This is a genomic window from bacterium (genome assembly GCA_012517375.1).
Classification (GTDB): Bacteria; Hydrothermota; Tepidihabitantia; order B3-TA06; family B3-TA06; genus JAAYVC01.
In genome coordinates, this window is record JAAYVC010000097.1 from 1 (window position 1) to 56,519 (window position 56,519).

Below are 56,519 nucleotides of genomic sequence, written 5' to 3' on the forward strand. Positions count from 1 at the left end.
AAAACTTAACGAGGGAGGGTCCCCAAAATAATGCGTTGAGCATTATTTTGGGGTGGTCTTGACCATGTTTTGACCAGCTTTTGACCACGATTTGTCCCATTTTTGACCATAAAACCTGAACGCGATTCTTGAAACAGGACTCTATTCGGGCGCCCCGCAAAAATCGAAAAGCGATTTTTACGGAGTATTTTTTATAGTCCCGACCTTCTTTAAGTAGTTGGTAAAAATAACGTTATCGAGGGTGCCCGTGTCGTAGATATTCCGAGCGGATTTCAGCATCTCGTAGCCGTCGCCGCCCGCGGCAAGGAAGCTGTTGGTTGCGATACGGTAAGTCTTTATTGGGTCGAGTGTTACGCCGTTGACCTTGACGTCCGCGGCCTTGCCGTCCTTGGGTGTGTAGGTGATTCCTGCCAGATGCAGGCTGCCGCCTGCGTTAGGCCCAATCGTAACATTATTATCAAGAACAACTTGCAGTTCTGAACCGGTAAGCTCCATCGTAACTATTGTGTTCTGGAACGGAATAGCTGCAAGCACATCCTTCATGGATACGTCGCCTGGAAGAATATCCGCCCGAACTCCGCCCTGGTTAGTAAAGGCTACATCGGAGTTTGTTTCATTGCGCATGAGCTCGGCAAGAAGGTCCCCAAACGAACGAACGTCAGAGCTGTCGATTCCTATGCCACGCACTAATGCAACTTCTGTTGAACCGATTCTGCCACCTATCTTTCTCTCGAGTTCGGCAGAGGCCGCCGCAATCTCTGCAGTCATTTTGGGGTCTGAAGGTGTTGAATCGGAGACCTCCAGCAGATCGCCTGAGTAGCCGACAACCTTGCCTTTCTTGACGTCGAAATCTAACTTACCTAAAATAATCCCCTTAGCGCCGATCTGCACGATTAAGGCATTGCCTATTTTTGTAGGTTCCTCGAGAATGGCGTGCGTGTGCCCGCCGACTATCACGTCAACGCGAGGCTCGGTGAGGGCAAGCGCTGAATCCGCCTCCCAGCCCCGGTGCGAGACGGCGATGATAAGGTCTTTATCTCCATATTTTAGAGAATCGAGGAGGAAGGCGAGTACCGAGTCGGCTGGGAGAAAGGAAAGTCCGCGCACGTTATCCGGGTTTGTGGAGACGCCCGCGTACTCGGTGGTCATACCGACGATTAAAACGCGCTGGCGGCCAACCTTTTTTTCGACAAATGCCTGGTACGGTCTCTTACCCGACGCATCAACGATATTTGCAGAAAGCATCGGGAACTTTGCAACCGCCATTGCGGAGTCGAGATTGCCTGTGCCGAAGTCAAACTCGTGATTGCCGAGACACATAGCCGTAAGCCCCATCTCGTTGAAAAGCTCCGTATCAAGCCTGCCGCCCGAGATGTTGGAGAGGGGGGTCCCCTGCGTGGCGTCGCCCGCATGAAGGAAGTAAAGGGTTGAACCGGACTCCTCGGCCGATTTACGAAGCGAGTCGACGAGGTATGCGATTCTAGCTAATCCTCCATAAGTTTCGCCTGAGCGCACCTTGATCGGCTCTATCTGACCGTGTGTGTCGTTGAGGTGGATTATAGTAAACTTCTCGTTCGCAAGCGCAAGCACCGGTAAAAGCGCGAGAGCCGCGAGCGCTCTAACAAATCTTGATTTTGACATGATTCCTCCTTTAGGCTTTTTGGAATTTTACGCAGGATTGGGAATGAGGCAAGCCTGGTTAGCTTGGAAGAATTTAAATAGTTTAAATGATACCTTTAATAAGTATTCCGTTCTATCTGCTTCTTCCATTGTTCTTCGACCCATATCTGCCAGCCCATACGTGTTATCTCTGCAAAGTTCTCAAGCGTTTTGAATTTCTGTACACCAGGGTTGTCTGCAAGCAACTTACAGGGAAAGGCAGGACATTCCGAGCAGTGTAAAAGCCCTTTGGAATGACAGCAGGAGCGAATCTTGCATCGGTCGGTCAGTCCGCCCTCCTGCTGACAGCCCGAACATATCGATGTCGTCGATAATTGCTTCATTGATTTGGCGATTATCTCCCCCTCCTCGCCGAAAAGCCTGGGGAAGTTAGAATACTCCTTCATCATCCTGCGCATGCGGGCTCCTGTCAAGCGTATGCAACCGGTAAACCAGTCGCATGTATGACAGTAAGAACCGCAGCATGAAAGGTAAATCTCTTTTTCTTTGTCGTAATTCACTGCAATCCTCCTCCTTGTTATGTCAGAATACACCATAGGATTCAGTTGTCAAGGCTTGCACATACTCAAAAAGGGCTTAGCAAGCTTCAATGCAATCGTTGAGATTAGGAAAAATCGATTCACCATTAAGGCAGATGCTTAACAGGTTCCCATAAGGTTTGCTGAAGTGAACCTTATGGGCTGAGTTTCACTCCCAGTTCCCGAAGGCTGTAATTGGAACCCCTGTTTTCTTTTCTGCGTTAAAGGCGAAATCATCGAGCTCGTGAAACGGAACAACCTCTACGGCGTTTTCAGGGATAGAGCGCTTGATTGAGTATATCTCTACGGATTTGGGCTTGATATCGGCAACCGCCTGCGTCCACATTGTCACGTCGCCGTCGTTCATGTTTCCGCGCAATCCTCCGACGAAGACCGATTGCAGGTTGACCCGTGGTCCTATCTTGCGGAGCTGCTCGAAGATATCTTCGTAAACGATATCAAGGGAAGGTCTGTTTATACGATGGAAGGTTGAGGGTTTCCCGGCATCGAACTTGAAAATGGGAAGGTCAAAGACGCTAACCGCTTCAAAAACATCCTCTCGTACAAGGCCCGAGCCGTTCGAAAGCAGGGCAAAGGTCTTTCCGGGATATGCAGAACGCAGAAAAGAATTTAGCTTGCTAGCAAGTTCAGCGAAATCCGGCCTCAGTGTAGGTTCGCCGTTTCCTGAAAGAACTACGGTGTCGAATTCGACACCGAACTCCATCCTTTCTTTCAAACCGCCGATTATCTTTTCAATTGAAGGCAGATCTTTTAAAAAAGGAGATATGTCGGCCGCAATCTTGTCGGATTCTCCGAATCTGCAGTACAGGCAGTTGAAAGAGCAGAGCTTGTAATTACCGGGCAGGGGGTTTATCCATAAAGTTTCACCCAGCTGAGGACTCGGTTCAGGCCCGTACAAACACCCTCTTACCCAGGGTGTATTCTCCATGGTTGCTCCTCCGTTTGGTCAATAGTAATCAAACTTCAATTCTTGTCAAGATTTGTTACAATGAATAGTTACCGCCGATAGTATATTTTATTCCATTGGAGACGTCGATTGAAGTTTTTTTGAGGTTCTCGCAAGTCTGCTAGCAATTCATTGCCTCAGTCGTGATTCCTGGAACCCGTGGAGGAGTGAATAATCACACATCCCTCGACGACAGCGTCCTAGTGTGCAGAACGCGCCCAATCGATCTCGAGGTGGTAATTCTTACCCCTACCTCGACGGGAGGAGGAGGGTGGCGAGTGGGTCAGACCTTTACGAGCTTTTCTTCCATATTGCGCACCCTGGCCGAGCTTTTGCGGTACTCTATCTCGTGGCCTTCGTTCTCGAGCTTCTCCGCCTGCGCCTGGATGCCGCCGGGGTATTTTCAATCCTCCTTTTCCCTAAAGGGAAAAGATCGGAGAATTTCCGACTATTTGTATTAAAGCGGACGCCTTAGATTATGGTTGAGGGGTCCCCGGTCGAACGCGTAGTGTTCGAGTGGGGTAAAAGAACGCGCCCTGTCCTCTTCCGCCGCCTTCGCGACTATGTTGAGGAAGATGCCCGTCGTTATGGGACAGGCGGAGTCGGTGCCGAAGTCCTGACAGAGCTTCTGCATTATCTGGGAGACGGTGGCAAGCTTACCCTTGGGGATTTTTCTTACGATATCCTCGATTATCCGGGGCGTGGCGATGATCATCTTGCCCGGCTTGAACGGCGGTTTGACGTCCGCCGGAACGTCCACGACTTTCGGCTCGGCGGGCTTTTCGACCTTGTCCCGCCAAGGGGTCAGGGATTTGGGTTTTGGTGACATACGCACTCCTTTGCTAATTATTCCATACCTTTAGTGGAATTAGCTTATCCATTCCACATACACTTCCCCAATCCACTTCTCGTCCACTTTACTGAACTTGATCCCGAATCCCCCCCGCTGAGGTATGTCTTATCGAAATTCTCACTTTTTATCCAGTAGTCCCCTATGTCGATGAGGACCACGGTATCCTGAAAAACCGGAAGAGAAAGGAAAACAGCCATGAAGTCGCCTTCCTTGTCCGCTTTTTTCTGAAGCTCATCTCTGGTGTAAAGAAGAATTTTTTTGTCCCCGACTTCCTTAGGAATAAGGAGCGGGTCAATCTCGTCTGCGGTCAGGATTATGTTTATGGTATCACTAAGCATGTTGAAGTCCGGGATATGCCCTTCGCTCAAACCCATTTCAAGTGTACGTTTGATAATATCCTTTTCATCCTGCCTGGTCAGATTGGGTACATCGGAAGCACAGGTTGTAATAAAGAATAAACCTAGAAATGACAAGAGCGCTCTTTTCATAACTTGACCTCCATTCTTATAGATTGTATGTTAATGCAAACTGGGGGGTTGTCAATCGAGATGTTCGCAATCTCGAATCAGAATGCCTGGAATTCCATGCGGCTGGAACGTCACCAGCGCCATGTCTGCGACTAGTTTTCCCTGGTAGGGATCAATGACGCCACCCACTCGCGCTTCGCCCAGAGCGCGCATCCGCCCGAGGTTTCCTTGAGTTCATTGTGATTGGCGCGGATCTTTGCCAGGAACTCGGACTTGAGGGCTTCCCTGAGGGGGATGTTCGCGAGGGAGGTGTCGGAGTAGGGTGCGAACGGGCAAGGCTCGAGCTTCCCCTCCGCGCTTACGTGCACGAACCCTCGTCCCGAGGAGAGACACCCGCCGAACTGTTCCTCGTCGCCGGGAAAGCAGATGAAGAGTCCGGGAAGGGCAGAGCGAAGGCTGTCGAGGTAGGTGAGCAGAAGAGAACGCTGATCCTGTGTGAGTATCCAGTCTTCGGTTCCAGCCTTGACCGGCACGTACTCGACGAAGAAGAAAAGCTTTGAGCCGCGCGAGATAAGGGAAGAGATGAAATGGCGGTCGGTGACTATCGGCAGGTTGAATCTGGTTACGGTGAATGAGATACCCGTGAATATATCCTTTGCATTGATGCGCTCGATGAGATCCTCGACGTACTCGAATATACCCTGGCCCCGGCGTTCGTCTGTCGCCTCCTCGTGTCCCTCCAAGCTTATGACGGGGATAACATTTCGAAGGGTGCGGATTCGCTCAAGCATCTGGTCGTCGAGGAGGAGGCCGTTCGTGAATACGGGGAATATGACCTGGGGATGGTCGCGTGCGATGTCGAGGATATCCGGGCGAAGGAGCGGCTCGCCGCCGGCAAGCATAACGATGGAGACGCCCAGCTCGGCCGCCTCGTGCACGATGCGGCGGAGAAGTTCATTGCTCATTTCGGCCTCGACAGATTTGCGAAGAGCCCTCGCGTAGCAGCCGGCGCAGTTCAGGTTGCACTGGTTGGTAACGGAGATTATCATGAGAGGGGGCACGTGGATATCCTGCTCGGCCATAGCCTCGCGGGTCTTGACCGCCTTTCGCTGGTTGTTGAGCGTACGCCAGAAGAAGAGCGTCTTTCCCGGATCGCGGAGATTGATCTTCAGGGCGTCCTTGAAGAGCGCCTTTATCTGCGAGTCGAATAGAGCGGCGTAAGATTCCTGCATGCTACTTTGGATACGTCTCTGGAAGAACCTTTGCAATCATGAAATTCGTGAACGCCTCCGGCTCCTCGAAGCAGGGCGAGTGTGCGGAGCGCTCGAACCAGACGTATTCCTTTTGCGGCGCCTCGAGCTTCTCGAAATAAGGGTAAGAGACGGAACCGGGAGTGTTGTAGTCGTGGCGTCCCACGCAGAAGTAGACGGGAACTTTGACGCTCGTGATCTCGGAATCGAGTTTTACCTCGAGGAGTTCCTGCCACATGTTCTTCATCGAAAAGACGCTTCCCCTGAGGTAGTTTAAGGATTCGCCGAAGGTGTACTCCTTGGTTGTAAGGAGAACCTTGACGATCATGGAATAATCGGTTTTTCCGAACCACCAGGCTCCGTACTTCGTTAACCACTTGCGCTCTGTCTGGATTCCCTTGAATGCGGGCTTGCCGTTTACGATATCGGTCTTGTATATTCCTGCTTCCGGCGGGCCGACGGATTCGAGTTCCTTCACAGCTTTCTTGTCCCCCCTGCGAATCGCCTCGTCATGACAGAATCTCCAGGATGCATGTTCGTTCGAGTCGCCCCGGACGAACTGGCCTATACCGACGTAGGCATAATAATCCTCAGGATAGCGCGAGATTGCATACATGCCGAGAACGGATCCCCATGAGTGACCAAGGAGGTATATCTTCTCCCGGCCGAACCTTTCCTTGAGGAGCGAGGTGAGTTCGCGGCAATCGGAGATGAACTGCTCGATGTTCATGCTCTCTTTCGGGATTTTGGATGAGTAGGATTTGCCCGCGCCGCGCTGATCCCACATTATTACCACGAAGTGTTTTTCGAGCGCAGGATTGAAGCGTGTTATCAAAGGCATCTCGGCAGAACCCGGCCCGCCGTGAAGGAATAGGAGAAGAGGTTTTGTGATATCCTCTCCCCGGATGAGTATCCACTGGTCCACCCCGCCGAGTCTTACTCTATCCAGAGATGTTATACTTCTTTCAAGAAGCTCGCCTCCCGGACCCTTTATTGCAGGCGTATACGCGCAAGAAACCGCGAAGATTAATGCGAATCCTGCAAGTGCGACTTTAATAAGGTTCAATCCTTCTCCTTTCGCATAATCCGGCTAATTCACCTCGACCAACTGAGGTCGATAATGCTATATGAAATGCAGATGGTGTCAACGAAGCCATTCAGTAAATCTCGAATGCACCATTAGTGATATCGATATGCACTCGCTTTCCCTTGAACGCATCCGCGCCCAGGACGCCGTCCAGCTTGATGAAACCGGCGTCATGGTGGGGATAGGATGTAACGTTCTTTAGCGCGACATTTCTGCCGTTGACGGAAATATCCAACGCGGGCACTTTTACCGCTTCAAACCGCTCCATTCCTCCTGCACCGCCGACTATTTGCGCGGTCTTGCGAGCATTCTCAAAGGAGATTTTCGTAAATAGATTGTCATATACGCCTGTTCTTGATGCACCAGTATCAAGAAAGAAATAGAGGGTCTCTCCTGACATAGCAGCGGTAACGATTGGATAGTCAAGCCAGAACAGGGATGGAGAAGCGTTAGGGACAATCACGGGTTTCTTTATTGTTATATGTTTTCTCAGGTAATCTATCTTGATATCCAGATTCTGGATTGCATTCCAGCCAATAATTCCGTCAATTTTAATAAAGGTCAATCCGAGCATCCTGAACTCAAGATTTTTAGAATCTATGATCATTGCCGGATGGTTCTCTATCTCGAGCTCGCCGATTTTGAGTTTTCTTATGGAAACAGGCTGAATGCCGACCTTCTTTGAGGTAGATGTAAGAGCCTGCGCTTCTGCGGACGATAGGGCAACCACGCCGCAATCCATTGCCGCATCAGAGGATAGTACGCTGAGACCTGCTCCTGTATCGAGCCAGAATCTGCGTTTGTTACCGTTTATTTCGACCTCTATTATCGGGGCGCCGGAAATGCTAAGCCTCATCGGGATTATTATCGAGTCCTTGGGAAAGATGTAGCGTTCGGGAGGCAACAGTCTGAACGAATTGATTAGGGAAATCGCGTTCTCATCGTCATCGGGAATTCCCAATATGGAAAGCGAATCCCACTCGGAGTAAAACAGATATAGACTGCCGAGGATTTTTTGCGAGTTTTCTTTCATTGTAGAATCGTTTGCAGCATGATAAAGCTCTCTGAAGACAGACACCGCTGATGAAAGCTGCCCCATCGACACAAGTCGGAGTCCGCTTATAAATTCAGTCTCCTCAGGGTTGGAACGCAACGAGTCAAGGGCAAGAAAATCCAATTCCTTAGCGGCTTCAAAAAAAATACTATCCCCGGTCCCTCCGAAAGCTGCCGATAAGAGAAGCATAAAAGCGAGCAAAAACTTTTTTATCAAGACTGACTTTCCTTTTCTATGGTTTTACACAGTCTGCAAAGACGTGCCATAATTCAAAAAGTTGCATGACTAAGCCCGTAAAACCAATCGTCACTTTGACAGGGCTTCTTTTGCATCAGCTGTAATCTGTTCCGAAGAGATACGCTTGAGATTGGAAATCCGGGTCGAGAACAGGCCTGCGGCAAGCACGGCAAGACATCCTCCTATCAAAAGCGTGTATGGAGCGCCTATCGCGTCTACAACCTTTCCCATGATAAGATTTCCGAAAGGCAAGGTGCCCATCATTGCTGCAGAGTAGAAGGCCATAACTCTGCCCCGCTTATCGTCGTGAACGATGTTCTGGATAAGCGTGTTGGATGATGCAAGAGTGACCATCATTCCGAAACCGGTTATAGAGGCAAGGGCCATCGTCAGCCAGAATGTTCTCGAGAAAGATACCAGAATGAGTCCTGCGCCGAAAAGAGTTCCGGCAATCGGTATGAATCTCCAAAGAACCGTGAAAGACTTTCGTGAACCGAGAAACATTGCACCGCACAGAGCGCCTACTCCAACAGCGCCCATAAGGAAACCGTAAGTGCTCGAGTCTCCGAATAGCACGACCTTTGCGACAACCGGCATCACAGTAATATACGGCATGGCTATTAGGCTCAGAAAGGAAACAAGAATTAAGAGCGAGCGTATTGGGGCAGACTTTACGGTGTATCGTGTTCCTTCAAGAAGATCTTTGAAGACGCTTTTTTCCCTGCGCTCTGGCCGCTCATAAGAAATCTTCATCGCAAAAAGAGAAGCGATAACGGCAAGGTAAGAAACCGCGTTAACGACAAAACACGCCCGCTCGCCTGCCGCCGCTATGATTATACCCGCTATTGTAGGTCCGATAAGGCGAGCGCCGTTGAACATGGCTGAGTTAAGGGCTATGGCCGAGCCAAGGTCTTCCTTCTTTGAGACCATCTTCACGATGAACGCCTGCCTTGCCGGCATGTCTACAGCGTTTACGAGCCCTAAGAAGAGACCGAGGCCGAATATATGCCATATCTGGATGGTGTTGGTAAAGACGAGAACCGAAAGCAGCGCGGCCTGAAGCATCGAAAGCGTCTGCGTCGCGAGAATGATTCTTCGGCGGTCGAATCTATCAACAAGGACGCCTGCAAAAGGCATTATCAAAAGATTGGGTATCTGGCTCACAAAGCCGACCAGGCCCAAAAGGGTCGCCGAACCCGTAAGCTTGTATACAAGCCATGCCATCGCCACCTGCTGCATCCAGGTTCCGATTAAGGAGACGCCCTGACCTAAAAAAAACAGTCTGTAATTGTAATGTTTGAGAGCCCTCAACGTATGAGCGAGATTCCGCCTTCGGTTGTTGATGAATCTGGATATATCAAGCAATTCCGGAAACTCCCTTTGTCGACTGGAATTCTTCGAGATGCGTATAAATAATGATTACCGGCACCCCGGATAATGATGTCATTTGAGATGCAATTATAATCTCCAGTCGAACGGTGTCAACTCAATCGTGCTGCAAGATACTAAGCCGCGGTATTTGCAGGAACACGAATTATCATCATCTAACCGTTCAAAAGTCCCATAACAACAACGTCATGGTAGCCGCCTGAATCGTGGTGGGCTTCTCTTTTTACACCTTCTCTCTTGAACCCGAGTCTTTCCAAGAGCGCCAGGCTCCTCGCATTGAAATCGTAAACCTCGGCCTCTATCCTGTGGCAGCTGCGGGAAAAAAGTTTGCTAACAAGAAGAGAGAGCGCCTCATAGGCGTAACCCCTGCCGCGCTCCTCGCCAAGCCCGAACCGTAGCCATGCAAATCGCTTGCTGGAGTCCATCCAGTTTATCCTAATGTATCCTATCGGTCTTTCTGAATTATTAAGCGCTATCATGAAATACAACTCCGATTGCGACTCTATCGACTTTCTTATGCTTTCCTTTTCATCTTCGAGGGTGATATTGCTATCTTCATCCAGCGCCATGCTTTTGAAATAAGGCTCCGATTTCCATCGGAATACATCCGAGGTGTCATCTAAAGTAACCCCTCTCAGGGATATCCGTTCTGCCTTGAGTATTGATTCTTTCATGGTTAATTCTAAACGTCGAGCGGAAGAAATCAAGAACATGGAGCCAAATGTTTTTTATAAGATCGCGCTTCCGGGTGTTGACAACCCTAGTATGCTGGCTAAACTCCCTAACGATGAACCCGGCTGAAAGGATAAAGTTGCTGAACGATTATATTGCTCTTCATCCGTCATCAAAAGCGTTTGCACGCCTTGCAGAAGCATATGCGGAAGCGGGACAGGTAGACTACGCTCTGGGTCTCATTGAAAAGGGGCTCAAGGAGCACCCCCATTATCTGCCTGCGCTGGTTCTGCGCGCGCAGTATCTTTTGAGACAGAATCAGCCTTTCAAAGCGGAGGAATCCCTGAGGGGAGCCTTATCGGTCGATCCTGCAAACATTGACGCGCTGAGGATGCTTCTTGAGCTTGAGATGAAACGCGAGGCTGCAGGGCGCGGGATGACGGCAAAAAAATTGGCCGCCCTCGATCCGGGCGACCCTCTTGCACAAAAGGCGCTTTCAGAAGAGACAAAACAAATATCCCCCTTTACAACGCGCAGCGTAGCAGAGCTTTACGAAAGCCAGGGATACTTGTCGGAAGCGCTCCGAATCTATAGGGAAATATTGCGGCTGAATACTGAGGATAAGGAAATCGGCGCAAAAATAAATGAGCTGGAGGCTCGAATCAATGGAACAAAGACTTCGTAAGCTTAAGCTTAAAATGAAGAAGGAAGGCCTTGACTCTCTTCTCGTGACGAATTTGACCAATGTCAGATATCTTACAGGTTATTCCGGCTCTAATGGATACGTTTTCATCGCAGAAAACGTTCATTTTTTTACCGATTTCAGATACCAGGAACAAGTAAAGCGTGAGGTTACTAAAAGAGCCCGCATCCACATCATCACAAAGGGTTTTTTTGATGCATTAGGCTCGGTACCCGGACTAGGAAAGCTAAGGATGATTGGATTTGAAGCCGATAAGGTAACCGTTTCTTTTCTTGAGGAGCTTAAAAAGAGCCTGAAGAAGCAGGGAAACTTCAAATGGGTCCCTACGAAGAATCTAGTCGAGGATATGCGCAAGGTCAAAGACCAGGAGGAGGTCGAGCACATTGCAAAAGCCGCTGCAATAACGGATAAAACCCTCAAGGAGGTATTCCGGCTCGTGAAGCCTGGCGTCACTGAACAGGATCTTTCCGCAGAGATAGCTTTCAGATTCATGCGGTATACAGCCTCTCCTCCGGCATTCGACTCGATAGTTGCATCAGGGCCCAACAGCGCCATGCCTCATGCGCATCCAACAAACCGCAGGCTCCGCAAGGGAGATTTTCTGACATTCGATATAGGCGCGCGCTGGAATGGATATTCCGCGGATCTTACGAGAACGGTGGTCATAGGAAGGGCGGGTGAAAAGCACAAGGAGATTTACAAAATCGTTCTCGACGCTCAAAGAAAGGCTCTTGAAGGCATCCATGCGGGAATCGAGGCAAGAAAGGCGGACGCCCTCGCAAGAGACGTTATTAAGGCTGCAGGCTACGGCGAGTATTTCGGGCACAGCCTTGGGCATGGAGTAGGGCTTCAGACCCATGACGGCATAGCTCTTTCCTCGCTCGCGAAAGACAAGGTTCCGGAAGGCGCGGTTGTTACCGTGGAACCGGGCATATACATCCCCGACTGGGGCGGCGTAAGGATTGAGGATCTTGTACTTGTTTTGAGAAACGGCGTTAAGCTTCTCTCGCATTCCCCTCGCGGGAAGCTGCTGGAGCTATAGGAGGCATAATTGAAGCTTTCGGATATAGAGAGATTGATGAAACTGCTTGGCGAGTCGGATCTCGCCGAGGTTGAGATTCAATACGGCTGGCGGAAAAAAATTCGCCTGAGCAAATTCGCTGGCCAGGTAAGAGTTGAGCAAATACCAGTTTCGCCCGCTTTAACTTCTCGCGAGACACAAACGACGCATCCGGTTGATACAAAGATGACAGAAAAGCAAGAGTCTGTTGAGGCGCCGAAAAGAGCGGCCAATCTGATTGCCATAACCTCGCCGATGGTCGGCACATTCTACCGCGCGCCAGCTCCTGACGCTCCTCCCTATACCGAGGTCGGAGAAATGGTCAAGCCCGGAACCGTTGTCTGCATAGTGGAAGCCATGAAGCTCATGAACGAGATACAGTCGGATGTATCGGGCAAGGTTGTCGAGATACTTGTGGCGAACGAAACGCCAGTAGAGTACGGTCAGGAACTCTTCCTTATAGAACCGATGTAATATGTTTACAAAGGTTCTTATCGCAAACCGCGGAGAAATAGCCGTCCGAATCATACGCGCGTGCAAGGAGCTCGGCATTGGAACGGTTGCCGTCTACTCCCAGGCCGATTCTGAAGCCCTGCATGCCCGTCTTGCCGACGAAGCCGTATGCATAGGACCACCTCTTGCGTCCGAAAGCTACCTTAAAGTCACCAATCTCATAAGCGCTGCTGAAGTTTCCGGCTGCGAGGCGGTTCATCCAGGATACGGTTTTCTTGCAGAAAATGCGCGCTTTGCCCAGGCTGTTTCGGAGTCAGGGCTTACATTCATAGGACCGACTCCCGACAATATTACAAAGATGGGCGATAAAAGTCTTGCCAAGCAGACGATGCGCGCCGCAAGAATTCCGGTCATACCGGGTTCGGAAAAGGACGTAAAATCCGTCGCTGAGGCTAAGAAACTTGCGTCGGAGTATGGATATCCGGTGCTCTTAAAGGCCGCCGCAGGAGGAGGGGGAAAGGGTATGAGACTCGCGAGGGACGAGAAGGAGCTTGAAGCCGGCTACAAGATGGCAAAAGCCGAAGCCAAAGCCGCCTTCGGGGACGACAGGCTCTATCTTGAAAAATATATCGAGAAGCCTCGGCACGTTGAGATTCAGATTATTGCGGATTCTTTTGCTAACATCGTTCATCTGGCCGAGCGCGAATGCTCCATCCAGCGCCGCCACCAGAAGCTTATTGAGGAGTCGCCATCGCCTGCCGTAAACGAGGCGCTCCGAAAAAGGATGGGCGAATCGGCTGTTGCGGCTGCAAAGACCATAGGGTATCAGAGCGCAGGGACAATAGAGTTCCTTCTGGATGCGTCAGGAAACTTCTACTTCATGGAGATGAATACGAGGATTCAGGTCGAGCATCCGGTTACCGAGATGATCTCTGGATACGACCTCCTAAAGGAACAGATACGGGTTGCTGCAGGAGAAAAGCTTTCCGTAACGAAGGATGTCTTAAAACCTTACGGTCACGCAATCGAGTGCCGCATAAACGCGGAGGATCCTGACCGGGACTTCATGCCCACTCCGGGCAAGATAACGTTCCTGCACCTTCCTGGCGGTCCTGGCGTCAGGGTTGACACCCACATCTTTGCCGACTACAAGATTCCGCCTAACTACGATTCTCTCATCGCCAAGGTGATAGCATGGGGAGAAACGAGGGCCGAGGCAATCGTACGCATGCGCCGGGCGCTCGAGGAGTTCTACATCGAAGGCGTCAAGACGACCATCCCCTTCCACCTGAAGGTTCTGGACGATACGGAGTTCCAGAAGGGCAACTTGCATACGAGCTTCATCCCCGAGATGGCGGAACGGCTGAAGGTTTCCGAAGATAAGTAATACGTCATACCATATCAGGATATCCTGTTCTTCAACATCTGGAGAATAAAGGGCAAGCCCCTTGACAACCCTTTTTTTCAGCCTAAATTTATAGTATAAGCCATCCGAGGAGGTGGTTTTATGAAAAACATACGTCGTCTTACAGGTGTTTTTGTTGTCACAGGAGTGGCGTTATCGATAACTGCTGCGTTTGCAACTGGTACGGTGTCTTCACAGGTAATCGATGGTGTCGCTTACGTTTATCATACGGACGCCAACTGGAACTGCTGTCCGGATACGGTCATGGAGATAGTGCCGAATTCGGACTCGGCGGACATAATAGACATCTTTGAACACGACCTGGGCACTCACCCATGCAAATGCATGTGCTACTTCGACTTCACCCATAAGCTCGAGGGGCTTGCTCCCGGATACTACACGGCAAGGGTCTGGGAGGTCTTCCGGGATAACGAACCTGAACCGGCTGGAACTACAACTTTCACGATACCTTTCCAGACAGGCAGCCTGTCCTTTTCTTCGGACATGAGCAGCTGCCACGATGAACCGGGAATAGAAGAAGGTATCCACCTTCAGACCAAGGCATCCATCGAGTCTGCATCCCCCTTTGCTGCTCAATCAGTAGAAATATGTTTTACTATAGAAGCCGAGAGTCAAATTATACTTGCGATTTACAACTCCGCCGGCATAAAGGTTCGCGATCTTTATGGCGGCGTTCAAGACGCAGGAATGCACTTTGCCGGATGGGATGCTTGTGACAATCACGGAAACAAGGTTCCCAGAGGAACATACTTTGTGATTCTTGGGATTGGGAATAATATACACACACTACCTCTAATCGTTTTAAGGTAGTTTAAAAAAGGAGAGTACTATGAGGTCTTTTAAGGTCTTAGCGCTCTGTTTATTTGCGGGAATCCCGGTTTCTTCTCTGTTTGCGTCTGGAACCGTATGGTCAGAGGTCGTCAATAATGTCGCCTATATTCATCACGATAAGGCGGAGTTCAACTGCTGTCCGGATATGGTATTCGAGATGGAAAAGAATGGCAACTTCATTGACATCTATGAAAAGGATAAGTGCACAAATCCCTGTCTCTGCGATTGCGAGTTCGACTTCACCCACAAGCTCGAAGGTCTCGAGCCCGGCACTTACACCGCAAAGGTGTGGGAGTCTTCGCAGTGCGACGATAAGTACAGCCTTTCTGGCTCGACCGTTTTCAAGATAGAAGCCAAAACCGATCTTCCTAGCAATCAGAGTCTGATGAGCGAATGCGGCGGATGGACCGGCACGGGCGAGCATCCGTTTCCGGAGATGCCGTGGCTTTCCTCTGAAAGGATTGTTATAAACGATGTAAAGATAGAATACATGCTTCCCGAGAACGCGTCTCCGGAGATTACAATCTATAACATTCTTGGTGTAAAGATAAGGTTTTTTTCGCCCGGGCCGCAGTCTCAGGGAATCCATTCTTTTAACTGGGATACACGCGACGATAAAGGAATTGCGATGCCGAAAGGAGTGTACTTCGTTAGGCTCGAGGTTTTGGGCTTTGCAAGAAGCCTGCCCCTTGTTGTCTTACGGTAGGAGGATTGAAACATATCCTGGATTAAAGGAGGAAGAATGAAGCTTAAGGTATTACTGGCATGTACGATAGCGCTGACAGGCGCTGCATCGGCCGCTTACGGGTCGGGCACAGTATGGTCAGACGTCAAGGATAATGTTGCATACGTGCATCACGACAAAGCGGAGTTTAACTGCTGCCCGGACATGTTTTACGATATCGAAATCGCAGGGAAGATTGTAAACATATATGAAAAAGACCTCTGCACTCACCCCTGTGATTGCAACTGCGAATTCGATTTCGTGCACAAGCTCGAAGGCCTTGAAGCGGGCGCATACACCGCAAAGGTCTGGGAAGCAAGCTGCGACAACAACTACAGTCTTGCAGGAACCACCATCTTTAACATCCCGGAAGAGATTCCGCAGGCGAACAACACAAGCATAATGAGCGAATGCGGAGGCTGGACGGGCGCCTGGGATGATCTTTTCCCGGATGACATAAAGCTTTCGGCAAACACGCCTGTTCTTAATGATGTGACAATCAGCTACATCCTTTCTGATGTTTCGCAGGTTTCGCTGATAATATACGACGCGGCGGGCAGAGAGGTAAGGAAGCTTGACGCAGGGACACAAACGGCAGGCAAGCATGAGCAAGTATGGGATACGCGAGACAACACAGGAGCAAGGGTGCAAAGAGGCGTTTATTTTATAATGCTATATGCAGGAGGAAGCATTAGAACCCTTCCATTGCTTGTGTTGAAGTAACGGCTCGACGAGTAAAGGAGGGGTAAGACGAGAAAAAATATGCACTATCCCTGATTTTATTGTTTGCGGTTTCTGGTTTAATGCATTTACAGGCATCAGGAACTGTGTGGTCAGAGGTCATGGATAATGGTGCATACGTGCATCACGACGACTCCGAGTTCAACTGCTGCAATGATTTCTTAATCTGGTCAGAGCATGATTCCAGCGATTATAAACATCTACGAACTTGACTCCTTACACGGCTGCAGCTGCACATGTTTTTACGATTTCACTCACGAATTTACCGGTCTAAAACCGGGTTCGTACACGGCAAAGGTCTGGGAAGTTCCTTACGAGACTTATAAACTTGCAGGTACAACCGAATTCGTGATCCCCGTTCAGAGGGGCTCGCCATCCACAACCAGTTCAAAAGGACCCTGTCACTGGTTTCCGGGAGTTGCGGAACAAGAAGCATCTTATGGCATCGAGTTTAAGAATTTATCCTTCTCGCCGGTGGAGATTTCTTTCACCATGCCGGAGCCAACAAGCGTCACCGTCTCCATCTTTGATGTTGCAGGCAGGACGGTACGCACTCTTACGGAAGGCTACAAGGGAAGCGGAGAGCATGCACTGACATGGAATTCTCAAGATGAGACAGGAAAGTTCGTACCTAAAGGAGTATACCACGTGCGATTGACTATACCCAAATTCTCGAAAAACCCTCTCTTTGGTAATTCTGCGCTAGCTGAGTATCGGTTTTGTGGATAAGGTGAGGAAAATGTGTGGATAAATCGGAAATTACTCCTTGCAAGTAGACCATTTGCAGCCCCTTGACAAGCGCCTTATTTTTGTTTACAATATATGGTAAACATAAGGAGTAGCATGTGAGATTACCTAACCCGAAGATGAAGATTTTCGAGTTCATACAGGAGTTTGCGGCCGACAGAGGCTATCCGCCGTCAATCCGCGATATAGCAAAAGGTCTCGGCTACCAGAGTACGAAAGCCATTAAGATTCATCTCGACGATCTTGCCCGTGACGGCGTAATCAAGCGTCAGCCGGGAAGAGCGCGCGCTATACAGGTCGAACCATGGGGCATACCGATTCTAGGACGTGTTCCGGCAGGTACGCCTAATCTTGCGGTACAGGATGTTGAAGAGATATTCTCCGCCACCCGCTGGAGACGCTCTTTCATGCTTCGGGTCAAGGGCGATTCGATGATTAACGCCGGGATTATGGAAGGCGATCTTGTTGTTGTGGACCCTCGCCAGCAAGCGAAACCCGGCGATATAATCGTTGCAAGACTTTACGACGAAGCAACCGTTAAAAGACTGATTATGCACGAAGACGCCTACGCTTTGAAACCCGAGAATCCTGCATATGAGCTCATCAAGGATCATTTCGACGTCGTCGGCAAGGTTGTAGGCGTCATCAGGGAATACGTTTAGAAAATTACTCATAGGTCTCTGAGTAGAAGGCCCCCTCCGGGGGCGAGGGAGGGATAAGGGGGAGGGAACCTTGATGATTGACAAGCCTCTTATTTAAAAATAGTACGGCCTTAGGAGGACCCAAAGGTGAAGGCCGCCTTGACGGCCTTTTTCATCAATTTCCTATTGGGATGGTGGTATTTAGTCCAGTTTTCCGACAACCTTCTCGACCGCTTCGAGTATCTCGCCCGAGCGGACAGCCTCGGCCATCGCGTTGTTGTCGTCGAACAACGGCCTGTCTTCATCGAGATGAGCAACGTGCTTGCGGATCGCATTGTACGCGGCTTTGGATGCGGGTCCGGGCTCGGCGTCGCGGAAGTCGAACGCCTGCGCGGCCGCGATGAGCTCGATGCCCAGAACGCCGTAAGCGTTGTCTAGTATCTGACGGGTCTTTAAGGCTGTTGTCATTCCCATCGAGACAAAGTCCTCCTGGTCGGCGGCTGAGGGGATTGAGCCGTTTGCCGCCGGATGCGAGAGAACCCGCTGCTCGTTGACGAGCTGGCAGGCCGTGTACTGCGAAAGCATGAGGCCTGAGAACATGCCGCCGCCGCGCGTGAGAAAGCCGGGAAGGCCAGCAGACAGCGCCGGATTCATGAGCCGGTTAAGCCGGCGCTCCGATAGAACGCAGACCGTCGAGACGGCGAGACCCAAAGCCTCCAGCGCGAAAGCCAATGGCGTGCCCTGGAAGTTGGCGCCCGTGATAACCTCTTTATCGTCCGGGAAGAAAAGGGGATTGTCGCCGACGCCGTTCAGCTCGATTTCGTACATCTCGCGAGCGAAGCGCCACGAATCCCTTGCCGCGCCCGCAACCTGGGGCGTCGAGCGAAGACTGTATGCGTCTTGAACGCGCTTGCCCTTGCGTTCGAGGAGTTTTGAGCCCTGCATAAGCTTGCGCAGATTGGCCGCTACCGTCACTGCGCCGGGGTATCCGCGCGCCTTGTGAAGACGCTCGTCAAGGCACTTGGTGTTGATGTTGAGGGCCTCCATGGTCATGGCGGATGCGATGTCGTGCATCTTGAGCCAGCGCATGGTCTCGGGGAGCATTATGCAGCCCCAGCCGTTGATGACGTTGGAGCCGTTGATGGTCGCCAGGCCGTCGCGCGCCTCATACTTGATGGTTGGAACCTTTGCACGCTTCATAGCCTCCGCGCCCGGGAGCCGCTCGCCCTTGTAGAACGCCTCGCCCTCGCCCATGAGAACGAGAGCCATCTGGCCCATCGGCGAGAGGTCCCCGCACGCGCCCACTGAGCCGCGCTTGCACATCACGGGATGCACGCCTGCATTGAGCATTGCCGCAAGCGTCTCTACGATAACGGGGCGGCAGCCCGAAAGCCCGTTGCACAGGACATTTATTCGCGTCGCTATTGCCGCACGTACAACCTCCTCAGGCATCGGCTCGCCTATGCCTGCCGCATGCGAATAGATTAAATAGCGCTGGTAAGCCTGGGTCTGTTCTGGCGTCAGAACGACCTCCGAAAACTCGCCAATTCCCGTTGTAACCCCGTACATAATCTCCCTTTTCTCAATCTTCTCCTCGCACATGGCCCGGCAGCGCTTGATTCGCTCCCACGCCTCGGAAGCGATCTCGACTTTCTCGAAACCCCTTGCAACGCGTTCTATATCTTCAATCTTCAAGTTCTTGCCTGAGAAAACAACAGCCATAATTCTCCTTTCATTAGAGGGATAATGTGAATTTTCCATGAGCATACCTTAAAGGCGCAAAAAGTCAAGCAGGCGGCGCCACTCAGAGGAACGCAGGATATCTCTTCGTGTTGCCCCTGCTCGCTTCACACTCTTTTTGCGTAAAAAAACAGTTATTTAAGGTATAGTATTGACAAATTAAAGAAGTCGAGTATTATGCGTCTTAGCGAAAAAGATTTAAAAAAAATTGTTTTTTTGTGATCTTGAATATTCGCACAGGAGTCCAAAGGAGGAAAACAATAAAACGGCTTTGCTAAAGCCAAGGAGGAGTAATGCGAAAATCATTCGCATCACTTTTCGCCGTTCTAGCCCTTGCAGGCTCGGCTTACGGTGTGCTCGTGAACGAGACCATAATCATACACCAGGACAAATTCGAAAAAGGCGCGACTGACCTTCACTTCATCGCCTACCAGTCCGAACCCGGCATATACATCAAGGATTGGAAGGTCACCACGAATCCGCCGTTCCCCTCCATCGCCGGCTGGCTTGACGACTACCCCATTGGCGACGGCGACCCTCACTGCGTGCACGTTGACTGCTGGGGAACCGTTATCCCTTACTGCACAATGGTGACCATTGACGTCAAACTCGAACTCACCGACTACAACAAGATTATCATTGACAGCATCCTGTGGACGTACGATGAAAAACCCGAAGACCCGGATAACCCGGTTGACACCGTTGACTCCGAGGTGCCTGGCCAGGGTTTTGAGGTCGACTATATCGACGAAGCGGGCAATTCCACCTACATATTCCGCAACACGAGCGAGGAGCCCGTAATAGTCAGGGACTTTCGCTACGCCCGCAACCAGAAGGAACCCATCCCCGGTCCGAAGCTATTTGAATGGCAGGGCTGGACGGATAAGGAACCCGATTTCGTGGTAGAACCCGGTGGAAAATACATCATTCCATTGAAGGACATGAAACCCGGTCTCTACTTCTTTGCGCGCTACGATCTCTATAAGCCGGGCAACACGAAAAACGGAGACGTGCTTGTAGCCAAGGGTACGCAGGTACACGAGGACCAGACAAAGCCCGGCAAGGTTATGGGCATAAAGGAATCCGGCCTCCTGCCCGATGTCAAGTTTATCGACGTCAACTCCTATCCTGAGTATTCGGAGATTCGCTACCAGCTGCCCAAGTCCACCATCGCGAACGTTACTTTATATTCGGTGACCGGAGAGAAGGTGGTTACCCTCGTAAACGAACGCAAGTCTGCAGGCGCCTACACCATCCACTGGGACGGAACCGATGCGAACGGCAGGCGCGTTTCAGCTGGCCTTTACATCTGCAAGCTTTCAGCGGATGGAATCGAAGCATCCGAAAAGATGGTTCGCGTAAAATAAAGTCTACACCATAGCCTGGTTCCTTATACATGAAGGCCCTCTCTGTTCCAAGCAGGGAGGGCGCCTCTATTGGGAAAGCTCCAAACCCGTATCTTATGAGAACAACTATTGACTATTCTCAACTTTGAAGTAGACTTTTTATCAAAACCAGGGAGTCAGTATGACAAGATTCTTACCGCTGCTGCTTTTGGCGGCATTCTCATTACAGGCTGAGGAGCTAGTGAAAGTTACACGGGATCCAAGACCGAATCCCGATTACGTTTCTTACGCTGAATGGCGCGCTGAGAATCCCCTCATGGGCGCTCTTAAGACCGGTCCGGTAATAGTCCGCAAGGCGGCATCCGCAAGAACTGAGGCCCTAGCCGACAAAGGTCTCGTTGCCCTTGTAGTCGCTGAATATCTTAAATTGCCGCTCAAGGACGACATCGATCAATGGATATACGACGCTGAAGCCCGCGGTTTTATCATCGAAATGAGCAACTACTCGAATGAAGGAACTGTTGAAGACCTTAAGAAATATCTCAAGACTTTGCGTACAGAGGGGCTAGTGGGCGCCGTGCTCGTGGGCAATCTGCCTGCTGCATGGTTCCAGGTCTGCGACGACTGGGGCGCTGACGGCGGATTCAACCCGCCGGACGACTGGTACGAGGAGTTTCCTACCGATCTTTTTCTTGCCGATCTTGACGGAAAATGGGAGGACGATTCCTTGCACGTTGGAGACGCATCCAATCCGATGACGGAGGGAACAGACGGCATATACGACTCTCATTCGGGCAACAAAGGCGCGGATATATGGGTCTCGCGCATAGACGCTTCCCACATCAAGCTCGAGGAGGAGATTGCACTATATCATGAATACTTCTCGCGTGTCCACAAGTACAGGCAAGCGGAGCTCACCTACCCATCGAAAGGGTATTTCTATATCGACAACGACTGGCGGGACGGCTTTTACGACAACAAGATGACCCTTGTCTGCGACGTTGTAGACGAAATACGCGACACCAATCTTACCTGCGCGACCGACTACAAGAACCGGCTCGCCGAAGACGGTCTTTTCATGGCGGTATGCGTGCATTCATCTCCCGATGCCCACTATTTTGTGGCGCCCAACAACCCGGATTACGATATGCTTCAAAGCTGGCTTCTTCCGTCTCTCGCGCCTAAATACGGATTCTATAATCTTTTTGCCTGCTCCAACTGCCGGTGGGTTGAAAAGAACTGCATGGGAAGCATGTATCATTTCTTCGGCTCAGGGTTAGCCTCAATCGGCTCGACCAAGACAGGCTCCATGCTCAACTTTGACGTGTTCAACTCCGTTCTCGGTTCGGGCGCAACCTGGGGCGACGCCTGGCGCGAACTAACGAATTTCTGGATCTCGGATAACGACTATTATCCGAAAGTGCAGTGGGCGCGCTCCTGGTTTATGGGACTCTGCATACTCGGCGACGGCACCCTTGATATGAAGGAACAAAAACCCGTTGCGATTGCCGAGGCTCCACTGAATCAACCCATTTCGCTTGAAGTAACGCCCTTTGCACGAGAAGCCGTTGAGCTGCGCTTCAGTTTGTCGAATGAATCCCTTGTAAGAATAGATATATACGACGCTTCAGGACGGTTGGTTGCGGGTCTCTCGAACGGAATCATGGGTTCGGGAACGCACATGTTTGCATGGAGACCAGACAATGCGTCTCAGGGTGTTTACTTTGCAAGATTGGATGCTAACGGACAGTCAGCCGTTCGCAAAATTACTATAATAAGATAGCTAAAAGCGTTATCGGATATCTGAAAGACTGAGTCTTCGACTCAAGCACTCAGTCAACCTTGACGATTTTTACGACCGTGCGTTCTTCGTCCTTGGCAAAGTAGGTGCCTGCCGGGAGGTTGGAGATGCTCACCCTGCCTTCGCTTAAGACATTCTCCATCACCCTGCCCGATGCGTCAACCACCGCGCTTGCGCCCGGCGCAGAGACGTAAGGTCCTCTGGAGATAACGGCGGACGGCAGAAAGGGCGGCAGAACCGGAGGCAGCTCGAGAACGCCGGAAGCGCTGTCCGGCAGGAAGATGAGGGCTTGAAGACGACCGTATTGGCATTGCCCTAACTCATTCAACGTTCTAAATTTCAATAAGATTGTATGTTCACCTTCATTCGTCAAGTGTATAAAAACCTGATCCAAAGGCATCATATTAGCATCTACGTTATAACGTATTGAATTTCTTACTGTGTCTCCGTCAAGTAAAAGATACCCAATTCCTCTTTTTTGAGCACCCCCTGATGCAACCAGAATCTGACAAGTTGTATCAAGGGAAAACTCCAGCTTTAAGATAGTTGTATCTATATTCTCTGCACCGGGTGCAATCACAGCATCTTGGTAAGCTTCAAGTAAAATTGATTGTCCTCCAAAGAGCAAGCCTCCAAACACTAATAACAAAAGCGCAACCTTCCGCATAGGGTTCTCCTTTTTTAAGGTTAACGTTCTATTTTAAGTTACTTGGAAGGTTTGTCAAGACCAAATTACCTACCATCCAACAGTTCCTAATGAACCTTTGGATTTTCCTGAAACACGACCCTGTTTGATAAAAGAAGCATACTCAATTATCTCTGAATTGTAAAGTTCTCTGCTCAAATGTCTTAACTCATCCAAGCCATCGCCCTCATTCCCACCTATAGACACAATGGGTATTTCACTAGTTACTTCTGGTGCTACGCTACCTTCAATAGTTAGCTCTAGGTCACCACCCAAGTATACACTCATCGATAAGTTGTAGTAGGCACTAGATGAAAATGGTATTCTACCCATCTGGCATGTAATCTGGATAAGATACCAGACTCCCGTTTCTAACTCTGTGTTACCTGCAATAGCTGTTGTCTGTGGTACTTTTCCTTCAAGTCTATCATTCTTAATAGAAACACTAAAAACATTACTTGAGTAGTTCAAAAGTTCATGGTCCGTTGACGGGTTACTACAATACCAAAGGAACTGGAATGAATTCCGACCTAGAGGCCAGTTGGCGTAAAAATTAATAGGCTGCCCTGCTGAAACCTTTTTCAGCGCGGGTCTGTTAAAGAAGCCTGTATCGTACCACCCCCAGCCTGTAGGCAAAGTTACCTGCTGACCTGAAACCCCGGGGAAGCTTTTTATTATCGAGTCCTTGCCTTCGTTGCATGGGAAGTAGAAGAAAAGTCCGGGCGTGCCTGCGGCTTGTTCGCCTGAAAAGTGGTCCGAATAGCCTCCGCCCGCAATCCGCCACTGTATTGCCTCAACGAAAGGCTTTGACGTCGGCAGGACAAGCGTGCCGTGCTCGTCGGTCGTAGTTGCGCCAAGGTAGGCGCCCGAAATCTGGTCCCACATCTCCACATTGATTGCCGCAAGCCGCTTCCCGCGCACCATATCTGAAAGCTCCTCGATGTTTTTTGGAGGGTTCGCATCGTAAAAGGCGCTCATGTCGCGCAGACGAACCACTTGCTTTGAAGGGTATTCGTTCTTGAAGCTTACGGTCCCGACACGAACCACCTCAACGGTGCGCGTTGTCGAGCCGAGTATGTCCTTGAGCGACTCCGATTCCGGCGGAAGCGACTTGTATGTGCGCACCTTTTCGTTCTGGAGAGCGCCAGAATCCGTATCTCCAGTGATGAGTATCGGATGTACGACCTCATCAGCGGTACCCGTATCAGATAATACGCACCCAACGCCAACAATTCCGACTTCCTCTTCCGAGGTCCCGGAGTCGCCAATACCGTATATGTTATTGACGTTTACATCGTCGGCGCCGCTTCCAGAATCGGAAAGGTTGAGAACGTAATCGACTTCAATCCAGAACTCCGTCACGCGGATTTCCGTGCTTGCGCCGACGCCTACGGACCTCGCTCCCGCTTCAAGATCATCAACATCGCTCCATGTCCAATCCATACCGGTTTCAGGATTGGTTGTAAGCTCGTCTGAATAGTTGCTTAGAGTGGTCGTCAGTGTCCAGGACGTTGCCCCGTCTCGATCACGACCTCCAATTACCCAAAGGTTGACCACCACCGCAGTTCCTGCGCCGACCTTTGCGGCGGTCATGCAGGCTTTAACCGATTTTATGGCGCCCATTTCGGATGTTACTGATGGATCAGCTAGATTCTCGCTCTCCTTTACGTTGGAAGCGGATGTAGAGACGCCGGTTAAAGGGTTCAGGTCGGAGGTGCTCCCGTAATGGGTAACGCCTCCGTAAACCGACCAGTTCTGGAAAGTGCCCGCAGAGTTGGGCCGAAGCGTCAGTACAGGCATAAGCGCCTCAGGAAAGCGTGATGGTCAGTTCAAGTTCCCATATCTGGCCCGATGGTTTGGCGCCCTGCGATGATACCTTGCGGTTTAGGTTTTTGCCGGCGTCCGATGATGCGTTAACGACCGTGAACTCTTTCCAGTCGTAGTTGGCGTCCGATGTCCCGAATGTCGAGCGGAAAACAACCTTCTGATCGGCGCCATAGACGGGATAGCCGGAGTTCATCGCCTTGTATGTCTTATTCGTTGATGCCTGGAGTCCGGTCTGAGTTGCCGTCGCCGCGGTGTCCGAATCGCCCACCCCAAGGTAGGCGTTTGAGTTATCGTATTTTGTTCCGCCGGTGCCTGCCGCAAGCTTCCAGAGCTCGTCTATGCCTTCGTTAAGGAGCAGGTTTCCGGAAAAGATATCGACTTCATAGGCTTCGATTTGTTTGAAGGCGGCTTCGTCCCTGTATTTCAGAATCCGCCAGGTGCAGTTTTCCTGGATATTTTCATGCATTGAACTCATTATCTCTCCTTTTTTTAATTGATTATTCGCTGTCCTCATGATACTCAACTGTATATCTGAGGTTGAAGTCCTGTTCGCCGGATGTGCTTATTATCGAAATCGCCATCGCCGAGTCGGTTATACGGAAATCGGCAATCGGCTTGCTGACCCAGCCGCGTGCACCGACAGTGGTTTCGTCTCCGGAGCCGCCTATCTGAATCTTGCGTCCGGACGTGTAATCCTGGCTTGCGCCGTGAACGTAAACCTCGAAGTTAGTCTGCGGAGCATTCGTCGGATTAAAGAGCGCAATGGAGTCCACCCATATGGGATTCGGCAGCTTCTGGACGTCCGCTGTCTCTTCCTCAGTGGTACCGACGTCTGACTCGATTATTGGGTTCGTAAAAGCCTTTCGGTTGCGAAGACGCGAAACGCCTCCTGCGAATATCTGACCGTGAGCCGTGTAGTCGGGTTTAATGACCCTGTCGACACCCGCACAGCGCATTACTATGCGGTGCCTCAGCGCCCTTGCCGCAACCTTTACGACGTTCCCCGGCGGTATATCGAGCTTTGCCACCTGTTCAGCCGTGCGGAACGTTGCGTGAGTGGGATCGTCAAAGCTCGGTTCGGGCACCGTTGCGGCTTCCTTTCCGTAGGTGTAGCATATCTCGTAAGCCTCAGGCGCTTTCGCCCCCGTGGGCTGAGGTATGGCGACCTCAACTCCTCCGTCGACAGGAGTCGCCGCTAGATAACTCGTCTCAGTCTGCCAGCAGAAGATAAGGTCCTGACCAACAATGAAGTCGTGTTCCGCCCACTTCGTGAAGTTCTCGCCCGAGATCATGGAGGCGACCTTGAGCCTGTACTTGCCGCCGACGTTGAGGCCCTTGGCCGTTACAACCGGACTCGTTGGCGAATGCCTGATCCCGTAATCAACGTAATTCATCCCGTAAGCGGCATGAATTATCTCGTCGGTCTCGAATGGCGAAGCCTCAAGACGGTATTTTTCGGCGTAAGGGCACACGAAATACTCAGCCGTTGAGGCGTCCGGAAGATTATCCTCACAAACTACGTAGTTTGAGCCTGAATCGGTAATTTTGGAGAACCAGCTTTCGTCGGATTTAACCAGATAGTAATAACCAGGAGGAGACTGAATCCAGAGGTCATCGACCCATGCCGTGCAGCCTGATTGCGTAGGCATGGTAAAGCTGCATTTTTTGAGATTCGTCGTATCGCGCTGTCCCTGCCCCCAGTCGCCTATCCAGACTTTGACGTCAGCCAATGGCGTACCTGATTTCAGGTTGACTCGTTCGAGCGTTAATGCGTTCACAGCGGCGGTCGTGCGTCCAAAACCCTCAAGAAGAACAGTCTCTACACCCTCCCATGAAGAGCCTGCGCGAGTTCCGTGAAGGATGATAGGCATTGGGATATTTCTGCCCTTGGGCAAATCAGGCAGCTCGGGCGTCGAACCCGGCGGCTGAGGCGCACCCGGCGTCTCAGAGATTCCCGGCACCATTGACTGCGCGACGAGCTTGCAAGTGATGTTGAGTCTCTGAGCAATATCAACCGTTATGGCTCCGGCGCCCGTCTGCCTGCAGTTAGCGAGCGCTACCTTATTGGAAGGCAGACTCGATACCACGGAGAGACTAAAAGAATCCGACTTCCTTGTATTATATGATGTCCCGGTCCTGTGCGCGGGTCTTGGAGTTGTTGTGGCGTATGAATGGTCAAGGATTATATAGTTGCCGCCTCCGGAAGTATCGGTAAGTGTTACGATTTGCGCCTCCCCTACCGTAATTCGCTTACCTTCGGAGTCGTAAGCCCATCCCGGTGCAATCTGCACTTTGTGTTCAGTTTGATTATAGGCTGTAACATCTAAGCCTTCACCGATGCAGGGGAGGCATCCAAAGTCCTTCGCTATCTGCAAAAGATCCTCATCTTGACCGTTCTGATCCGCTATGAAATCATCCGGAAAAAGCCGGTCATCCGGTACATTTGAGTCATTTCTGTTGAATCTTGCGCTCATTAACGCCTCCTTAAAAAACAAGCATGGAGGGATTGACAGATGTGCAATAGTCTTTGCGGTATGGAATCATTTTAAACCCCCTTTTTAATTATATTTGTTTTACAATTCTCTGCATTTTATTTTGTCAGCTTGTTAAGCTGGACCTGATGGATATTGTTTTTATTTGCACATATTGAAGAAAGTTAACAAAATTGTCCTTATTTCTGCTCCATACGTAATCATAATCTTCCATATTACAGAACAAACAAAAATCGCTTGACATGTGTAGGTTTTGAACTAAAATTTTCTTATGGTTTGTGTTAGGATGTGAATTAGTGCATCCAGAAAGGAGAGCTACAATGGCTAGACCGCGATCTGGCGAACCCCGTAACAAGCTTCTTGCGATACGCGTGACTGATGAGTTATGGGAAACCCTCGACAGAACCTGGCATTCGATATGTGCCAACGGAGAAAGAATAACAAAGGAAGAATTCCTCTCCCGGCTGCTCAAGGTCGGTCTTGAGGGCCACAAGTCCTCTGGGGCGTAACACAGAGTTTTTTTTAGATACGGGAGAGTTTCTGAGGTAGCAAGGCTAACCATATCGCTCACCCTACCTCTTTAATCAAAGTGTAGACGCCCGACACCGGGCCGGTTACGATAAGTGACCGGCTCGGGCCGAACTTGATATTGCTGACCGCTTGGGCAACGGAGTTGATTTGCGATTCATTGAGTCCTGCTGGAACGACAAGAAGAAAGTCTGCGAGATTATTCCAGGCTACCCATGTTGACCATGGAGAGGATTCCTCGTCCCATCCAAGCGGCCAATCAGGGGAAAGAGCCCAGAGAGGGATTATGGATGGATGCTGGCTGATGATTTCGAAGACCCTATCCATGAACGCCTTTACGGTCAGGGATGCTGTAAAGTCCCGGAGTTCTGCAAGGAGTCTTGATCTGTAGCTTGCATCGACCTCGCCCGGACTTCGGGGAAGTTCAAGAGTTTCACCCCAGGAGTCTAGGTCTTCACCGGATGCGTAAGGGATGAAACAAGCATCGTATACCGGATTGAGACCGTCGGATACGAACTCCTTGGTTGAATAGTACCCCGTGTAATCCGCGAAAACGCCTTCACCTTCTTTGGGCGCAGAATGGAAAGTAATTGCATAGATACCGCGAACGTAGTCGATGGTGCCGGAACCGCCCTCCGGTGAAGTTAAGGTGCCGTCAGAGTTGTCTGAGAGCGTTTCCGTTGTATCGCCAATTACAACAGCGTGGATTATAAGAGATCCCGGCTTAACACCTTGATGCGTCAATGTCCCTGAGAATGTCTTTTTCTCAGAGGACGCGCCTTGACCAATCTCTTCATCTTCGATTTCCTCCTCGAGCCTCTCACCGAGTTCGCTCCTTATCGTTGAAAGAAGCTTCCGCAGAGGCGATTCCTCTTCAAGGTCCCTGAAGGTTTTACGGTTGAGGAGTACGTTGAAAGCGTATTTAAATCTGCCCATGACTCTGCTTTCCTTTAGCGGTTACGCTTGAGTAGGTGAGACGCTTGTTATCTTTACCTCTGCGCCCACGACGTTGTTTTCGTCCTGATCGAAGAAGTCCTGAATCTCAGCGACCATATCCTCGTAAACGGCGCCGCCGTTGTAGGAAACCAACACATCCACAGTGTTGGGCCCGCGCTCGCGCATCGAAACCGAAGCGTCCGTTACAAAATCCTTGAAGTTAGAGAGTATGACCGACCGGTACCAGGTTTTAGTTCCCTTTCCTTTCTGGCGGTACATGGCAAGAACGTTCTGACGGGCAACCTCGGTATCAAGAGAATCTGTCCATTCAAGACCCCAAAGCTCGTAATAGCGGCGAAGTGTTGTGCGATCCGAATACTGCGCCCAGAGATCAAGGTACATCATCTTGAGCCTGTCCCAGAGCATCGATATCGCTGCAGCAACGACTGTAAGGATGGAGCGCACCACGCCGCGAGTGCGCCAGTTTGTTATCTGGGGAGCTTCATTCTGAAGCTGCGTCTTCATGTCGTTGTAGCATTCATTCGCGGTTTTAAAGTGCATGCTCATTAAAACCTCCCTGAAGTTTTTTTAAGGTTTCTGACCGACTTAATGAACAATCGAACATAATTTACTTCTTGATGGTAAGAGATATCTCTTTTGGTCTGAGGCGCGATTTGGGCAAGACCTTGCACGTAAAACCTGCCCCGGTCAGAGTTATGTTATACCGACCCTCGACAAGTCTGTCCTCACGCTCAAGAGGTTCTCTTATAGCATTATAAAGATCGGCGACAACGATACCGGACATGGGCATATTGACGAACTCAGGCAGCCTTGAACCTACAGTGAACTCGAGCGCCCAGTCGTAGTACTGCGTCCAGAGCTCGCTTAGGAGATCCTGTTTCAGGCATTCCTCGCCTTCAAGAAGCGCTATATCCCCTTCCTCCACGATTACGCCGAGTATTCGGCCGTCATCTTTATCAACGACCAGTTTGATGTCTCGACCCAGATCAATCATCTAAACCCCCTGCAACGATTCGGGATTGCTCTATTGAAAGATGGAATCATCGCGGCCTCCTTTTTTAATCCGTAAAAACGACCTTTGAAAGCAGGCCAGGAAGCGCAGGAGCCTGAAGGGGTGGCAGACTACCGCCGTGGGTGTGCGTGGAAAGCCAGGAAACGAGAGAGTCGCCCCAGATTACCGGATGCGGAGCCGTCTTCCCGAGCTTGATTAGAGGGGACTTTATCTGCTTGGAGATGTCTGCCTCCTCAACAGAAGTCTTCTTAACCTTGATGTCGATTGCGCCCGCTGTTTGAATAAGAATATTGTCTTTGTTGTCAATCTCTATCCACAGATTCTCGCCTTTCTTGAGAATCATTCTTTCCCAGCGCTGGCATGCAGCTATTGTCGGTCTTCCATCCACCCATTCGACAATGACCTCCGTATCCTTTTCGGGAACGATTATGACTCCAAGGTCTTTATGGTCTTCTCCGTTCATCACCCTTAAGGGCATAGGTACGTGCTGAAGCAAAGCTTCGGACTCCTTCTCAGGCGCTACGTCGCACCAGAAGCCCTTGAGTCTCTCAGGCATTGCCCATCCCGCAGGTGTTGTCTGTTGGCAAGCTACCACGGTGCCAATTATGGCGTCGTCAAGCCCTTTATCTGAAAGCTCCTGAATTATTTTTTTTAGTTCACTCATTTTTTTCTCACAGTTAAGTTTTATCCGGCGGTTTGCGAACGTCTACGGTCATCCTGAAGCCTCCTGCAGGGGAGTAGTTAAAAGTCACGGCTTTTGCCTCATAGAACGAGTTTATCTCAGGCCTTTCTGCCGATTCAAGCCTGAAGAGATACGAATGCTTCAGTTTCGGATTCCCGAATGTCGTAAAGCTTCCCGTGTACTGGGCGGAATTCAACTGATTGAGCCTTTCCTGCGCCCTTCTCAGCGCCTCTTCCTCATTAAGAGCCTTGCTCGACTGGAATTCGTAGTGCGCGGTAAAACTCATATCCTGCTCTCCGCACTCTTCGCCGACTAAAACCGCTTCCTTTTCCACGGATTTAGAAGTGAATCTTCTGTCTATCAGGCTGCAAACGACTCTTCTGTAGGGTTTCTCGTTCTGATAGTCGAGATTGGATGCCGAGATGATGTTCCCCCATGGAAAAAAAGGCGTCAGCGAATCGTCTTTGCGATTTTCTTCTACTCTCCCTGCGCCGATTCGATATAAAAATACCGGCGGTTTTGCTTCATCCTCAGGCAGGTATCCTCTTTGAAATGGAAACTGCGGTCCGAAATACACTTTTTTGCCTCCGGGGATAAAAAAATGAACCCATTCCGTATCCTGCGAAAGCCTCTCCATCGCCTGGGCTACCGTCTGTTTCCTGAGATCAAGACCTGTTGTTTGCCAGTCGCCTTCCTTTTTGGGAGCAGGTATGTACGGTTCAAGTCCCGCTTTTCTTAGAATAGCATCTGCAATCTCGCTGTACCACATTGGCGCCGAGTCCGTGCCGTACTTATCGAGAACGTAATTGTGCTTCGCTTTCCTGAAGTTATCTTCGGCTTTGACGACAAGCGGAAGGTCGGGCGATACCCATGAGATCAGACCAGTAAAAACGGGCTCAAGTTCTACCCTTTCGCCGATATATCCGAATGATATCTCTATCTCGTCGTTCGGAGCAATCTTAACGTCTAAATTATTCCCGTTTTCGTCCTTAGTCATTGGCTTCGTGATAGTTGGAATACTTACTTCCGCCGTATCGCATGGCTTCTCGGATGACTGGTTTACAGTTATTTGAGAAACGGCTTTGACGTAGTATGATGCTCCGCGATTGCCCTTTTTGTCGATATTGGTTATCTTTACTTGAAAGGCTGGCAAAAGCACCGGCATGTTTAACCCCTATAGAAGATTGAACGCCAACGCTCCGCGCGTCTCATGGCAGGCTTTGATGCGCGCGAAAAGTACCTGATGGGTTCATTTGAGACGACTACCCGGTCTGGTTCCCAGCGGTTATGCTCGTAAAGATCGAACACAAGGAATTGGTCGGAATAGTATTCCTTTGCCAGAAGAAGCATGGGGTCGTATGAGGGTTCCGCCGCCACAAGGGCTAGAAAGTCCGGCACAATATCCTTGCCTTCGTTAACCTCGAGATACGGTATAAATACTTCAAGACCAGGCTGACTGAATTCAGGATCGTCGCCAAAAATCTGGATGTTGATGTGATAGATTATCCACCAAAGCGAAGCATCTCCGTAATAGAGCTCGGCAAGAAGCCATATATCTTCGTCCTGATTGAGGAGATGATAGAAACCTTTATCTGTTTCACGGCTGATCATTGCAACACCTATGCCGGTTGGAAAAGCTTGTCCTCGTCCGTGTCAAGCTCGGCGACCGCGGTCAAACTGACCTGATAGCGAAGATTCTTGACAGGATTCACCGATATCGTCTGGATTACGATTTTTGTTATCCCGAGGACCGAAAGGAGAGGAAGCTGAGGGCTAAAAGCCGGTTCCTGGCCGCTCAAATCCTGGCTCGCTGAAATTAAGTTCGCTAGATTATTGCCTGTTTCCTGGTAGTTCAATTTGGCGCCCTCAACAATACTTATTGCTCCCTTGTGATTGCGCACTAAGTCGCTTACTTCTTTGATGACATCGTTCGCCTTGACCGCTCCGCCGCCGCAGGTAAGAGGTTTCCTGAAGTCGCCTGCTTCGAACTGTATGTTCAAATCGTATCCGGAAAACCCCATATCCTCCTTTACCGTATCGAGAAGTCCGTCGACCTCGGTAACAACCACTCTTCGGCGTCCGCTGATCGATATCTGGCACGGATAAGGAATTCTGACCTCGTTGTTCAATACGAGGTAGTCAGTGCAGGTATAGAAAGTACCCGAGCGATTGCTTGTAAATACTGCATCGGTCAAACCAGATAAGAAGTTGTCACTTAAGCTCACCAAAACCTCCTTTGCTTAAAACTTTTGAAAACGCAACAATGACATCACTTCCCCTTTCTTGAATGCGAATTGAAGTGATCTTCTACGATCTTTATGATTTGAAGCTTCGCCTTTTCAAGACTTAAATCAACGCCTTTTATCTCAATGTGTATTGCGCCTGGGAGCAAATTGTACTGTATCTTTTCAGCCTCTTCCTTATCCTTTGACCGAACCTTGTCCGCCCCTCGTACCGATGTCTCCTGTCCCAGTTCAACCTTGAAATACTCCTCGGCTAGGGAAAGAACGTTTGTGAATTGTTCGCTTGAAAAGACATCTGCACCCAAATCTTGAGTAGCTAAAGCGGGAGAGTAGACTTGAGGACCCACAGGGTATGCGCCTGCTGAAGGAAGAAAGGCTCCTGCGGCAGTTTGCCCTCCTTGAGGCTTAATGTAAGTGTCATAACCAGAAACGCGCCCTAAAGCTCTTTCGTACATTGCTGAAGGCAATGAGGAGCCCGTCGCTAGATTTAATGCCTGTTGAGACACTCCCGGCAAAGGCTTTGGCGAGATGCGAACTGCCTTATCTATCTCCTGGAAAGGGGCTTCCAGAATTTGCATTGCTTCCTTGGTCGGCACGTAATTTTTGTCGGCTTGATGACGCAACACTTCGTCACCTAGGAGTTCTAAAGACTGATCTATCGATTTTATATCGCCTGTTTTCTTGATCCTTTCCAGCCACATATCCTTTAAGTCAGCCTGCGTTATTGGGATGCTGGATTTATTGTCGGCTGAAGTTTTATAGAGCTGATAATTGAGTTGTTCAAGCAGGTATTGCGCCTCTGCGGCTTTATTTTCAATCTCCTGTCCGTATGTCTGCTCTATAGCTTGCTCCGGTGTAAGTCCTTCATAGCCTAAGGGATTACCAAAAAAAGTGTTGAGAGTCTTAAAAAATTGAGGCGTTTTTTGCCATTCAATTTTCTCCTTCGTTATAGCTTCCTCATACGTCAAGTTTTCCTTCTCCATTAGCCGCTTCCGCCTTGCTTCGATGCTTAAATTCCGTACAGCCCCTTGTAACTTGAAGATGGAGAACGGGTTGATTATGTCGCCAAGACCGAATTCTACACTCTCAAAACCGGCAGCTTTAACCGGCACGGTTCCCAAAGCGGCGTTTATCTTTTCTCCGGCAACCGCCAACTTGAAGGGCAGCGATAGAAGGCTTCCCAGAATCCCTCCGCCGGCTCCTCCAGCGATTGCCCCGCCTGCCCCGCCTGCCGCGGCTCCGGCGGCGGCAGATATGCCTGCATCAAGAATGCCTCCCACCGTTCCTGCAACGTCGCCCAAACTGGAGTAGATCTCGGCAACGCTTCCCTTGCCTGATTCTCCTCCCAATCCCTGTACAGCAATCTTCCCCGAGGATAAAAGCTGCAACATCTCGCTTCCCAGCAGCATAGTACCTGCCGAGTATCCCGCTATCTCGTCAAGCCTCTGCAGCATAAGTGAATATTGGTTCGGCAGCTCGGCGTAGGCTTCGACAGAAGGCTGATACACAGGAGGAGCGGCTTCTGCCGGCGTTGCATTGATTAATGTATTACCATTCAACGGCGTTCTGACAGCGGTAGCATCTCTCACTAATTCAGTCGAAGGAAGATTCCAGTAGTAACTGAAGACATCTTTAGGCTCAATTGGAGATTTCAAAGCGGAAAACAACTCCTGTCTTTTCTTTATATCTGAAAGCTCGGCATTATATCTCTCTGGGGAATTCTCAACTATTTTGGATGGGTCTATCAGAATTTCGTCTAGTTTGTTTTTTTGAATTTCTTCTCCATATAGCATCTTCAACCTCCAAAGAGTTTAGCGAGAGCGTATGCGAGACGCTTTGCCTCGCGCTCTTCGAGCCAGAGCGCCTCGCCGTAAGCCAACCAGAACTTCCGCTCATCCTCTGGGACCGAACCGAAGTAGTGTTTAATCATTGTTTCCGCCTGCAGAACCACATTGCGGTCTAGCTGTCTGCGGCGGGCCTGGGAAAATTTTCAAGCTTAACTTCAAGCCCCGTGCCTGCTACGCGCATCAAATTTACCGCAATCTGCGGAACCAGCGCCGGCTTCGAATCCACAAGTTTCTGCAGCGCCATTCTGTCTTCAGCGCACATCAATATGAGGTTGCGCGAAGCATCGTATAAGGACTCGGAGCCTGTGTCGTAGTAGAATTTTATCTCCGCGTGTCCGGGCACCTTGAAGCCGTAAATCTCTTGGCCGATTCTTATGGCGATTGGCGATTGTGTTTCTTTTGCGGCCATTCTTTCCTCCTTGTGTTTTCTGGAGGCGGCATTTATGCCGCCTCCAGATTTTTATTTTTCTAGACAATCTTACCGGCTACCGCCGTGTATTTGCGAACTATCTTCTTTGTTCCATCATCGAGCGATTCGCTTACGTCAGTGACGTCAACGTCCATTATGTTCACCACGCTCCAGTTGAACTCCGGCTTGATTAAACCGCTTGAGTCTACCTTCTTGTCGGCATAGGCGACGGTGATGAGGAAAGGAGCATAATCCAGCGCATCTTTTCCAGCTGCGCGGGCTATAGCCTCGAAATTAACGGCATTTTCAAGCGTCATCGAGAAATCGCAAGTGTAAGAGCGGTGTCCATATCCTATGCCGTGAGGTGCAGAGCCTCTTGCGTACTGCAGCTCCTTTTCCTTCTTTGCAGACCAGTTAATTGAGGTTATACCTGTGAAATCTAAGCCGCCTATTTTTATTGTAACGTCGGTCCAGTCATGGACCTTGCCGTTGATAAGTATGCTATCAGCCATCTTTCACCTCCTCTTATTTCTCGATTCCGGTTTTTAGCTGGAAGGTTGCTTCAAGCTTCTTCTTTGTCGGAGTGGGAACTATCTCGACCTTGCAGTGAACGATGCCGTTTGACCAGATGTTTTCGTCCGGCGTCAGCGTAAGCTTGTAATCCATGACGGGCTTATCAGTATCTTCTTCGGTGATTTTCATGGCTTCAAGAGGTCTTGAAAGATCCGCCTTGTATGCAGCCATATCCTTTTCGCTTATTCCGGGTGAGTTAGTGTACGGAACATTAGCTATTCCAACCATGCGAACGGACTCGTCCATGATGCGGCGGTTGCGGATGCAGTAGAAATCGGATGTGGCTGGCGCGAAAGTCCAGTCGTCAGTCGCGATTGTTCCATAGCCTATCCAGTTTCTCAGGGTTATGTAACGGGCGTCATTGAGCTGCGCCAGCTTGCCTTTATCCATTTCCTGTTTTGAAGAATAGAGATAGTAAGCTTCGTTAGTTGCTGGAGTCACGCCTGTAATGGTAAACTTCCCATTTTCGTAATTGATGGTGCCTCTTTGCTCTCCTGTACTCTGATCGTATAGCTTTCCGTCTCCGCCGTCTATTAAATCTACTTGTGTAGTCGTTTTGTTGATAATCATGTGCACAGACCAGGATACAACAGGGAAATAATCAAGCGTTCCTTCAACAGAGGTTCCGCATTCCTTGTATCCTTCTTTGTTTGGGTGATAGGGCTCGATGCGAACCGAGTTGACTATCTTCATGTAGCGCACCCAGCCCACCGAGTGGTGAAGCTTTGCGTTGGAAACGAGCCCTGCGATGCAGCCTCCGACTGGTCTTATCTGCATCTCGCCCTGCTGCGTCAAAAGGGCATATCCTGCGTTAACAGCAATCCTAACGTCGCGAGCGTTGGAGGCCGATATATCGGCAAGCAAAGCGATCCATTCATCAGCGTTCCAGGTGCGCGGATTTGTTGACGTTGCGATATTGGGTCTGGTCTCCTCTATGGAAGGCATATCGACCATGACCCAGATGGGCCTGGAATCCTGAGTCCAAAGACTTTGGGCCTTGCTTGCAAGGTCGGATAGAAAAGCTACTATCGCGTTCTTGACTGTATCCCTAGAGGTTGTATCGATGCTGGGGAAGGTCGATACGTAGAGGTACTCAAATCCCTGTCCGCCGTTCGGGTCGGTCCATTCAACGAGATCCTGCACGGCATTGAGTATCTCGTTCGACGTGGCCCTGGCTGCGGTTGTTGACCAGCGGTATTGGTCACCCGTAACAAAGCTACCGGATTCGTCTGGCGATGCGGCCTCGGTGAACTGAATATAAGTGCCGTTGCCCATATCTATCTTTGAGACCGGCTTCCCTGAATCTTCGCCCGTCTTTACGAATTTAAGCTCAGGACCCCATGACACGCCATTGTTTACTGAAAGCCGATATCGAGCTTCGGAAAGCTTGCCGCCCGCAGTAATACGGATAATGTACTTGCGGCTGTTGTAAGGATTGCTGACACCCGCATCTTTCGCAGCGGTAACCGCAGCCTTGCCGCCCGCTTTCGAGGCTCCCGCAGGAATCCCTATGGCTTTTTGAACAACCGAAGATACAACTCCATCGATGCTGGGCGTGCAACGTCTAATGCCTATCTGAACCGCCCTGTTCGTAAAAGCATCGTACACTTTTTCATTGAGCAAACCTAGTCCGTATTCATCGGCAACGTCGTCAGGGTCAACGGCGAACTTAATAAGCGTTGTTCCTTTTTGGCTTTCGCCGACAACACCGAAAAGACCTGCAGTGGAAGGCGGAAGCACTCCCAAACCGCCGTCGAGGATGGAAGGATAATAACCTGGTAAGTCCTTCAATGGCATCTTTACTCCTTGTTGAACAGGTATTTATCCACCGCCGAATCGAACTCCTTTTCGGTCAAGAGAGAGCTCTCGCTGAAGCCGGCGATGATTCTAAGGTATACCGGATGATTTATCTTTTTGTCTTTGACCCAGCGTTCAAAGGTTCTTTTTTCTTCCTTCACTCTTTCCTCCTTCTTTCCCTCAGGGTCTTTTCTCCAACCCTCGGGGGGGTTGTTTGATTGAGACAGTTGTGTTCCATCTCGCGGAGATTCCTGTATTTTGTTTTTCTTTGAGTTCTCTATCATTGCATCTTATCCTTTCCTTCTGAAAAGAATGTGAGAACTGATCATTGAAGGGGATATGGTTCGCCTGAACCTTTTTTTGTTTGCTATCTTGCCCATTCCGGCAACGCTCCACTCTTTTCTACAATCATTTCTTCACTTCTTTTCATATTGTGTCCTGTCAAGGCATTTCAGGCTCATCGAGTACGAAGCGCGTCAAAAGCGGCGAAACATCGGCGATGAAAACCTTCCCGGTATATTTTATGACAATAGGAATCATGTACGTGACCGTTTCTCCTTCAACTTCCGTCGTAACGCTCATCGATGTCATTTCCTCTGTAACGGTTTCGTAACGATCGCTATAGAGTTCTGCCGCTATCTCTTTCCTGTGGAACATGAGCATCAATTGATCAAGATAGCCGCCTTCACCCGCCGCTTCCTCCTCTGTCTGAGCGTTGATTGTGGCCTTTATAGTAACCGCGGCGTCTCTTACGGTTCTGTTGGTTACCCTGTAAGCCTCGGTTTCCCACGAGTAGCTATCGCCTTCCACGACATCGGAACCTTGCGTAAGGAATTCGAACATGGAGCCGTTTCCGATTTCAATCATGCCGCTTAAGGGAATGTTTCCTGAAGAAACCGTGGTTTGAACGCCCCATTCCGAGCCTGTCCAGGGCGTTTTCTTGAGTGTGTAGGCTCCGGGCGTAGTTTCATTTCCTATGATGCCTGTTTGAGTTATTTCGAGCGCGTATTTGTTGTTGCCGGAATGCCGGGGCGAGCTTTCTATGCGCACGTCTTCCGTTCCGCCTGGAGGAACGGGATGAACTATAGTTATATTCTCATCTCCGCTTTTGTAGATAACCTCAGGTGCGCCGCAGGTGAGAGCGTTAGATAGAGCTACGCCCGTAACATGGAGAACAGCGGTCGGGCTCTGACTCAAGGTTACCGAACGCTTGTCAAGTTTTTCGCGTCCCACTACTCTGGCTCCAGGAGCAAACACGAGCGCCTGAAATGGATTCTGCAGAGACGATAACCCCTCTTGTACCCTGTCGTAGCACCATGATACCGAAAGACCGCGCATTATCGGACCGTAAGGCAGGGGCATTATTGCTCCTCGTCGGTATTGGATGAAAATATAGGCTTTGCGGCCCGATAACGGATACGAGCGCGTGCACGTTCCTCAGCTCCGGGAAGCTCTATCTTTCCTGATGCGAGGTCGGCAAGCGTGCGGTCTGCAAGCTCGCGTTTGTCCTTCGCCACGGCTTCCTGCTCCACTCTTGCATATAGACGGTAAATAGTCATCTGGATTGTGGCTTCTTTTATTAAATCCCGCGCTCCATCCGAGCCTATTGCGGCAAGATCGAGAGGCGCAACGTAACGTTTTGCCAGCTGTGAATCGGCATAGGCCTCGGCCCAGAGTATGGCGGATTCAATCTTTGAATCATCTGTAATTTTCTGCGTTATCGAATGAGCAGGATCATCGTCGGTTAGTCTTGCAAGAACGTCCTCAGGGATAGCCGATTTTACCTCATCAACCGTCAGATACCGCATCATTACCTCTCTTTTTGCACTTCAAATCATCAAGCTTCTCAGCCAGACCTTTCTTCAGGAATTCGCGAATCAACTCAGCATGAAACAAGGCTTCTTCGCCGGCTTCATACCATCGACCGTCTGATTTAACCGGTCTTGTGAAGCGAATTTTAATCTTTTCGCGCGGTTTTGACTTTCGAGAAGCCCTTTTCGACATTCTGTTCTCCGGATTTATGCAACTACAGTGCCGAATACGATGCATTCTGGCCAGTGCGGCACCGGCAAAGGACGCGATTCGGCAAGCACCCATAGCATCGAAGGGTCTTTTTCGGTCCAGGCCTTTGCAAAAAATGGTTGAGCTGCAGCTGCTTCCGAATCCAGATCATAAATCAGCGCATAATGCATCCGAAACGGACCTTCTGAAGCCACAAGTATAAAAGCCTCTTCGGGAATGAAGTTATGACTGCTTCCTGAGGAGTCGATATAGGTTGCGTCATACTCAAAGATGTCTACCCCGACCAGGCGACCGATGTAATTCGAACGGCCTACAGATATTTCTCCAACATTGAAGTTGCGGTAATTAAGAAGCTCCCTGACCTTTGTATGGCCAAGAAGTGCGTCCACGACTTTCTTGCCTGCAATGGCGATATCTGCCTGGTAGCCAGTATCGGTTGATATGTGACGCTTCCATGTCAGAATGTCCCCTATTGGATCTGAATTCGCAGTGTCTGTCCATAAATCGTTGCCCGTCAGGACAGGTTTATGAGCCGCAGGCAGAAGATAGTCTATTGAAAACTCTACATTCTCCTGAGTTACAGATAGGGAACCTTGCAGGGACTGAGCGGCCATCCATTCGGTAGTCCTTGCAATCATGTTCTTGAGATCGGACAGCTCAACGGCTATGCGCTGGTTGCGGTACTGTTCAACGCCGCCGTCGCCAAGATAAAGATGCGAACCAGGCGAGCGGATAGAAAGAAGATCGTTAGCCTGAAGGACCTTCTTCGGCCTTATTCTGGGAGCCTTGACGGACTGCATCTTGCGCGCAAGCTCGGCTACCACTATCCCGCCCTCCACAGGGGACACAAAGGGAGCCAGACGCTTGCCGCCGACTACAACATCAACGTCAATCTCCTCGGAAAGCGTCTGAACCCTTGTCTTGAAAACCCTATCGAGAAGGAACGAGGGCGCTGCTGGGATTTCGTTGATTGCGGCGGTTAGGGAACGCCAGTGAAAAAGATCTGTCATGTTCGCCTCCTAGCCGATCTTCTTTACGTATATGCCGAATTCGGCAAGTTTGCGCTTAGCCTCATCAATCTGCCCGCTGGTCGCCGAATTCCAGTCAAGTTTATCCTGATTGAACTCGCCGTGCACATAAGCGGTTGTTGATGCGTCAGCCGATGAGGCGTTTGTATCTCGGGCCAGTACCGCCCTAGGGGTCTCAGTGCCGTCCGATGCAGCGGCTGAGAACTTATAATATTTGAAATCCGATGTCTTGCGGCCAAGAACTTGTCCTGAAACAAGCTCGCCTGCGCCGGAGCCTAGAACAATAGGGTAGAGCACGACCGGATGCCCGCCGGACAGAAGATTTTTTATTGTAAGGTTTTCTTCGGTTATCCCGTAGCTTTCAGCCATTTATTGCCTCCTTTATCCCGAATTTTACTCCGGGATATTTTTGACTATAGCTTTTTGGTTTCTTTAAGAGCGTTCGCTATTTTTCTGCCAAGATTTTCAAATGAGTTCTCGCTCCTTGCGGCAGGAACGGCTATCTCCTCAAGGCTGACGAACGAAGGTATAGCACCGAGAAGCTTGAGGAAGAATTCGTATTGAGAGATTTTATCATAGTCATCAGCCGCTAGCAGAGGCTCTTTGGAAAGACCGGAGATGAACTGTAAAAGCGTCTCGTTGTCCCATGCCTTAAGCAGTTTTCCCTCTCCGAGAAATTTGTCAATTAGCGCCCTGCTCTCGTTCGCTCTTTCTTCATTAAGCCCTTTAGTATCCTTCTCGTTTTCCGCCTTGCCTTGATCTTCGTTGTCGTTCATGTGCGATTCATCCTCCCCCTCTTCTGGTTGATGCGTTGCTGAATTGAGTCTCAAAGATAGTTCATCCAATCTTTTCAGAACGAACTTCCGCTCATCATCGCTAAGATTGGAAACGTCTCCCTTCACTGTTTCCAGAGCTGCCGGAACAATCAAGGGCAATCCATCGATGATATCGACCACTAGAGCCGGATACGCTTCTGGAGTTTCAGCATCCTTTTCTGGATTCATGATGAGGGAGTAAGAAGCCAACCCCTTGTAGCCGAACTCCTTTCTTACCCGTTCAAGAGCGCTATTGGGATTCCAGGGATATTCGCTAGGTGCAAAGCCGAGTTCCTCAAGCGGAACGAGCCAGAACTTTTCATCAATGGCCATGTCTTGACCTCCTTCCTTTTCTTCGCCATGCCCGTATTATCTACGGATTCCTGACGAGAGCCATAGAATTCTGACCTCGTTCAGCCGATTCGCGGACGCCTCAAGTCGGTTCTCTTATACAGACTCCATTCCTTCCACAATGATCCCATTATGCTCGTGATTCTGGGAAGCCATTGAAACCTGACTTCTCTTGATGCGTTAAGTCGTGCATTCTTTATCCAAATGATGCGTTGAATCGGGGCCCATCCTTGACTCAAGCGCCGCTTGACGCCGCGGCGCACAAGAGTATCCTTAGGGTTATGAGTGCTAGATGTCTAAGATTCTCATTGCTTATGCTGTTGGTGCTATGCCTGTGGACAGGATGCGCCACAAAGGATTCGGACGGCGCGAAAAAGTTCGTTAACGACTACTGGACTCGCGTCTTTAAGGGTGACGCGCGGAAAGCGTACGGAATGCTAACGGGCAGGAGCAAGAGAAGACTTAAGTATAAGGAATATGCGGAAAACATCGCCTTCGGAACGAAACGCACGGCCGTTAAGGACAGCTTTTTTGAGGCGTACGCGCCCGCATGCAGCGTCGGCATTGGACCTGCAATGATATCGGGCGATACGGCTGTTGTTGAAGTTCTGCTGACCATACCCGACCTTCCGAACCTGAACAGAACAACGCTTCTGCCGAAGGCGGATTCGTTATTCGGACAGAAGGATTCGCTTGCCCGCAACGAGTGGCTTTTGAGAGAGCGTACAAAGGCGATAAGAAACAAACATTACAGACCGCTTATCATGCATCTTACGCTAAGGCTTGCGTGGGAATGGTTTAACTGGCACCTTATATACGAATGAGAGGAAAAGAATGACAAGGAAAGCATTTTTAGTTTCGATTGCCTGCGGGGCTGCATTTCTCTGGGTGGCGTGCCCTGCAAAGGATGAATCGACTGCGGTCCGCAGCGCGGTGGTTCAATACTGGGGTTATATCTACCAGGGTGCGACTCGCTCAGCATACGACATGCTTGATAGCGAAAGCCGAAACAGAATAACTTACCGCAAATATGCCGAGAAAGTCGGATTCGGTACAAGCAACATACCCGAAATCAAGGAATACTGGAAGGCTTATCAAACCATGACAAATATCGAAATAAAGAACGTAGCCGTTCAAGGAGGCAGGGCTAATGCAGATCTCGTACTTACGATACCTGACCCGAAGTGGTTTCCCGACGAAGCTTATGCTGAATCACAGCGGCTTGGCCTCAAGGATCAGGAGTACGCCTTGTTCATGATAAAAGCCCAGACGCAAGCCCTGAAGGAAGGCAGGATTCCTCTGGTAAGATTAATGGAAACGACCAATCTCGTCAAAGAGGGAGAAGCATGGAAGATTGTTTTTGTAGACGAAGGATAGTAATGAAGGCTGGCAAAGCCGCCGGAATAATTGGTATAGCAATGCTTATTGCAGGTTGCGCAAAGGCGGACTCCGTGGCTGACTATGAGGCTCCGGATACTTCAAAGCTCGTCGATTTCTCAGATTGGGGAACGAGCGGAAAACTGCAGTTCCGGATTGTCAAGGTAGAAGAGCTGAAATCCCTTGCTGTTGTAAACGGCGAGGAGAAGGCCCCTCGAGCGATGAGATTTTTTGTAGTCACGCTTGATGTGATGTCCTACGACCTGGGCAAGGGAGTAATCGACTTTCCTGCAAGGGTAAGTCTTGTGGATGAAACGGGTCTTGCATACAAACCCAACTCCGAAAGATTCACCCGCCTTAACGCCTCTCCGCCACAGGTCAATATCGATGCGGGACAGTTTATTGAACGCAAGATCGCTTTTCTTGTACCCAAGGAGTATGAGCCTGCCGCACTTAGATGTATGGGAGCGGAGGATGCAAAACCATCTTTGTTCGCATTAAGCAGAAGTCTTTAACAGCCGATTGAAGAAAATTGCGAGGGCAGTTTTCTTTATCCTAAGACCGGCGCCAGAAAACAAAAGGACCTATTTCGACCTTGTCTCTTAACCTTGGCAACCACGGCAGCACCGCGAGAAACTTCGGTTGTTCTTCAGTCATTCGTCTCCTCCGACTAGGGTCCCCAAAGAATCCACATGGTGGATTCTTTGGGTGAATCATTCAAGCATCTTCTGAACTGCTACAATACGTCCAATGATTCTATCGTGCAGTCCAAGAACGTAAGGCGAATAATCGGTATTTGCAGGAACGAGCATGTAGATTTCCCTGTTGCCTTGTTTTGTTATCTTGAGTTCCTTAATGGTAGTCTCTCCCTCGACAAGCGCCACGACTATTGCCCGATTCGGAGGTGTAATATCCGGACAGACAATAACCCTGTCGCCCTGAGAAAGCCTTGGCTCCATTGAATCCCCTTGAATAATCAAAGCGAAGGCTTGAGGATGCCTTGCAGTGGTCGACGGCACGGGCAAGTATTCAAGTACAACCTCGGGCGTATAGCGCGGGAATCCTGCAGGCACATGCCCGAGTACGGGGATAAATCTTACGGGCAGCTTTTCCGATTCGGGTACATCCGGTGCGGTCTGCATCTCTCCCTCGCCTGTCAGAAGCCACTGCAGGGATATGCCGAGTTCCTTGGCGATACGTACGAGAAGCTCCACATCAACGCTTCGCTCGCCGCGTTCGTAGCGTACCAGGGAATTCCTATGTATCTTCAGCTTATCGCTCAGCTCCTGCTGATTAAGCGACCTCGCCTTGCGCCCCTCGCGTATTCGCTGCCCAACAATCTTATCGGAGTTCTGATCAGTGAACATAATCGCTCTCCTTTAGGGCATATAAAAAGCTAAGTCTTAACATTTTTGTCCCCATACGGATGTGGAAAACTTCCTAAATAACCCAAAAAGTTGCAACTTAAAAATATAACTCTTGACAATTCACCCTTTTGGGTTATAATCCCAACAATGATTGAATCCATTCAGGTGATTATACCCATGGAAACGAAAGTTGTCAAGGGGTGAAGCATGAGAACAAAAAAGGATAACCTCACTATCCGCGAGGATGCCGAAAGGATGCTCAAGCGAATTGCCTTCATCGAAGATCGTCTTGAACGAATCAGGAAAAAGTTTGAGGACAGGATAAGAAAATATGAAGAGAGGATGGGGGAAGAAAGCGCCGGGCTCCTGGCGGAGGCAGAGCTCCTCCGTCAGGAGCTTGAGCGGCTCTTGAGACGCTCAGCCGGGCCCGGGCGCTCACTGATACTGTCCTCCGGCAGAATAGGTCTGCGTACAGTATGGAGTCTGGATATACCTCATCCTCAAAGAACAATCAGAAAGCTTGTCGAACACGGTCTTGGCGACTGCCTTAGATTGAAGCAGGAACTCGATCGCCAGGCACTGGCAAGACTCGATGAGAACTCCTTGAGGAAGATCGGCATCCGAAGGGAGCGGAGAGAGAGCTTCTATGCCGTCACGAAAAAGGAGGCACCTTGAACGGACGAAAGATTGAGGAAGTGAAGGCTGAGATAGCATTGAAAAGAAGAGAGCTCGACAAGGCTATCGCGAAACAGAGTTTTTACTGCCTCAAGAACAAGCGGGTAGTATCGCCTGCAGAGTGTCACGACTGCTTTAATGACATACCGTATATAGAAAAACTCTCTAAGTGGAAAGAAGACAGGCAGCTTTGCATTAAAGAGCACTCTCGAAGCAGGAACCAGAAACATGCAAGGGGTTTTAAGCGAAAGAATTCGGATGAGGGTTCCTACGATGGAAAATTCGTCCAAGACGATTATTCAACACTCGCTGACTTCGCAACGGACACCGCTTTCTCCGTGGAAGAATATCTTAGCCGAGGTCTTTTGAATTTCTTTCTCGAGCTTGATTCACTTGCCGAACGCTTCGAAGCATGGTGGGCCTCGATAACGCCCGATGTCCGTTCAAGAATTCATATGAGCGCTGAATTTCAGGAGGCGATTCTATGGTTTGCGGAAAGGCTCAGGGAGTTCCAGGCATCGCTTTTAGGAATAGCAAAAACAACCGGTGAATAAAAACAAGAAATAAAGGAGGAATAATGTGGGGTGAAGAACTGACCCTCAATCTCTTCGGAACGACAATCCTTGGCTCCGTTATCGTGGCCGCGATTGTAGAAAAACTTAAAACGTGGCTCAAGACCGAAGGATGGCTCAACACGGCATTCGCTTTAGCGGTGGGAGCGGCCCTTGGCGGTCTTATGTACCTTGTTGAGCTGCTCTTTTCCAGGATTGGAATGTCGACGCAAGTCACTCCGGCAGCAATACTGCTTCTTGAAGGCGTCTTCTCTGGAGGAGTTGCAGCAGGTCTATGGAAGGCATTGAAAACAATAGGGCGCAAGCCGTGACAGCCGGAAAGAAAAAGGGCCGCGGCGTCTTGCTGCGTTTCTCCGCGGTAGCGTCCGCGGCCCTTTTTGCCTTGGCCCTTGGACTCGCATCCTTTACCTTTGGCTACACCCTTGCCCTGTCTAAAATTTCGGGAATCTGGTCTGAGACAAGCGTGCTTAAAGCAAAGTCCGCTGAGCTTGAGAATGAACTCCTGCACTTGAAGAATTATGCGGTTCTGATAGACGCCATCGCTTCTCAGGGCGGCGCCGCAGAAAAACTGAATTCTTCATCCAGAACGGAACAAGGTTCGGTAAAAACGGAGACATCGGATTGAGCTTGGGAGACTGAGATGAATCTTTTGAAAGTCAAAGAAGCTGCAGGAATTCTCCACTGCCATCCCTTTTCTTTATATGCCGCCATTTATGAAGGCAGGATAAAAGCGGTAAAGTTCCGTGGCGGAGTTCGAATCCAATCGGATGAGGTTGAACGTCTTGCATTCAGAAAAGAACGTTTCCGGAGCACGCTAAACGTCAGGGAAACGTCAAGAATACTGTCATGCTCGTACTCAACCGTTCTCAGACTCATACGCTCACAAAGAATCAAAGCTTCGATTTTAGGGAACAGTTACCGCATCGAACCGGATGAGCTCGAGAATTATGTACGGTCTCTTCCATGCCTGTAGGATTCAGGTTTAACTTGATACGCGCAAAGGGAATATCTCGTAAGCTATAAGGGAAACAGCAAGGTGAAGGAAAACAAGTTGCGTTTTCTCCCGGTAGAGGCGCACTGATTTTGGAGGTTGAGATATGAGAATTTTAAAACCTAATGAAAAGGAGTTCAGCAATCCTTACGTGCCGTCGGCGTGGATGAGCGGAATCCTCGCTAATATGCCGGTATCGACGCAGTCTTTTGTTGAACGTCATGAGGGAAGAGGCCTTTGGGACGTCTTCGAGGAGATGATGCAGGATCCGCACATACAGAGCGTGTTTCGTTCCAGACGGGCAGGGGTTGCAGGAAGACGCTGGGAACTTGCGCCATCGGACGACTCCGCAAAGGCGAAAAAAATGACGGAGTTCGTCAGGAGGGCGCTTTCCGCAATCCCCAACTTCGAGTACGGACTGGCGCACCTGTTGAAGGCGATACCTTACGGACATTCGGTTCTCGAGGTTATGTGGAGAATTGACTCAGACGGCGTAAGGATTGACTCGCTGAGATCAAGAAGACCGGAGCGCTTCATAGTAGAGCCGGGCTCCGCGCTCAAGCTACTTGACGCTGAAACCGGCACGGCAAAGCCTCTTCCCGACCGGAAGTTCGTTCTGCACAGGCACGAGCCGCAGGACGACATCCCATGTTCAGTTCCCCTTCTCTTATCTATTTACTGGCCATGGTTCTTCAAGAAACACGCCCAGGCTTTCTGGATGGTGCTTGCGGAAAAGTTCGGTATTCCGTCGGTTATAGGCCGCTATCCGGCGCATTTTACCGACGCAGACGTATCCAATCTTCTGAAGGCGCTTACCAATCTTCAGCAGGACTCGGTGGCAGCGGTTCCGCAGGATACCCAGGTCGAGGTTGAATCGATAGAGGTCGGAGAGAAGGGCGCTTTCTTCAGGGAGCTTCTTGGTTTCATGAACTCGGAGGTGTCGAAAACCGTTCTGGGCGGAACCCTTACCCAGGAAGTGGGCGACGTAGGCTCCTATGCCGCTGCAAAAACCCACAGCGACGTCCGCCAGGAGATAATAGCGGCCGATGCAAGGCTGCTGCAGACAACGATTAATTCAACACTCGTTCGCTGGCTGGTGGACTTCAACTACGGTCCAGAGACCGAGGCGCCTACCTTCGTCATAGACTACATGCCTCCCAGGGGAACACCCGAATTTGCACAAGTTCTTAAAACTCTGTCTGATATGGGGTACAAGGTTCCGGAAAGGTTTATTGCAGAGACCTTCGGCCTCCCGGAGGGATGAGGTAGTATTGACACTTCTACAATCTTAAAGTATCATATACTAATGGACAAAGACGAAAAAAAGCAAAGAATTGCTTATAAGTGGCAACCTATTGAGGACCTTCCAAAAAACTGGGGGGTCCTCCCGGCACCTGATCTCGCTTCCCTCTCTGATATTTGGAAGGAACAATCTGAAAGATTAAAGCTTAGTCCACAATGGCAGACCTTCCTCGATAGACTCAAGAGAAAATGGTCTATTGAAACAGGAATCATAGAACATATATACGAAATAGATCGCGGTATAACCGAAATACTAATTGAACAAGGTATCAAAGAAGCTCTTATACCCCATGGAGCTAGTAATAAATCACCTGAAGAAATTGTACCTATTATTGAAGATCACGAAGAAGCGATTAATGGATTATTTGATTTTGTAAAGAGTCAAAGACCATTAACAACCTCTTACATAAAAGAACTACACTTTTTACTAACTCGTCATCAGGTAACTACTGTAGGTATTAATGGTATGGGTAGAAAAACCGATGTAAAACTCATACGTGGAGATTGGAAAAAATGGCCCAATAACCCGACAAGACCTGATGGACAAATTCATGAATATTGCCCACCAGAACAAGTAGCCTCAGAAGTTGAAAAACTCATTTGCTTTCATACCGAACACGACAATGTCAAAGTCCCACCTGAAGTTGAAGCTGCTTGGTTTCATCACAGGTTTACCCAAATACATCCATTTATGGATGGGAATGGCAGGGTAGCAAGAGCCTTAGCTTCCCTTATTTTTATAAAAGCAGGTTGGTTCCCATTAGTAGTAACACGTGACGATCGTGTTCAATATTTAGATGCTTTAGAAGTTGCCGATAAAGGTGATCTAAAATCTTTAGTTGAGCTTTTTGTCTCAATCCAAAAAAAGGCGTTTGTAAAAGCACTTAGTATCAGCGAAGACGTATTAACTGATTCAAAGAAAAAAGTTCTTGATTCAGTAGCTCAACGTCTTCGAGCAAGGAAGGAAGAATTCGGTATTCAGAGGAAGGGTTTAGAGGAACGAGCATACATACTAAAGAAAATTCTTGGGATTGAATTAGAAAAAGTCGTTAGTGAGGTGGAAGAAACTATAAAAGAAGCTGATCCACGTTATTATGCTAAAATGTACAAAAGTATGCCTGAACAATGGCATTGGTACAAATGGCAAATTGTCCAAATAGCAAGAGAATTTGACAACTATTTTGCCAACATAGGCCTACACCATAGTTGGGCAAGATTGGTTATACATGAATCGCAAGAAGTAAGTTTTTTAGTTTCAATCCATGCTCTTGGAACTGAATTCAGAGGTGTTGGTGCATGCTCTGCATTCGTTTTTTTCAAAGAATACAGACAGGATGAAGAGGAAATTGCTGATTTAAAACCAGCTTGTCGAGAGATATTTCAATTTACATATAAAGAAGATATAGAAAAATTAAAAAAAAGATTTGAGAATTGGCTCGCAGATAGTATCACAATTGGACTAGATATCTGGCGAAAATCTCTCTAAGAAAATAAACTTAAGCTTCTTTTCTGCTTGACAATCACTCACATAGGCTTATATTACTCATAAAACAAACTCGGAGGCGCGTATGAAGCGAGTAGCGTTTTTTATTACTTTATGTGTTGCTTTGAGCTTCTTCGCAGGATGTGATAAGAAGCTGCCTGATACCCTCAAAGGTGAGATTGCATTCGTGAGTTCAATGGAAAATGACGGCGCTCATGATATATACGTAATAACCTTGCCCTCAAAGGAGGTGCGCCAGCTTACAAAGACATCCGGCCAGGATGTCGAAAACATGTACTTGGACTGGTGCCCGACAGGGCAGATAGCGTTTGCCAGCACCCGTGACCGCAATTACGAGTTATACCTCACAAATCCTGATGGTTCGGGTGAAACAAGATTGACCAAGAACGATTACGACGATTTGTATCCCGCAATGAGATGGGACGGCAAGCAAATAGCATACTCCTCGACGATTCTCACATCCAGAGGTCTGCCTGAGAAAGACATTTTCATAATGGACTTAGCTACAAAGAAAACCGAACGTATAACAAACACGCCTGAGGACGAGGTCTCCCTGCGCTGGTCGCCCGACGGCAAAAAGCTTGCTTACTCGAGATACGTGATGGGCCAGTCTGAGATATTCGTGTATGACTTTGCATCAAAGAAATCATTCCAGTTAACCGACAATCCGGCCGAGGATGTGAATCCCGCGTGGACGCCGGACTCAAAATACATAGTATTTTCTTCGACGCGTCTTGACAGCGTCAACATCGGCGAAGACAAGCTCTACAGCATATTCGTCATGAATGCGGAAGACGGCTCAAACGTAACCACTTTGCTTGACGATTCAAAGGAAGGCTACTCCGTGGGCAACCCCTCGATATCGCCCGACGGTCTGTGGCTTGCATACCAGTACAAGCACAAGGACTGGGACTACATGTACATCGCTGTGCGGAGAGTGGACGGCAAGGAAGACTATACCATAGTAAAGAACATCTACTACAACCGGAACCCAGTGTGGAATCCAATGCCGCCTAAATAAATTTACCTACGGACGCGCGGTGGGGCGCGTTTTTAGTGCACCCGGTTGCATATTATGCAATCGGGTGCTGCCTTTTTCTGCTTAATTTTATTGTTCAGCTACTATCTTCGAGAAATCGGCGACCCTGAGAAACTCCTGTTTAACGGCGTTGAGCAAGCTAAGCCTGTTCATACGGAGACCTTCATCCTCGACCATAACGAATACATCGTCGAAGAACTTGTCGATTGCCGGGCGAATCGAGAGCAGAAGTTCAAGCGCCTTGCGGTAAATCCTTGATTCGCATGCCGATTGGAGTTCTGGCTTTATTCTTAAAACCTCGGACCACAAAACCCTCTCAGTCTCCTCGGTGAAACGCTCAGGGGATGGAACGAGCGCGTGTTCGAGCGCTTTCGTTATGTTTGCCACTCTTTTCTGCCCGACTGCCACAAGCTTGAACTCCTCCGTCTTGTGCAGTTCCGAGAAAGCGGAAAGACGCAGCCAGGCGTCGTATGGGTCATGCCCGGCAACAGCCGCCACCGCATCCACCCAGTCGTATGCAAAACCGAGATCCTTAAGATATAACTCTAGACGGTCCTCGAGGAATTTACGCAACTGATCTAACAGCGCATCTTCTTGCTTTCCAAGAAGAACGAGTGCGTGAGATAAAGTGTCTTTAATATTTGCGTGAATCTTTTTATCTACCAGCATCTTGATGATGGCGGTTGCCTGCCTGCGCACGGCATAAGGGTCGGATGACCCCTTGGGCGGCTTGCCTCTGATGAAGGTCGCCGCGATGTTGAGCAGACGGTCGGCGATTCCAAGAGCGGCGCCTTCAAGCGTAGATGGCGAGTCTGTATACTGTTCACGAATAGCGGCAGAGACTGCGGGATGCTCCTTAAGGCGTTCCGCATAGATTGCCCCTGCAATACCCTGAAGCGACGTGAACTCCTTCTCCCGAACGAGGTTGGACAGGAGGTCGGCCTTGGACAAGTAGGCGGCGCGTTCATGGACAGAGCGGTTAAAATCGGGGATTGACTTCCCGATATGCGAGCCCAGTTCCTTGAGCCACTCAGTTTTTTGAGCAAGAGAGCCAATGCCTTTAATCCATTCGACGCGCACCTCTTCCTTAACGAGCGCATCGAGGCCTTTTTCGAGATCCTCTTTTATGAAGAAATCGGCGTCCTCAAGCCGCGATATCGCCATGCGTTCGAACCAAGGCCGGGCGAGCTTCGGCTCGAGCCCGGGTGCGTTGGTCACAACCAGGAAATAAGGCAGGAGTTTTCCTTCCTTCTCGACGACGAACGCTCTCTGGTGCTTAGCCAGCGCCGTTGCAAGAACCTCTCTGGGCAAATCGATGAAGCCGCCGAGGCGGCAGTCCAGGGCTTTGGGATACTCCACGAGGTCTGTAACCTCCTCCGCGAGATCCTCGTTGGAAACAACTTCGCCGCCGAGCTCTTTCGCCATTCCGGACAATTCCTTTATTACCGCCGACCTTCGCTCCTCGCGGCCGACGAGGACGTAGGCATCATGGAGTTTCTGAACATATTCATCTGGATTGTCAATCGCGATTGATTCCGGATGGGCAAAGCGGTGACCGCAGGTAATGTTTGAGGAGCGCACTCCTGCAAACTCGAACTCGATAATCTCATTTCCAAGGAGGGCGCACAGCCATCGAACGGGTCGAGCGAACGAAACGCCGGCGGATTGAGGCCACTTCATATTTTTGGAAAATGGCAGGTTTCCCAGAATTCCGGGCAACAGCCGGGATAGCGTGTCGCGAGTCGGTTCGCCGCCCGTTTTGCGCTTGACGCAAACGTAATTGCCCTTCTCCGTTTCCTTGATGAAGAGTGAGGATTCTTTTACGCCCATGCTTTCGGCGAACTTTTTAGCGGCTACAGTCCATTTTCCATTTTCGTCCTTTGCGACTTTAGCCGGCGGCCCCTGGCGCTCCTCCTGTCTTGCGGCACTTTCAGTGGCGACGTCGGCGATAATCAAGGACAACCTGCGCGGTGTCCACATCTTTTTTTTCTCTCCGAAGCTCGCGCCCGCCTCTGCTAGTGATTTGCCGATTTCTTCAGAAAGTGCCGAAACCGCAGGCTCCAGATAAGAAGCCGGCATCTCTTCGACTCCTATCTCAAGAAGAAATGTCCTGGTTTCACTCATCATTTCTCCCTTTTGTAGAATCTGGACCGAAACGGTAGAGCTTGGCAACTGCCATTGCCAGCTTGCGGACGCGAAGTATGGTTGCGGCGCGCTCGGTCACGGAGATGGCTCCCCTTGCATCGAGGAGATTGAAGTAATGAGAACATTTGATGACAGAGTCGTATGCGGGCATGACGAGCGCTTTTTTGACGAGGCGGTGGCATTCGGCCTCGTAATGGTCGAAGGCTTTGCGGAGATAGTCGGTGTCTGCTTCCTTGAGGGAGTAGGAGGAGAAATCCTTCTCGTTCTGGCCGAACACGTCGCCCCATGTCATCCGGTTTCCATCAACCTCGCCCCAGACGATGTCGAATATAGAGTCAACGCCTTGCAGGAACATGGCGATGCGCTCAAGACCGTAGGTGTATTCGACGGGGATCACGGGAAGATCGAGTCCGCCCGCCTGCTGGAAGTACGTGAATTGTGTTACTTCTATCCCGTCGAGGTCTACCTGCCAGCCAAGACCCCATGCGCCCAGGGTGGGCGACTCCCAGTCATCCTCGGTGAACCTGAGATCGTGCTTTTCAGGAGGAATTCCAAGCGAGCGCAGGCTGTCGAGATAAAGCTCCTGAGCGTTTCCGGGCGCGGGTTTAAGAATCGCCTGCAGTTGCCAGTGCTGGTAGACGCGCAGCGGGTTCTCCGCATATCGGCCGTCGCGGGGACGCTTCGATGGCTCCACATAGACGCAGCGCCACGGCCGCTCGTCAAGAACCCTGAGGAATGTGGATGGATTGAATGTCCCGGCGCCTACTTCGGACGAGTAGGGCTGCATGAGAAGGCAACCCTTGGACATCCAGTATGCCTGGAGTCTCGTGATTATCTCCTGGAACGATAATGTTTCCGGCATATCTACTTCTCTATCACGTAGAAGAAAAGCGGCAACCCGCCCTGGAAATAAAGAATGCCTTCGATTGAGAGAGTGTTATAATCGAGCCCTATCCTTTGCGCCTGGCTTTCCAGGTATTCCTTGACTCGAACGGACGGCTCCGGGGCCTTGAGTTCGAAGACGCCGGAGGCGCTTCTGAAAGTCGGCACATCGCCCGAGTAGAACTGGCCGTACACGCAAGACGTCACGCTTCCGGGCGCGGAATCTGAAACGGCTATAATCGAGGTTGGCGCCAGCCTTGAGAGTATATTGTCTATTTTAGACCACGGCCCCGTGTTCTTACCCGGGTCGTAGGATTGCGACCCTATATAATAAGTGGTCCCTGCAAGATATTCATTCGATTCAAACGGTGCAATCTCTGCCTTTTCTGCGATTTCCGTAATCGAGGGTTGTTCAGCGAGCGGGATGGGTTTCAGACCGCACTGCCATGTTGATGCTGTATTCTTCTCGATAAATATGATATCCGAATATGCCCACAAGGAAAGACGGGAAGTTGCATCATACCTCACAAATCCGAGCCTTGTTGCGTCAAGATACAGCGAGTCCCTACCCCAGGAAAAAAGGGGAGCGGACAAAAACAGGATGTTAAAGATCAAGTTCATCGCGTATTCCGCGCATCGCCTCAAGGCATACGGAGATAAACTCATCAAGCTCGAATCCTAAACCGGTGCAGGTAAGAATTTGATCACGATCCGCTCCTGCGGCGAAACGCCTGTCTTTAAACCGCTTGAGAACGCTTGAAGACTGCAGACCGCGAAGACGATCCGGATGCATGAGTGCGGCGGCAACGATGAGACCGGTCAGGGGATCAACCGCGTAAAGAATCTTATCCAGACTGGTGTTTCGCGGCACACCGCCAGCATGAGCCTTTATCGAGTGCACGGCCTCTTCCGGCAACCCGTTTTCGAGGGCAATCCTTGCGCCCAATTCAGCATGAAGCATCATGTCGCCGGCTTTTTCCGCCTCTTCATATGATACGTCGTGCAGAAGACCCGCAAGACCCCATACCGCAGGATCGGAATCGAATCTCGGGGCAAATGCCGCAAGGCAAGCCTCGGTACATAGCATGTGCTTGCGAAGGTTGACGTTCGATATCTTCCGCTCTACAAGTTTCAGAGCTTCTTCTCTCGTAATCATCCGTTAAGAATAATGAGAAACGCACTGAAGTCAACAACAATATCGAAGGAACGCTTCGGCAAGGGGCGCTTTTACACATATTTGCAGAGGAATAATGCCTGATTTTCCTGTTCCTTGCTCAACATTTCGATTCGGGTAGCTTTTTGAATATAGGCTCTTGCGTTCTCACTTTAAAAAACAGCGCTCAATCAATGTTTGACATATTCCGAATATTTGCTATGATTAGGCATGCTTGATCCTAACAAATACCGCAGTATGTTTCCTTCGCTCGCGCAAGAGCGAAACGGCAAACCGCCTGTTTATTTCGACAGCGCTTGCATGGCATTAAAACCCCAGCCTGTAATCGACGTTCTTCACGAATACTATACTCGCTACCCGGCATGCGGCGAACGCAGCACTCACTGGTTCGCACTCCAGGTAGACAACAAGGTTGAGGAAGCGCGGGACTCTATCCGCGAACTTATAGGAGCTTCAAGCCCAAAGGAGATAATCTTCACTAAAAATACGACGGAGGCAATCAACCTCGTCGCACGTTCGCTCATGTGGAACGCTGAAGATGTTGTTCTTACGACATCCAAGGAGCACAACTCAAACCTGTGTCCGTGGCAGGAACTTGCAAGACGAGGCATCATAGCAAAGCATGTGCCTGTTCCAGTGGATGACGACAACAAGTTCAATCTTGAAACCTTCAAGAAGATTCTTGACCAGGAACACGGAAAAGTCAGGATGGTCAGCCTGGGTCATTGCTCCAATCTTGACGGCGCGACAATACCCGACGACGCCATTAAGGAAGTCGTAAAACTCACAAAATCGCAGAATCAAGACGCTTTCGTCTTTCTTGATGCGGCGCAAAGCGTACCGCATAAAAGGGTCAGCGTGAGCGCTCTTGGCGTAGATTTCATTGCTTTTTCGGTGCACAAACTGGGCGGACCAACAGGGGTCGGGGTCCTTTTCGGAAGAAAGGAACTCTTAAACGACGAATCAGTCATTCGGCCGTTCATTGTAGGCGGAGGAACGGTTGAAGATACTCACCTCTTCGGCCACCCGCGATACTTCAGAGCCCCGCACAAATTCGAGGCTGGTCTGCAGGACTATGCAGGAATCATAGGCGCCGGAGCGATCGCAAAATTTCTTATAGAAGTCGGACCAGAGAACATAGCCGAGCACGAGAAAAGTCTAAATGCCGCGCTTACCAAAAAGATGTCCGCATTTCCTGAGGTGAATATAGTAGGACCTAAAGATCCAGCCGAACGCTCAGGCATATTCACTTTCTACATAATGAAGCCCGCGACGCGCTTTTCCGACGAAGAGCCGGACGTAGATGAAAAGCTCGATCAACGCGCAAACATAATGATTCGCAAAGGCACTTTCTGCGTGCATTCCTGGTACCACGCTGCCGAGTCTAAATTCGATTCCATATGGCCCGGCTTCAGACCCACGCTTTTCAGGGCCTCAATGTATCTTTACAACACAATGGATGAAGTGAATGCCTTTGCAGAAACCATGAAAAGCATCCTGGATGAGATTAAGGATCTTCCAACTTTTCCGGGCAAATAGCGATGACGGATGAACCTTTAATTGTCAGTTATTTCAAGAAAATCTTTTCTAACCCTTCCGAAAGCAGGATGGGAAAGATAGACGAAGCGGAACTTCAGATTAACGGCGAACTCTGCCCCAGACGCGGCAAGAAGGATCAGCTTTTCCTGCACGGAAGAATAAAGGAAGGCCGTTTAAGGGAATTGAAGTTCATGTGCGCCCTCTGCGATCCGCCCATGTTCGTCGCAGCCGATATCCTTTGCCAGCTGGCTCTTGAGAAAAGCAGAACGGAGATAGAGAAACTCGGCGAGGAGGACT

The 56,519-nt window shown here is 49.9% G+C and carries 63 protein-coding genes (1 of these 63 running past the window's edge); 25 read left to right on the forward strand and 38 right to left on the reverse strand.

Translation table 11 applies throughout. From position 1 onward, the window contains the following. Positions 1-177: 177 nt before the first annotated feature. From GX441_10255 to GX441_10300, 10 genes are all read right to left on the reverse strand, one after another. The gene (locus GX441_10255; GenBank protein ID NLI99024.1) at positions 178-1,641 is read right to left on the reverse strand and encodes a hypothetical protein; all 1,464 of its coding nucleotides are present in this window, start codon (positions 1,639-1,641) and stop codon (positions 178-180) included. Positions 1,642-1,736: 95 nt separating this feature from the next. Then, a complete protein-coding gene (locus tag GX441_10260) occupies positions 1,737-2,180 on the reverse strand; it encodes a DUF3795 domain-containing protein (protein ID NLI99025.1) in 444 nt (147 codons plus the stop codon). A gap of 187 nt (positions 2,181-2,367) precedes the next feature. After that, positions 2,368-3,147 carry a hypothetical protein gene (locus GX441_10265; protein ID NLI99026.1) on the reverse strand — a complete coding sequence of 260 codons (780 nt, stop codon included), beginning with the start codon at positions 3,145-3,147 and terminating at the stop codon, positions 2,368-2,370. Between the two features lie 475 nt (positions 3,148-3,622). Further along, a complete protein-coding gene (locus tag GX441_10270; GenBank protein ID NLI99027.1) occupies positions 3,623-3,994 on the reverse strand; it encodes a hypothetical protein in 372 nt (123 codons plus the stop codon). Positions 3,995-4,038: 44 nt separating this feature from the next. Continuing rightward, positions 4,039-4,506: a hypothetical protein gene (locus tag GX441_10275; protein NLI99028.1), complete on the reverse strand. Its 468-nt coding sequence runs from the start codon at positions 4,504-4,506 to the stop codon at positions 4,039-4,041. A gap of 131 nt (positions 4,507-4,637) precedes the next feature. Continuing rightward, positions 4,638-5,717, reverse strand: a complete 1,080-nt coding sequence (locus GX441_10280) for a radical SAM protein (protein NLI99029.1) — start codon at positions 5,715-5,717, stop codon at positions 4,638-4,640. A gap of 1 nt (position 5,718) precedes the next feature. Continuing rightward, positions 5,719-6,801, reverse strand: a complete 1,083-nt coding sequence (locus tag GX441_10285; GenBank protein ID NLI99030.1) for an alpha/beta hydrolase — start codon at positions 6,799-6,801, stop codon at positions 5,719-5,721. 91 nt (positions 6,802-6,892) lie between these two features. Further along, on the reverse strand, positions 6,893-8,065 hold the full coding sequence (locus GX441_10290) for a hypothetical protein (GenBank protein NLI99031.1): 1,173 nt from the start codon (positions 8,063-8,065) through the stop codon (positions 6,893-6,895). Positions 8,066-8,182: 117 nt separating this feature from the next. After that, the gene (locus GX441_10295; GenBank protein NLI99032.1) at positions 8,183-9,457 is read right to left on the reverse strand and encodes an MFS transporter; all 1,275 of its coding nucleotides are present in this window, start codon (positions 9,455-9,457) and stop codon (positions 8,183-8,185) included. Between the two features lie 200 nt (positions 9,458-9,657). Beyond that, positions 9,658-10,176, reverse strand: a complete 519-nt coding sequence (locus GX441_10300; protein ID NLI99033.1) for a GNAT family N-acetyltransferase — start codon at positions 10,174-10,176, stop codon at positions 9,658-9,660. A 113-nt stretch (positions 10,177-10,289) separates the two neighbouring features. On the opposite strand from GX441_10300, the gene GX441_10305 reads away from it, so the two are divergent. The 9 genes from GX441_10305 to lexA all read left to right on the forward strand — a co-directional run bounded on the left by GX441_10305 (position 10,290) and on the right by lexA (position 17,521). After that, complete coding sequence (locus tag GX441_10305) at positions 10,290-10,859, forward strand: hypothetical protein (GenBank protein NLI99034.1); 570 nt, start codon at positions 10,290-10,292, stop codon at positions 10,857-10,859. Next, positions 10,840-11,919, forward strand: a complete 1,080-nt coding sequence (locus GX441_10310) for an aminopeptidase P family protein (protein NLI99035.1) — start codon at positions 10,840-10,842, stop codon at positions 11,917-11,919. The genes GX441_10305 and GX441_10310 overlap by 20 nt, the downstream gene beginning before the upstream one ends. Before the next feature lie 9 nt (positions 11,920-11,928). Beyond that, positions 11,929-12,411 (forward strand): acetyl-CoA carboxylase biotin carboxyl carrier protein, encoded by a 483-nt coding sequence (gene accB, locus GX441_10315; protein NLI99036.1) that lies wholly within the window; start codon positions 11,929-11,931, stop codon positions 12,409-12,411. Between the two features lies 1 nt (position 12,412). After that, a complete protein-coding gene (gene accC / locus GX441_10320) occupies positions 12,413-13,777 on the forward strand; it encodes an acetyl-CoA carboxylase biotin carboxylase subunit (GenBank protein NLI99037.1) in 1,365 nt (454 codons plus the stop codon). Between the two features lie 120 nt (positions 13,778-13,897). Then, entirely contained in the window at positions 13,898-14,626 is a 729-nt protein-coding gene (locus tag GX441_10325; protein NLI99038.1) for a hypothetical protein, read from the forward strand. 19 nt (positions 14,627-14,645) lie between these two features. Beyond that, positions 14,646-15,353 carry a T9SS type A sorting domain-containing protein gene (locus GX441_10330; protein NLI99039.1) on the forward strand — a complete coding sequence of 236 codons (708 nt, stop codon included), beginning with the start codon at positions 14,646-14,648 and terminating at the stop codon, positions 15,351-15,353. A gap of 36 nt (positions 15,354-15,389) precedes the next feature. Then, positions 15,390-16,094, forward strand: coding sequence for a T9SS type A sorting domain-containing protein (locus tag GX441_10335; GenBank protein ID NLI99040.1), 705 nt, complete (start codon positions 15,390-15,392; stop codon positions 16,092-16,094). A 195-nt stretch (positions 16,095-16,289) separates the two neighbouring features. Continuing rightward, a complete protein-coding gene (locus tag GX441_10340; protein ID NLI99041.1) occupies positions 16,290-16,841 on the forward strand; it encodes a hypothetical protein in 552 nt (183 codons plus the stop codon). A 116-nt stretch (positions 16,842-16,957) separates the two neighbouring features. Then, positions 16,958-17,521, forward strand: coding sequence for a transcriptional repressor LexA (gene lexA, locus GX441_10345; GenBank protein NLI99042.1), 564 nt, complete (start codon positions 16,958-16,960; stop codon positions 17,519-17,521). A 180-nt stretch (positions 17,522-17,701) separates the two neighbouring features. On the opposite strand, the gene GX441_10350 is transcribed toward lexA, so the two are convergent. Beyond that, positions 17,702-19,222, reverse strand: a complete 1,521-nt coding sequence (locus GX441_10350) for a histidine ammonia-lyase (GenBank protein ID NLI99043.1) — start codon at positions 19,220-19,222, stop codon at positions 17,702-17,704. A 311-nt stretch (positions 19,223-19,533) separates the two neighbouring features. Here GX441_10350 and GX441_10355 point away from each other — a divergent pair, with 311 nt between their 5' ends. Together GX441_10355 and GX441_10360 are read left to right on the forward strand one after the other, a co-directional pair. Next, on the forward strand, positions 19,534-20,607 hold the full coding sequence (locus GX441_10355) for a T9SS type A sorting domain-containing protein (GenBank protein NLI99044.1): 1,074 nt from the start codon (positions 19,534-19,536) through the stop codon (positions 20,605-20,607). 160 nt (positions 20,608-20,767) lie between these two features. Further along, positions 20,768-22,369, forward strand: a complete 1,602-nt coding sequence (locus GX441_10360) for a T9SS type A sorting domain-containing protein (protein ID NLI99045.1) — start codon at positions 20,768-20,770, stop codon at positions 22,367-22,369. A 49-nt stretch (positions 22,370-22,418) separates the two neighbouring features. On the opposite strand, the gene GX441_10365 is transcribed toward GX441_10360, so the two are convergent. The 4 genes from GX441_10365 to GX441_10380 all read right to left on the reverse strand — a co-directional run bounded on the left by GX441_10365 (position 22,419) and on the right by GX441_10380 (position 27,373). Beyond that, the gene (locus GX441_10365; protein ID NLI99046.1) at positions 22,419-22,730 is read right to left on the reverse strand and encodes a T9SS type A sorting domain-containing protein; all 312 of its coding nucleotides are present in this window, start codon (positions 22,728-22,730) and stop codon (positions 22,419-22,421) included. Positions 22,731-23,123: 393 nt separating this feature from the next. Next, a complete protein-coding gene (locus GX441_10370) occupies positions 23,124-24,872 on the reverse strand; it encodes a hypothetical protein (protein ID NLI99047.1) in 1,749 nt (582 codons plus the stop codon). A 7-nt stretch (positions 24,873-24,879) separates the two neighbouring features. Further along, on the reverse strand, positions 24,880-25,374 hold the full coding sequence (locus tag GX441_10375) for a hypothetical protein (protein NLI99048.1): 495 nt from the start codon (positions 25,372-25,374) through the stop codon (positions 24,880-24,882). 22 nt (positions 25,375-25,396) lie between these two features. Further along, complete coding sequence (locus GX441_10380) at positions 25,397-27,373, reverse strand: hypothetical protein (GenBank protein NLI99049.1); 1,977 nt, start codon at positions 27,371-27,373, stop codon at positions 25,397-25,399. Positions 27,374-27,711: 338 nt separating this feature from the next. Between GX441_10380 and GX441_10385 the strand changes: the two genes are divergently transcribed. After that, positions 27,712-27,900, forward strand: coding sequence for a hypothetical protein (locus GX441_10385; GenBank protein NLI99050.1), 189 nt, complete (start codon positions 27,712-27,714; stop codon positions 27,898-27,900). Between the two features lie 58 nt (positions 27,901-27,958). Here the strand turns inward: GX441_10385 and GX441_10390 are convergent, their stop codons facing one another. From GX441_10390 to GX441_10475, 18 genes are all read right to left on the reverse strand, one after another. Continuing rightward, positions 27,959-28,855: a hypothetical protein gene (locus tag GX441_10390; GenBank protein ID NLI99051.1), complete on the reverse strand. Its 897-nt coding sequence runs from the start codon at positions 28,853-28,855 to the stop codon at positions 27,959-27,961. 21 nt (positions 28,856-28,876) lie between these two features. Continuing rightward, positions 28,877-29,422, reverse strand: coding sequence for a hypothetical protein (locus tag GX441_10395; protein ID NLI99052.1), 546 nt, complete (start codon positions 29,420-29,422; stop codon positions 28,877-28,879). 61 nt (positions 29,423-29,483) lie between these two features. Continuing rightward, positions 29,484-29,870 (reverse strand): hypothetical protein, encoded by a 387-nt coding sequence (locus tag GX441_10400; GenBank protein ID NLI99053.1) that lies wholly within the window; start codon positions 29,868-29,870, stop codon positions 29,484-29,486. Between the two features lie 64 nt (positions 29,871-29,934). Continuing rightward, entirely contained in the window at positions 29,935-30,552 is a 618-nt protein-coding gene (locus GX441_10405; protein NLI99054.1) for a hypothetical protein, read from the reverse strand. Positions 30,553-30,565: 13 nt separating this feature from the next. Beyond that, complete coding sequence (locus GX441_10410; protein ID NLI99055.1) at positions 30,566-31,735, reverse strand: hypothetical protein; 1,170 nt, start codon at positions 31,733-31,735, stop codon at positions 30,566-30,568. Between the two features lie 2 nt (positions 31,736-31,737). Continuing rightward, positions 31,738-32,181: a hypothetical protein gene (locus tag GX441_10415; GenBank protein NLI99056.1), complete on the reverse strand. Its 444-nt coding sequence runs from the start codon at positions 32,179-32,181 to the stop codon at positions 31,738-31,740. Positions 32,182-32,189: 8 nt separating this feature from the next. Beyond that, entirely contained in the window at positions 32,190-32,795 is a 606-nt protein-coding gene (locus tag GX441_10420; protein ID NLI99057.1) for a hypothetical protein, read from the reverse strand. 44 nt (positions 32,796-32,839) lie between these two features. Further along, entirely contained in the window at positions 32,840-34,606 is a 1,767-nt protein-coding gene (locus GX441_10425; protein NLI99058.1) for a hypothetical protein, read from the reverse strand. 166 nt (positions 34,607-34,772) lie between these two features. Further along, positions 34,773-35,069 (reverse strand): hypothetical protein, encoded by a 297-nt coding sequence (locus tag GX441_10430; GenBank protein ID NLI99059.1) that lies wholly within the window; start codon positions 35,067-35,069, stop codon positions 34,773-34,775. Between the two features lie 59 nt (positions 35,070-35,128). Further along, positions 35,129-35,581 (reverse strand): hypothetical protein, encoded by a 453-nt coding sequence (locus tag GX441_10435; protein NLI99060.1) that lies wholly within the window; start codon positions 35,579-35,581, stop codon positions 35,129-35,131. Positions 35,582-35,594: 13 nt separating this feature from the next. Beyond that, positions 35,595-37,439: a hypothetical protein gene (locus GX441_10440; protein ID NLI99061.1), complete on the reverse strand. Its 1,845-nt coding sequence runs from the start codon at positions 37,437-37,439 to the stop codon at positions 35,595-35,597. A 2-nt stretch (positions 37,440-37,441) separates the two neighbouring features. Beyond that, positions 37,442-37,600, reverse strand: a complete 159-nt coding sequence (locus GX441_10445; protein ID NLI99062.1) for a hypothetical protein — start codon at positions 37,598-37,600, stop codon at positions 37,442-37,444. A 280-nt stretch (positions 37,601-37,880) separates the two neighbouring features. Further along, a complete protein-coding gene (locus GX441_10450) occupies positions 37,881-38,801 on the reverse strand; it encodes a hypothetical protein (protein ID NLI99063.1) in 921 nt (306 codons plus the stop codon). Next, complete coding sequence (locus GX441_10455; GenBank protein ID NLI99064.1) at positions 38,801-39,250, reverse strand: DUF1320 family protein; 450 nt, start codon at positions 39,248-39,250, stop codon at positions 38,801-38,803. The genes GX441_10450 and GX441_10455 overlap by 1 nt, the downstream gene beginning before the upstream one ends. Then, a complete protein-coding gene (locus tag GX441_10460; protein NLI99065.1) occupies positions 39,228-39,443 on the reverse strand; it encodes a hypothetical protein in 216 nt (71 codons plus the stop codon). The genes GX441_10455 and GX441_10460 overlap by 23 nt, the downstream gene beginning before the upstream one ends. 14 nt (positions 39,444-39,457) lie before the next feature. After that, a complete protein-coding gene (locus GX441_10465) occupies positions 39,458-40,471 on the reverse strand; it encodes a major capsid protein (GenBank protein ID NLI99066.1) in 1,014 nt (337 codons plus the stop codon). Between the two features lie 9 nt (positions 40,472-40,480). Beyond that, positions 40,481-40,858 carry a head decoration protein gene (locus tag GX441_10470; GenBank protein ID NLI99067.1) on the reverse strand — a complete coding sequence of 126 codons (378 nt, stop codon included), beginning with the start codon at positions 40,856-40,858 and terminating at the stop codon, positions 40,481-40,483. A 44-nt stretch (positions 40,859-40,902) separates the two neighbouring features. Further along, a complete protein-coding gene (locus tag GX441_10475) occupies positions 40,903-41,637 on the reverse strand; it encodes a hypothetical protein (GenBank protein ID NLI99068.1) in 735 nt (244 codons plus the stop codon). Between the two features lie 299 nt (positions 41,638-41,936). Between GX441_10475 and GX441_10480 the strand changes: the two genes are divergently transcribed. From GX441_10480 to GX441_10490, 3 genes are read left to right on the forward strand one after another with little or no spacing between them, the layout of a single operon-like run. Then, entirely contained in the window at positions 41,937-42,479 is a 543-nt protein-coding gene (locus GX441_10480; protein ID NLI99069.1) for a hypothetical protein, read from the forward strand. Between the two features lie 10 nt (positions 42,480-42,489). Beyond that, complete coding sequence (locus GX441_10485) at positions 42,490-43,032, forward strand: hypothetical protein (GenBank protein NLI99070.1); 543 nt, start codon at positions 42,490-42,492, stop codon at positions 43,030-43,032. Positions 43,033-43,034: 2 nt separating this feature from the next. Next, the gene (locus tag GX441_10490; GenBank protein NLI99071.1) at positions 43,035-43,547 is read left to right on the forward strand and encodes a hypothetical protein; all 513 of its coding nucleotides are present in this window, start codon (positions 43,035-43,037) and stop codon (positions 43,545-43,547) included. Between the two features lie 198 nt (positions 43,548-43,745). On the opposite strand, the gene GX441_10495 is transcribed toward GX441_10490, so the two are convergent. After that, positions 43,746-44,399: a LexA family transcriptional regulator gene (locus GX441_10495; protein NLI99072.1), complete on the reverse strand. Its 654-nt coding sequence runs from the start codon at positions 44,397-44,399 to the stop codon at positions 43,746-43,748. Positions 44,400-44,606: 207 nt separating this feature from the next. Between GX441_10495 and GX441_10500 the strand changes: the two genes are divergently transcribed. From GX441_10500 to GX441_10535, 8 genes are all read left to right on the forward strand, one after another. Then, a complete protein-coding gene (locus GX441_10500; protein NLI99073.1) occupies positions 44,607-45,074 on the forward strand; it encodes a hypothetical protein in 468 nt (155 codons plus the stop codon). Continuing rightward, complete coding sequence (locus GX441_10505; protein ID NLI99074.1) at positions 45,071-45,628, forward strand: hypothetical protein; 558 nt, start codon at positions 45,071-45,073, stop codon at positions 45,626-45,628. The genes GX441_10500 and GX441_10505 overlap by 4 nt, the downstream gene beginning before the upstream one ends. A 23-nt stretch (positions 45,629-45,651) precedes the next feature. Next, entirely contained in the window at positions 45,652-45,957 is a 306-nt protein-coding gene (locus GX441_10510) for a hypothetical protein (protein NLI99075.1), read from the forward strand. Next, positions 45,921-46,271: a hypothetical protein gene (locus GX441_10515; protein NLI99076.1), complete on the forward strand. Its 351-nt coding sequence runs from the start codon at positions 45,921-45,923 to the stop codon at positions 46,269-46,271. Before GX441_10510 ends, GX441_10515 begins: the two co-directional genes overlap by 37 nt. A 15-nt stretch (positions 46,272-46,286) precedes the next feature. Next, positions 46,287-46,619, forward strand: a complete 333-nt coding sequence (locus GX441_10520; protein NLI99077.1) for a helix-turn-helix domain-containing protein — start codon at positions 46,287-46,289, stop codon at positions 46,617-46,619. 124 nt (positions 46,620-46,743) lie between these two features. Continuing rightward, on the forward strand, positions 46,744-47,901 hold the full coding sequence (locus GX441_10525; protein ID NLI99078.1) for a DUF935 family protein: 1,158 nt from the start codon (positions 46,744-46,746) through the stop codon (positions 47,899-47,901). A gap of 42 nt (positions 47,902-47,943) precedes the next feature. Further along, positions 47,944-49,425 carry a Fic family protein gene (locus tag GX441_10530; GenBank protein NLI99079.1) on the forward strand — a complete coding sequence of 494 codons (1,482 nt, stop codon included), beginning with the start codon at positions 47,944-47,946 and terminating at the stop codon, positions 49,423-49,425. A gap of 82 nt (positions 49,426-49,507) precedes the next feature. Then, positions 49,508-50,464 carry a hypothetical protein gene (locus GX441_10535; protein NLI99080.1) on the forward strand — a complete coding sequence of 319 codons (957 nt, stop codon included), beginning with the start codon at positions 49,508-49,510 and terminating at the stop codon, positions 50,462-50,464. Between the two features lie 87 nt (positions 50,465-50,551). Here GX441_10535 and GX441_10540 read toward each other — a convergent pair whose 3' ends face one another. The 4 genes from GX441_10540 to GX441_10555 all read right to left on the reverse strand — a co-directional run bounded on the left by GX441_10540 (position 50,552) and on the right by GX441_10555 (position 54,662). Then, the gene (locus GX441_10540) at positions 50,552-52,609 is read right to left on the reverse strand and encodes a glycine--tRNA ligase subunit beta (GenBank protein ID NLI99081.1); all 2,058 of its coding nucleotides are present in this window, start codon (positions 52,607-52,609) and stop codon (positions 50,552-50,554) included. Beyond that, positions 52,599-53,489, reverse strand: coding sequence for a glycine--tRNA ligase subunit alpha (locus GX441_10545; GenBank protein NLI99082.1), 891 nt, complete (start codon positions 53,487-53,489; stop codon positions 52,599-52,601). The genes GX441_10540 and GX441_10545 overlap by 11 nt, the downstream gene beginning before the upstream one ends. Positions 53,490-53,491: 2 nt before the next feature. Continuing rightward, positions 53,492-54,037: a hypothetical protein gene (locus tag GX441_10550; protein ID NLI99083.1), complete on the reverse strand. Its 546-nt coding sequence runs from the start codon at positions 54,035-54,037 to the stop codon at positions 53,492-53,494. A gap of 76 nt (positions 54,038-54,113) precedes the next feature. After that, positions 54,114-54,662, reverse strand: a complete 549-nt coding sequence (locus tag GX441_10555) for an HDIG domain-containing protein (GenBank protein ID NLI99084.1) — start codon at positions 54,660-54,662, stop codon at positions 54,114-54,116. 231 nt (positions 54,663-54,893) lie between these two features. Between GX441_10555 and GX441_10560 the strand changes: the two genes are divergently transcribed. Further along, positions 54,894-56,222: an aminotransferase class V-fold PLP-dependent enzyme gene (locus GX441_10560; GenBank protein ID NLI99085.1), complete on the forward strand. Its 1,329-nt coding sequence runs from the start codon at positions 54,894-54,896 to the stop codon at positions 56,220-56,222. Positions 56,223-56,290: 68 nt separating this feature from the next. Then, positions 56,291-56,519 carry the 5' portion of a hypothetical protein gene (locus tag GX441_10565; protein ID NLI99086.1) on the forward strand. Its footprint extends 98 nt past the window's final position, so only the first 229 of its 327 coding nucleotides appear in the window; the start codon lies at positions 56,291-56,293; its stop codon lies beyond the right edge, outside the window.

Coding starts and splice junctions, on each gene's coding strand:
- GX441_10435 (NLI99060.1), bottom strand. CDS start 35,581: ATGGCTGATAGCATACTTATCAACGGCAAGGTCCATGACTGGACCGAC.
- GX441_10325 (NLI99038.1), top strand. CDS start 13,898: ATGAAAAACATACGTCGTCTTACAGGTGTTTTTGTTGTCACAGGAGTG.
- GX441_10525 (NLI99078.1), top strand. CDS start 46,744: ATGAGAATTTTAAAACCTAATGAAAAGGAGTTCAGCAATCCTTACGTG.
- GX441_10380 (NLI99049.1), bottom strand. CDS start 27,373: ATGAGCGCAAGATTCAACAGAAATGACTCAAATGTACCGGATGACCGG.
- GX441_10430 (NLI99059.1), bottom strand. CDS start 35,069: ATGGCCGCAAAAGAAACACAATCGCCAATCGCCATAAGAATCGGCCAA.
- GX441_10335 (NLI99040.1), top strand. CDS start 15,390: ATGAAGCTTAAGGTATTACTGGCATGTACGATAGCGCTGACAGGCGCT.
- GX441_10460 (NLI99065.1), bottom strand. CDS start 39,443: ATGTCGAAAAGGGCTTCTCGAAAGTCAAAACCGCGCGAAAAGATTAAA.
- GX441_10310 (NLI99035.1), top strand. CDS start 10,840: ATGGAACAAAGACTTCGTAAGCTTAAGCTTAAAATGAAGAAGGAAGGC.
- GX441_10470 (NLI99067.1), bottom strand. CDS start 40,858: ATGGCTGAAAGCTACGGGATAACCGAAGAAAACCTTACAATAAAAAAT.
- GX441_10485 (NLI99070.1), top strand. CDS start 42,490: ATGACAAGGAAAGCATTTTTAGTTTCGATTGCCTGCGGGGCTGCATTT.
- GX441_10290 (NLI99031.1), bottom strand. CDS start 8,065: ATGCTTCTCTTATCGGCAGCTTTCGGAGGGACCGGGGATAGTATTTTT.
- GX441_10475 (NLI99068.1), bottom strand. CDS start 41,637: ATGGCCATTGATGAAAAGTTCTGGCTCGTTCCGCTTGAGGAACTCGGC.
- GX441_10520 (NLI99077.1), top strand. CDS start 46,287: ATGAATCTTTTGAAAGTCAAAGAAGCTGCAGGAATTCTCCACTGCCAT.
- GX441_10500 (NLI99073.1), top strand. CDS start 44,607: ATGAGAACAAAAAAGGATAACCTCACTATCCGCGAGGATGCCGAAAGG.
- GX441_10465 (NLI99066.1), bottom strand. CDS start 40,471: ATGACAGATCTTTTTCACTGGCGTTCCCTAACCGCCGCAATCAACGAA.
- GX441_10270 (NLI99027.1), bottom strand. CDS start 3,994: ATGTCACCAAAACCCAAATCCCTGACCCCTTGGCGGGACAAGGTCGAA.
- GX441_10495 (NLI99072.1), bottom strand. CDS start 44,399: ATGTTCACTGATCAGAACTCCGATAAGATTGTTGGGCAGCGAATACGC.
- GX441_10340 (NLI99041.1), top strand. CDS start 16,290: ATGATTCCAGCGATTATAAACATCTACGAACTTGACTCCTTACACGGC.
- GX441_10400 (NLI99053.1), bottom strand. CDS start 29,870: ATGATTGATCTGGGTCGAGACATCAAACTGGTCGTTGATAAAGATGAC.
- GX441_10480 (NLI99069.1), top strand. CDS start 41,937: ATGAGTGCTAGATGTCTAAGATTCTCATTGCTTATGCTGTTGGTGCTA.
- GX441_10540 (NLI99081.1), bottom strand. CDS start 52,609: ATGATGAGTGAAACCAGGACATTTCTTCTTGAGATAGGAGTCGAAGAG.
- GX441_10370 (NLI99047.1), bottom strand. CDS start 24,872: ATGCCTGTACTGACGCTTCGGCCCAACTCTGCGGGCACTTTCCAGAAC.
- GX441_10265 (NLI99026.1), bottom strand. CDS start 3,147: ATGGAGAATACACCCTGGGTAAGAGGGTGTTTGTACGGGCCTGAACCG.
- GX441_10385 (NLI99050.1), top strand. CDS start 27,712: ATGGCTAGACCGCGATCTGGCGAACCCCGTAACAAGCTTCTTGCGATA.
- GX441_10440 (NLI99061.1), bottom strand. CDS start 37,439: ATGCCATTGAAGGACTTACCAGGTTATTATCCTTCCATCCTCGACGGC.
- GX441_10455 (NLI99064.1), bottom strand. CDS start 39,250: ATGATGCGGTATCTGACGGTTGATGAGGTAAAATCGGCTATCCCTGAG.
- GX441_10425 (NLI99058.1), bottom strand. CDS start 34,606: ATGCTATATGGAGAAGAAATTCAAAAAAACAAACTAGACGAAATTCTG.
- GX441_10350 (NLI99043.1), bottom strand. CDS start 19,222: ATGGCTGTTGTTTTCTCAGGCAAGAACTTGAAGATTGAAGATATAGAA.
- GX441_10405 (NLI99054.1), bottom strand. CDS start 30,552: ATGAGTGAACTAAAAAAAATAATTCAGGAGCTTTCAGATAAAGGGCTT.
- GX441_10255 (NLI99024.1), bottom strand. CDS start 1,641: ATGTCAAAATCAAGATTTGTTAGAGCGCTCGCGGCTCTCGCGCTTTTA.
- GX441_10545 (NLI99082.1), bottom strand. CDS start 53,489: ATGCCGGAAACATTATCGTTCCAGGAGATAATCACGAGACTCCAGGCA.
- GX441_10410 (NLI99055.1), bottom strand. CDS start 31,735: ATGCCGGTGCTTTTGCCAGCCTTTCAAGTAAAGATAACCAATATCGAC.
- GX441_10300 (NLI99033.1), bottom strand. CDS start 10,176: ATGAAAGAATCAATACTCAAGGCAGAACGGATATCCCTGAGAGGGGTT.
- GX441_10415 (NLI99056.1), bottom strand. CDS start 32,181: ATGATCAGCCGTGAAACAGATAAAGGTTTCTATCATCTCCTCAATCAG.
- GX441_10490 (NLI99071.1), top strand. CDS start 43,035: ATGAAGGCTGGCAAAGCCGCCGGAATAATTGGTATAGCAATGCTTATT.
- GX441_10535 (NLI99080.1), top strand. CDS start 49,508: ATGAAGCGAGTAGCGTTTTTTATTACTTTATGTGTTGCTTTGAGCTTC.
- GX441_10355 (NLI99044.1), top strand. CDS start 19,534: ATGCGAAAATCATTCGCATCACTTTTCGCCGTTCTAGCCCTTGCAGGC.
- GX441_10280 (NLI99029.1), bottom strand. CDS start 5,717: ATGCAGGAATCTTACGCCGCTCTATTCGACTCGCAGATAAAGGCGCTC.
- GX441_10375 (NLI99048.1), bottom strand. CDS start 25,374: ATGAGTTCAATGCATGAAAATATCCAGGAAAACTGCACCTGGCGGATT.
- GX441_10530 (NLI99079.1), top strand. CDS start 47,944: ATGGACAAAGACGAAAAAAAGCAAAGAATTGCTTATAAGTGGCAACCT.
- GX441_10390 (NLI99051.1), bottom strand. CDS start 28,855: ATGGGCAGATTTAAATACGCTTTCAACGTACTCCTCAACCGTAAAACC.
- GX441_10515 (NLI99076.1), top strand. CDS start 45,921: ATGGAAGGCATTGAAAACAATAGGGCGCAAGCCGTGACAGCCGGAAAG.
- GX441_10275 (NLI99028.1), bottom strand. CDS start 4,506: ATGAAAAGAGCGCTCTTGTCATTTCTAGGTTTATTCTTTATTACAACC.
- GX441_10560 (NLI99085.1), top strand. CDS start 54,894: ATGCTTGATCCTAACAAATACCGCAGTATGTTTCCTTCGCTCGCGCAA.
- GX441_10450 (NLI99063.1), bottom strand. CDS start 38,801: ATGCCCCTGCCTTACGGTCCGATAATGCGCGGTCTTTCGGTATCATGG.
- GX441_10510 (NLI99075.1), top strand. CDS start 45,652: ATGTGGGGTGAAGAACTGACCCTCAATCTCTTCGGAACGACAATCCTT.
- accC (NLI99037.1), top strand. CDS start 12,413: ATGTTTACAAAGGTTCTTATCGCAAACCGCGGAGAAATAGCCGTCCGA.
- GX441_10395 (NLI99052.1), bottom strand. CDS start 29,422: ATGAGCATGCACTTTAAAACCGCGAATGAATGCTACAACGACATGAAG.
- GX441_10360 (NLI99045.1), top strand. CDS start 20,768: ATGACAAGATTCTTACCGCTGCTGCTTTTGGCGGCATTCTCATTACAG.
- GX441_10305 (NLI99034.1), top strand. CDS start 10,290: ATGAACCCGGCTGAAAGGATAAAGTTGCTGAACGATTATATTGCTCTT.
- GX441_10330 (NLI99039.1), top strand. CDS start 14,646: ATGAGGTCTTTTAAGGTCTTAGCGCTCTGTTTATTTGCGGGAATCCCG.